Annotated in this window: 51 protein-coding genes, 4 tRNA genes, 1 pseudogene and 1 riboswitch (2 of these 57 cut by a window edge); of the genes and pseudogenes, 35 read left to right on the forward strand and 21 right to left on the reverse strand. The window is 60.5% G+C overall.

Features of this window, described 5'->3' with window-relative positions:
• A protein-coding gene (locus tag ACTJKT_RS04995; RefSeq protein ID WP_440786391.1) for a LysR family transcriptional regulator crosses the window boundary here: on the forward strand, window positions 1-366 show its final stretch. The gene continues 636 nt to the left of window position 1, outside the view; only the last 366 of its 1,002 coding nucleotides appear in the window; its start codon lies beyond the left edge, outside the window; its stop codon occupies window positions 364-366.
• Between the two features lie 58 nt (window positions 367-424).
• Here the strand turns inward: ACTJKT_RS04995 and ACTJKT_RS05000 are convergent, their stop codons facing one another.
• From ACTJKT_RS05000 to ACTJKT_RS05015, 4 genes and pseudogenes are all read right to left on the reverse strand, one after another.
• Window positions 425-976: a methyl-accepting chemotaxis protein gene (locus ACTJKT_RS05000; RefSeq protein ID WP_440786586.1), complete on the reverse strand. Its 552-nt coding sequence runs from the start codon at window positions 974-976 to the stop codon at window positions 425-427.
• 3 nt (window positions 977-979) lie between these two features.
• A pseudogene (locus ACTJKT_RS05005) lies at window positions 980-1,744 on the reverse strand (PAS domain-containing protein); the annotation flags it as partial.
• 342 nt (window positions 1,745-2,086) lie between these two features.
• Entirely contained in the window at window positions 2,087-3,163 is a 1,077-nt protein-coding gene (locus ACTJKT_RS05010; protein ID WP_440786392.1) for a diguanylate cyclase, read from the reverse strand.
• A 228-nt stretch (window positions 3,164-3,391) separates the two neighbouring features.
• The gene (locus ACTJKT_RS05015; RefSeq protein WP_440786393.1) at window positions 3,392-4,000 is read right to left on the reverse strand and encodes a TetR/AcrR family transcriptional regulator; all 609 of its coding nucleotides are present in this window, start codon (window positions 3,998-4,000) and stop codon (window positions 3,392-3,394) included.
• A gap of 202 nt (window positions 4,001-4,202) precedes the next feature.
• Here ACTJKT_RS05015 and ACTJKT_RS05020 point away from each other — a divergent pair, with 202 nt between their 5' ends.
• Both ACTJKT_RS05020 and ACTJKT_RS05025 read left to right on the forward strand, forming a co-directional pair.
• Window positions 4,203-5,261 (forward strand): MBL fold metallo-hydrolase, encoded by a 1,059-nt coding sequence (locus ACTJKT_RS05020; protein WP_440786394.1) that lies wholly within the window; start codon window positions 4,203-4,205, stop codon window positions 5,259-5,261.
• 109 nt (window positions 5,262-5,370) lie between these two features.
• Window positions 5,371-5,928, forward strand: coding sequence for an AAA family ATPase (locus ACTJKT_RS05025; protein WP_440786395.1), 558 nt, complete (start codon window positions 5,371-5,373; stop codon window positions 5,926-5,928).
• Here the strand turns inward: ACTJKT_RS05025 and ACTJKT_RS05030 are convergent.
• Together ACTJKT_RS05030 and ACTJKT_RS05035 are read right to left on the reverse strand one after the other, a co-directional pair.
• On the reverse strand, window positions 5,910-6,227 hold the full coding sequence (locus tag ACTJKT_RS05030; protein ID WP_440786396.1) for a helix-turn-helix domain-containing protein: 318 nt from the start codon (window positions 6,225-6,227) through the stop codon (window positions 5,910-5,912). The genes ACTJKT_RS05025 and ACTJKT_RS05030 overlap by 19 nt on opposite strands.
• A gap of 128 nt (window positions 6,228-6,355) precedes the next feature.
• On the reverse strand, window positions 6,356-7,126 hold the full coding sequence (locus tag ACTJKT_RS05035) for an AraC family transcriptional regulator (protein WP_440786397.1): 771 nt from the start codon (window positions 7,124-7,126) through the stop codon (window positions 6,356-6,358).
• A 112-nt stretch (window positions 7,127-7,238) separates the two neighbouring features.
• Here ACTJKT_RS05035 and ACTJKT_RS05040 point away from each other — a divergent pair, with 112 nt between their 5' ends.
• Window positions 7,239-8,051 (forward strand): sulfite exporter TauE/SafE family protein, encoded by an 813-nt coding sequence (locus ACTJKT_RS05040; RefSeq protein WP_440786398.1) that lies wholly within the window; start codon window positions 7,239-7,241, stop codon window positions 8,049-8,051.
• A gap of 3 nt (window positions 8,052-8,054) precedes the next feature.
• Here the strand turns inward: ACTJKT_RS05040 and ACTJKT_RS05045 are convergent, their stop codons facing one another.
• Entirely contained in the window at window positions 8,055-9,038 is a 984-nt protein-coding gene (locus tag ACTJKT_RS05045; RefSeq protein WP_440786399.1) for a hypothetical protein, read from the reverse strand.
• Between the two features lie 143 nt (window positions 9,039-9,181).
• Here ACTJKT_RS05045 and ACTJKT_RS05050 point away from each other — a divergent pair, with 143 nt between their 5' ends.
• Window positions 9,182-9,793, forward strand: coding sequence for a phage holin family protein (locus ACTJKT_RS05050; RefSeq protein ID WP_440786400.1), 612 nt, complete (start codon window positions 9,182-9,184; stop codon window positions 9,791-9,793).
• 356 nt (window positions 9,794-10,149) lie between these two features.
• Entirely contained in the window at window positions 10,150-10,863 is a 714-nt protein-coding gene (locus tag ACTJKT_RS05055) for an acid phosphatase (RefSeq protein ID WP_440786401.1), read from the forward strand.
• A 138-nt stretch (window positions 10,864-11,001) separates the two neighbouring features.
• Here the strand turns inward: ACTJKT_RS05055 and ACTJKT_RS05060 are convergent, their stop codons facing one another.
• Both ACTJKT_RS05060 and ACTJKT_RS05065 read right to left on the reverse strand, forming a co-directional pair.
• Window positions 11,002-12,249: a ribonucleotide-diphosphate reductase subunit beta gene (locus ACTJKT_RS05060; RefSeq protein WP_025805755.1), complete on the reverse strand. Its 1,248-nt coding sequence runs from the start codon at window positions 12,247-12,249 to the stop codon at window positions 11,002-11,004.
• A gap of 872 nt (window positions 12,250-13,121) precedes the next feature.
• Window positions 13,122-13,385, reverse strand: coding sequence for a DUF2790 domain-containing protein (locus ACTJKT_RS05065; protein ID WP_053280486.1), 264 nt, complete (start codon window positions 13,383-13,385; stop codon window positions 13,122-13,124).
• A 411-nt stretch (window positions 13,386-13,796) separates the two neighbouring features.
• Here ACTJKT_RS05065 and acs point away from each other — a divergent pair, with 411 nt between their 5' ends.
• From acs to astE, 14 genes are all read left to right on the forward strand, one after another.
• Window positions 13,797-15,752, forward strand: a complete 1,956-nt coding sequence (acs, locus tag ACTJKT_RS05070) for an acetate--CoA ligase (protein ID WP_440786402.1) — start codon at window positions 13,797-13,799, stop codon at window positions 15,750-15,752.
• A gap of 683 nt (window positions 15,753-16,435) precedes the next feature.
• Window positions 16,436-17,212: an ABC transporter substrate-binding protein gene (locus tag ACTJKT_RS05075; protein WP_063432691.1), complete on the forward strand. Its 777-nt coding sequence runs from the start codon at window positions 16,436-16,438 to the stop codon at window positions 17,210-17,212.
• Window positions 17,213-17,303: 91 nt separating this feature from the next.
• Window positions 17,304-17,993, forward strand: a complete 690-nt coding sequence (locus tag ACTJKT_RS05080; protein WP_007921541.1) for an ABC transporter permease — start codon at window positions 17,304-17,306, stop codon at window positions 17,991-17,993.
• On the forward strand, window positions 17,990-18,688 hold the full coding sequence (locus ACTJKT_RS05085) for an ABC transporter permease (protein ID WP_202697373.1): 699 nt from the start codon (window positions 17,990-17,992) through the stop codon (window positions 18,686-18,688). The genes ACTJKT_RS05080 and ACTJKT_RS05085 overlap by 4 nt, the downstream gene beginning before the upstream one ends.
• 1 nt (window position 18,689) lies before the next feature.
• Complete coding sequence (locus tag ACTJKT_RS05090; RefSeq protein WP_440786403.1) at window positions 18,690-19,802, forward strand: succinylglutamate desuccinylase/aspartoacylase family protein; 1,113 nt, start codon at window positions 18,690-18,692, stop codon at window positions 19,800-19,802.
• A 23-nt stretch (window positions 19,803-19,825) separates the two neighbouring features.
• Entirely contained in the window at window positions 19,826-20,590 is a 765-nt protein-coding gene (locus tag ACTJKT_RS05095; RefSeq protein ID WP_007921545.1) for an ABC transporter ATP-binding protein, read from the forward strand.
• A gap of 114 nt (window positions 20,591-20,704) precedes the next feature.
• Window positions 20,705-21,685 carry a transcriptional regulator ArgR gene (argR, locus tag ACTJKT_RS05100; RefSeq protein ID WP_440786404.1) on the forward strand — a complete coding sequence of 327 codons (981 nt, stop codon included), beginning with the start codon at window positions 20,705-20,707 and terminating at the stop codon, window positions 21,683-21,685.
• 326 nt (window positions 21,686-22,011) lie between these two features.
• Entirely contained in the window at window positions 22,012-23,232 is a 1,221-nt protein-coding gene (locus ACTJKT_RS05105) for an aspartate aminotransferase family protein (RefSeq protein ID WP_009050325.1), read from the forward strand.
• 132 nt (window positions 23,233-23,364) lie between these two features.
• Complete coding sequence (gene aruF, locus ACTJKT_RS05110) at window positions 23,365-24,384, forward strand: arginine/ornithine succinyltransferase subunit alpha (protein ID WP_440786405.1); 1,020 nt, start codon at window positions 23,365-23,367, stop codon at window positions 24,382-24,384.
• Window positions 24,385-24,438: 54 nt separating this feature from the next.
• Window positions 24,439-25,464 carry an arginine N-succinyltransferase gene (gene astA, locus ACTJKT_RS05115; protein WP_007921553.1) on the forward strand — a complete coding sequence of 342 codons (1,026 nt, stop codon included), beginning with the start codon at window positions 24,439-24,441 and terminating at the stop codon, window positions 25,462-25,464.
• Window positions 25,461-26,930, forward strand: coding sequence for a succinylglutamate-semialdehyde dehydrogenase (astD, locus tag ACTJKT_RS05120; RefSeq protein WP_440786587.1), 1,470 nt, complete (start codon window positions 25,461-25,463; stop codon window positions 26,928-26,930). Before astA ends, astD begins: the two co-directional genes overlap by 4 nt.
• 194 nt (window positions 26,931-27,124) lie before the next feature.
• Window positions 27,125-28,471, forward strand: a complete 1,347-nt coding sequence (gene astB, locus ACTJKT_RS05125; RefSeq protein ID WP_097304711.1) for an N-succinylarginine dihydrolase — start codon at window positions 27,125-27,127, stop codon at window positions 28,469-28,471.
• A 63-nt stretch (window positions 28,472-28,534) separates the two neighbouring features.
• A complete protein-coding gene (locus ACTJKT_RS05130) occupies window positions 28,535-28,822 on the forward strand; it encodes a hypothetical protein (protein ID WP_007921560.1) in 288 nt (95 codons plus the stop codon).
• A 13-nt stretch (window positions 28,823-28,835) separates the two neighbouring features.
• Complete coding sequence (astE, locus tag ACTJKT_RS05135; RefSeq protein ID WP_025805742.1) at window positions 28,836-29,846, forward strand: succinylglutamate desuccinylase; 1,011 nt, start codon at window positions 28,836-28,838, stop codon at window positions 29,844-29,846.
• Between the two features lie 150 nt (window positions 29,847-29,996).
• Here astE and ACTJKT_RS05140 read toward each other — a convergent pair whose 3' ends face one another.
• Window positions 29,997-30,503 carry a 6,7-dimethyl-8-ribityllumazine synthase gene (locus tag ACTJKT_RS05140; RefSeq protein ID WP_025805741.1) on the reverse strand — a complete coding sequence of 169 codons (507 nt, stop codon included), beginning with the start codon at window positions 30,501-30,503 and terminating at the stop codon, window positions 29,997-29,999.
• Window positions 30,504-30,625: 122 nt separating this feature from the next.
• Window positions 30,626-30,797, reverse strand: a riboswitch (FMN riboswitch).
• 211 nt (window positions 30,798-31,008) lie between these two features.
• On the opposite strand from ACTJKT_RS05140, the gene ltaE reads away from it, so the two are divergent.
• The 8 genes from ltaE to mgtE all read left to right on the forward strand — a co-directional run bounded on the left by ltaE (window position 31,009) and on the right by mgtE (window position 38,899).
• Entirely contained in the window at window positions 31,009-32,013 is a 1,005-nt protein-coding gene (ltaE, locus tag ACTJKT_RS05145) for a low-specificity L-threonine aldolase (RefSeq protein WP_440786406.1), read from the forward strand.
• A gap of 146 nt (window positions 32,014-32,159) precedes the next feature.
• A complete protein-coding gene (gene alaS, locus ACTJKT_RS05150) occupies window positions 32,160-34,784 on the forward strand; it encodes an alanine--tRNA ligase (protein WP_440786407.1) in 2,625 nt (874 codons plus the stop codon).
• Window positions 34,785-34,880: 96 nt separating this feature from the next.
• Window positions 34,881-36,122 (forward strand): aspartate kinase, encoded by a 1,242-nt coding sequence (locus tag ACTJKT_RS05155; RefSeq protein WP_007921569.1) that lies wholly within the window; start codon window positions 34,881-34,883, stop codon window positions 36,120-36,122.
• 186 nt (window positions 36,123-36,308) lie between these two features.
• Window positions 36,309-36,497, forward strand: a complete 189-nt coding sequence (gene csrA / locus ACTJKT_RS05160; RefSeq protein WP_002554426.1) for a carbon storage regulator CsrA — start codon at window positions 36,309-36,311, stop codon at window positions 36,495-36,497.
• Window positions 36,498-36,559: 62 nt separating this feature from the next.
• Window positions 36,560-36,650 (forward strand) — tRNA-Ser (locus ACTJKT_RS05165).
• A 107-nt stretch (window positions 36,651-36,757) separates the two neighbouring features.
• A tRNA-Arg gene (locus tag ACTJKT_RS05170) sits at window positions 36,758-36,834 on the forward strand.
• A 72-nt stretch (window positions 36,835-36,906) separates the two neighbouring features.
• Window positions 36,907-36,983: transfer RNA gene (locus tag ACTJKT_RS05175), tRNA-Arg, on the forward strand.
• 473 nt (window positions 36,984-37,456) lie between these two features.
• Complete coding sequence (mgtE, locus tag ACTJKT_RS05180) at window positions 37,457-38,899, forward strand: magnesium transporter (protein WP_025805723.1); 1,443 nt, start codon at window positions 37,457-37,459, stop codon at window positions 38,897-38,899.
• A gap of 142 nt (window positions 38,900-39,041) precedes the next feature.
• Here the strand turns inward: mgtE and ACTJKT_RS05185 are convergent, their stop codons facing one another.
• A complete protein-coding gene (locus tag ACTJKT_RS05185; RefSeq protein WP_003178899.1) occupies window positions 39,042-39,368 on the reverse strand; it encodes an Arc family DNA-binding protein in 327 nt (108 codons plus the stop codon).
• 380 nt (window positions 39,369-39,748) lie between these two features.
• On the opposite strand from ACTJKT_RS05185, the gene phnN reads away from it, so the two are divergent.
• Window positions 39,749-40,333 carry a phosphonate metabolism protein/1,5-bisphosphokinase (PRPP-forming) PhnN gene (phnN, locus tag ACTJKT_RS05190; protein WP_440786408.1) on the forward strand — a complete coding sequence of 195 codons (585 nt, stop codon included), beginning with the start codon at window positions 39,749-39,751 and terminating at the stop codon, window positions 40,331-40,333.
• Here the strand turns inward: phnN and ACTJKT_RS05195 are convergent.
• Entirely contained in the window at window positions 40,308-40,487 is a 180-nt protein-coding gene (locus tag ACTJKT_RS05195; protein WP_053280474.1) for a PA3371 family protein, read from the reverse strand. The genes phnN and ACTJKT_RS05195 overlap by 26 nt on opposite strands.
• Window positions 40,488-40,512: 25 nt before the next feature.
• Window positions 40,513-40,755 (reverse strand): hypothetical protein, encoded by a 243-nt coding sequence (locus tag ACTJKT_RS05200; RefSeq protein WP_440786409.1) that lies wholly within the window; start codon window positions 40,753-40,755, stop codon window positions 40,513-40,515.
• A 297-nt stretch (window positions 40,756-41,052) separates the two neighbouring features.
• Between ACTJKT_RS05200 and ACTJKT_RS05205 the strand changes: the two genes are divergently transcribed.
• Window positions 41,053-41,129 (forward strand) — tRNA-Arg (locus ACTJKT_RS05205).
• Window positions 41,130-41,227: 98 nt separating this feature from the next.
• Complete coding sequence (locus tag ACTJKT_RS05210) at window positions 41,228-42,406, forward strand: ankyrin repeat domain-containing protein (RefSeq protein ID WP_440786410.1); 1,179 nt, start codon at window positions 41,228-41,230, stop codon at window positions 42,404-42,406.
• A 19-nt stretch (window positions 42,407-42,425) separates the two neighbouring features.
• On the opposite strand, the gene ACTJKT_RS05215 is transcribed toward ACTJKT_RS05210, so the two are convergent.
• Genes ACTJKT_RS05215 through ACTJKT_RS05230 form a run of 4 tightly spaced genes read right to left on the reverse strand, consistent with a single transcriptional unit; the run spans window position 42,426 to window position 46,517 of the window.
• The gene (locus ACTJKT_RS05215; RefSeq protein ID WP_440786411.1) at window positions 42,426-43,547 is read right to left on the reverse strand and encodes a DegT/DnrJ/EryC1/StrS family aminotransferase; all 1,122 of its coding nucleotides are present in this window, start codon (window positions 43,545-43,547) and stop codon (window positions 42,426-42,428) included.
• A complete protein-coding gene (locus tag ACTJKT_RS05220) occupies window positions 43,544-43,942 on the reverse strand; it encodes a sugar 3,4-ketoisomerase (protein ID WP_009045148.1) in 399 nt (132 codons plus the stop codon). Before ACTJKT_RS05220 ends, ACTJKT_RS05215 begins: the two co-directional genes overlap by 4 nt.
• Complete coding sequence (locus ACTJKT_RS05225) at window positions 43,939-45,549, reverse strand: glycosyltransferase family 61 protein (protein ID WP_440786412.1); 1,611 nt, start codon at window positions 45,547-45,549, stop codon at window positions 43,939-43,941. The genes ACTJKT_RS05220 and ACTJKT_RS05225 overlap by 4 nt, the downstream gene beginning before the upstream one ends.
• Before the next feature lie 35 nt (window positions 45,550-45,584).
• A complete protein-coding gene (locus ACTJKT_RS05230) occupies window positions 45,585-46,517 on the reverse strand; it encodes a phytanoyl-CoA dioxygenase family protein (protein ID WP_440786413.1) in 933 nt (310 codons plus the stop codon).
• 389 nt (window positions 46,518-46,906) lie between these two features.
• Here ACTJKT_RS05230 and ACTJKT_RS05235 point away from each other — a divergent pair, with 389 nt between their 5' ends.
• The 4 genes from ACTJKT_RS05235 (at window position 46,907) to ACTJKT_RS05250 (ending at window position 52,160) form a co-directional block, all read left to right on the forward strand.
• Complete coding sequence (locus ACTJKT_RS05235; protein ID WP_440786414.1) at window positions 46,907-48,511, forward strand: response regulator; 1,605 nt, start codon at window positions 46,907-46,909, stop codon at window positions 48,509-48,511.
• Window positions 48,508-49,200 (forward strand): sensor histidine kinase, encoded by a 693-nt coding sequence (locus ACTJKT_RS05240; protein ID WP_440786416.1) that lies wholly within the window; start codon window positions 48,508-48,510, stop codon window positions 49,198-49,200. The genes ACTJKT_RS05235 and ACTJKT_RS05240 overlap by 4 nt, the downstream gene beginning before the upstream one ends.
• A 267-nt stretch (window positions 49,201-49,467) precedes the next feature.
• Window positions 49,468-50,709, forward strand: coding sequence for a glutamine synthetase family protein (locus tag ACTJKT_RS05245; RefSeq protein ID WP_440786588.1), 1,242 nt, complete (start codon window positions 49,468-49,470; stop codon window positions 50,707-50,709).
• A 71-nt stretch (window positions 50,710-50,780) separates the two neighbouring features.
• The gene (locus ACTJKT_RS05250) at window positions 50,781-52,160 is read left to right on the forward strand and encodes an MFS transporter (protein WP_440786417.1); all 1,380 of its coding nucleotides are present in this window, start codon (window positions 50,781-50,783) and stop codon (window positions 52,158-52,160) included.
• A gap of 58 nt (window positions 52,161-52,218) precedes the next feature.
• Here ACTJKT_RS05250 and ACTJKT_RS05255 read toward each other — a convergent pair whose 3' ends face one another.
• From ACTJKT_RS05255 to flgA, 4 genes are all read right to left on the reverse strand, one after another.
• The gene (locus ACTJKT_RS05255) at window positions 52,219-52,965 is read right to left on the reverse strand and encodes a flagellar brake protein (protein WP_025805701.1); all 747 of its coding nucleotides are present in this window, start codon (window positions 52,963-52,965) and stop codon (window positions 52,219-52,221) included.
• A 95-nt stretch (window positions 52,966-53,060) separates the two neighbouring features.
• Window positions 53,061-53,528: a flagella synthesis protein FlgN gene (locus tag ACTJKT_RS05260; protein WP_440786418.1), complete on the reverse strand. Its 468-nt coding sequence runs from the start codon at window positions 53,526-53,528 to the stop codon at window positions 53,061-53,063.
• A 50-nt stretch (window positions 53,529-53,578) separates the two neighbouring features.
• Entirely contained in the window at window positions 53,579-53,899 is a 321-nt protein-coding gene (gene flgM, locus ACTJKT_RS05265; protein WP_009045139.1) for a flagellar biosynthesis anti-sigma factor FlgM, read from the reverse strand.
• A gap of 150 nt (window positions 53,900-54,049) precedes the next feature.
• Window positions 54,050-54,648, reverse strand: partial view of a flagellar basal body P-ring formation chaperone FlgA gene (gene flgA / locus ACTJKT_RS05270; RefSeq protein ID WP_440786419.1) — the 3' portion only. It continues 163 nt past the right edge of the window; the window shows 599 of its 762 coding nt (coding positions 164-762); its start codon lies off the right edge, out of view; its stop codon occupies window positions 54,050-54,052.

Here is a 54,648-nt window from a genome sequence, read left to right on the forward strand (position 1 = left end):
GCCAGCCCGAGCTATCGGCAGTCGGTCGGGGCGACGGACCTGGCCGGGCTGACCTGGATCGCCCCGGACGATTTCCTCCCGGACCACGCTACTGTGGCCTGGCGCCGACAGGCGTTGCCCGGCGTGGTGCCGGGCTATCGCTGTAACAGCATGCTGGCGGTCAGCGAACTGGTGAAGGCCGGGCTGGGGGTGGCGGTGTTGCCGGATTTCCTGCTCGACGACAGCTCAGCCCTGCTGCCCTTGAGCGACCCGCTGCCGGGCTGCGATACCGCGCTCTGGTTGCTGACCCGCGCCGACTGCCGGGCGCTGCGCGCGGTGGTGACGCTGTTCGACGAATTGAGCCAGCGCCTGCGCGCGCCGCAGTGAAGCGCGCTTCGGTGCAGGAGGGCCTTCCCTGGCGAGCCGTTGATTCACCACGGCCGGTTCAGAGCGTGGCGCGTTCGTTGGCGAACATGCTCACCGCCTGTACCGCCTCGCTGGCACCGTCACGAATCTGCAGGATCACCGTGCCGGCCTGATCCGCCAGGTCCACGCCCTTGGCCGCCCGGTCCCGGGTGCCGTCCATGCTTTTGATGGCCTGCTGGGTTTCGTGCTGGATCATGTCGATCATCCCCGAGATTTCCGCGGTCGAGCCGCTGGTTCGGGCGGCCAGTTGCCGGACTTCGTCGGCGACCACGGCAAAACCTCGGCCCTGTTCGCCGGCGCGCGCGGCTTCGATCGCGGCATTGAGCGCCAGCAGGTTGGTCTGCTCGGCGATCGCGCGGATGGTGTTGACGATGGCGGTGATCTGCTCGGAGCGCTCGCCGAGCTTGGCGATCAGGGCCGAGGAGTCTTCGATGTTGGCGGCGATCTGGCGCATCTCGCTGGCCGCCTGCTGGATCACCGCGGTGCCCTGTTCGGCGACTTGCCGGGTTTCCACCGAGATGTGGTAGGCCTGGGTCGCGCTCTGGGCGTCCTGGGCGTGTTTCTCCACCATCGCAGTCACGTCGGAGGCGAACTTCACCACCTTGCACAGGCGCCCGGCGGCGTCGTACACCGGGTTGTAGTTGGCCTCCAGCCACAGCGATTGCCCGCGTTTGTCGACGCGCTCGAACTGCCCGCTGAAGAACTCGCCCTGGTTGAGACGCCGCCAGAAGTCCTGGTAGGCGCTGCTGTTGGCCAACTCGGGCTTGCAGAAGATCCGGTGATGCTTGCCCTTGAGTTCGGCGAGGCTGTAGCCGAGGCGATCGAGGAAATTCTGGTTGGCCGTGATCACGCTGCCGTCGAGGTTGAACTCGATCACCGCCATGGCGCGGTCGATGGCGAGCAGCTTGCCCCTGGACTCGCTTTCCTGCTGGATCTTCTCGGTGACGTCGAGGGCGTACTTGACCACCTTGTAGACCTTGCCGTCGGCATCCCTGATCGGGTTGTAGCTGGCCTCCAGCCACACCGGCTGGCCTTGGGCATTGACCCGTTCGAAGGTTCCCGATTCGAACTGGCCGTTTTTCAGGCGCGTCCAGAGTTCGCGGTATTGATTGCCGCGGGCGAATTCGGCGTTGCAGAACTGGCGATGGGGTTGGCCGATGATCTGCTCCGCGCGATAACCCATGGTCTTGAGGAAGTTGTCGTTGGCCCGCAGGACAGTGCCTTCCAGGTCGAACTCGATCACCGCCATCGAACGGTCGATGGCCTCGAGCAGGCTGGCTTGCTGGGCGATGGTCTGGTGCAAGGCGTCGATGGTTTTGTTATGGCGGTTGAATAGCATGATGGCTGGTGCTCAGTGGGAAAAACCTGGAGTCAGTCCCTGTTGTCTGCGCCTGCATGCCGAAAGCCCCGGGGCCTCGGCATTGTCTGCTCAATGCCAGCATTCCATGACTGACAGATAACCCTTGGAAGGGCACGCCCCTGTCCGGAACGTACCCTTGTTGAACGTCTGAGGTGAGACGCTGTGCCTGCGAGTCAATTTAGGGAAGTTATGTTGCACGGCCGAGAATGTCCGGCCCGGCTTTTTTGGGGTAGCCGAATGGCGGCATTATGCCGGCTTGGTTCGGAGGGATGTTCGTGAAAGTTGTACAAGATGTTGGTTTTTACCTTCTTGTATAACTTTTCAGGAGCCGGTCGACACGGCGAGGAAGGCATTGTTTGCCGGGGCGGCGGCCGCGACTTTGTTGCGCCCGGTATTTTTCGCGACATACAGGGCCTTGTCGGCTTCCATGAGCCACATCGCGGCATCGCGCAGCCCCGGGTGCCAGGCGGCCAGGCCGATACTCAGGCTGACCCTGAGTTGCGGCACGCCCGGATGGCGATAGTTGCCGAAGACTTCCCGCAGCCGTTCCATCACTTCGCCGGCCTGCTGGATCGAGGTCGCCGGCAGGATCACGCAGAACTCGTCGCCGCCATAGCGCCCGGCCAGGTCGTCCTGGCGCAGGTTGAGCTTGAGGTCCCGGCTCAACTGATGCAGCACGGCATCGCCGAGGATATGGCCGTAGCTGTCGTTGATGTGTTTGAAGTGATCGATGTCGATCAAGGCAATGGTGCCGTGGCAGCGTTGCTGCTGGCACTTGGTGAACTTGAGGTGCAGCAGGTCTTTCCAGGCGCCATGGTTGAGCAGGCCGGTCAGGCTGTCGGTGCGGCTCAGCGCGCGGAGGGTGCGCTTGTGCTCGGAGAGCTTGATCGCCAGCTGGTAGCAGACCATGCCCACCGCCATCGGGTAGAGGGTCAGCATCGGCAGGCAGGCGTAGATCTGCAGCTGGGTGGCCTGCCCGGTGAAGGCCGGACCGAGCAGCAACCATGACAGCAGTACCCCGCTCAGCTGCGCCAAGGAGCCGCGGATGAACAGGCGCAGGCCACCGGCCGCGACGTTGTTCATCGCCATCATGGCCAGAATGGTCACCGTGGGCAGCGGGTTGAACTGCATCGCCGCCGCCCAGAAACCACCGAAGAGCGAGTCGCACAGCAGGTTGCGGCGTTCGGCCTGGTAGGGGAAGGTCGCGCGGGTCGAGATCAGGTATGCCAGGTGCGGCCAGACAAAGCCGTTGAACAGCAGGAACAGCCAAACCCAGGTCGGTTGCGGCACCGGGTACAACCCGGCGAATACGCTGAGGCTGCCGATCCCCAGCCCGACGATCCTTGGCATGTAAATGCGTTTGGCAAACGACAGCCCTTTGCCTTGTTGGTTATCCATAAATGTCCGCGTCAGCCCGGGTTTGAAACACTTTGTGGTGTTTTTATTGGCCGTCACCCTTCATCGGGCGAGGCGACGAATATTGTCATTTATTCCAAGAAGAATAATCAGTGTCCTTGCAGGCCATTTAGTGGAACGAGCGTACGCAAACGCCTATTGCAGAGCGCTTGCTGCAAGCCATGGCGGCTGACATATCCGTTTGTTGGAGTAACCGAGAGAGAAGGGGAGTCAGGCTTGATAGCAGGCCAGGAACATGTCCAGCGTGGACTCGACGACACGCTGCTGTTCGTCTTCCTTGAGGGGCGGCTGGTTCATGGTGATCTGCGGCCAGAAGGCAAACGCCTTGAGCATGCCGTGGAGCTGCTGGGCGGCGAAGTCCGGGTCCAGTGGCTTGAGTCGGCCGTCCGCCCGGGCCGAGCGAATCCACACCATCAGGCTTTCTTCACGTTCGCCCATGCGCGCCACCATGTACTGGGCGCGTTCGGGGGAATGTAGGGTGGCGGCAATGGCGACCCGCGCCAGGTTGAGGAAGCTGTCATCGGCCAGCAGTTGCAGCTTGGCCATCAACAATTCCCGCAACTGTTCACGCAGGGTTAATCCGGGGTGGTAAAGAATGTCCGTTCGCGCCCTGATGCTCGCCCATAACTTATGCATGATCTCGGTGAACAACTCCTCCTTGCTGGGGAAGTGGTTGTACACCGTGCGCTTGGACACTCCGGCCGTTGCCGCGATCTTGTCCATGCTGGTGATATCGAACCCGCTGGCGTGGAATTCGGTAATCGCCGCCTGGATGATGGCTTCGCGTTTGAGGTCGGTCAGGCGCTTCGGAGCTGTCATAAGTTGGGTTCGATGGCGGTCGTTGGCAGTTATCCGGGGCAGTTTACTTAGTCCCGGGTTTGTTGCAATCTAGAAAAACTACACTGTGCAGTGTAGTTCATGACAGAAAAAATGATGGTCGGCTGACGCTTGCGTGCATTGGCCTTTGTCGTTCCGCAGAGAATCACCGGAGCCTTGTCGGGTTCCTTGGAGTCACTGATTCATGGCCACTCTCTCTTCCCGTGCAGACAGCGCCTCACGTCCCGAAACCTCCCAGCAGGAACAAGGTGCGTTCCGCAATCACGCGCCGGTCCGGCGTGCCGGGCTGGGCAAGACGCTGGGTATTTTCTGGCGCATGTTGTTCCACAAACCGCGCAACACCCGCCCGGTCGGGGCCATCCCGGTGCAGCCACTGACCCACGAACAGCTGTTGGCGGCGCCGAACCAGAGCGTCTACCGTCTGGGGCATTCGACGGTGTTATTGAAGCTGCACGACAAGTTCTGGATCACCGATCCGGTGTTCGCCGAACGCGCATCGCCGGTGCAATGGGCCGGCCCCAAACGTTTCCACCAGCCGCCTATCAGCCTGGCCGAATTGCCGCCGATCGAAGCGGTGATCCTGTCCCATGACCACTACGATCACCTGGACCACCAGACCGTGCTCAAGCTGGCGGACAAGACCCGCTATTTCCTCACGCCCCTGGGCGTGGGCGATACCCTGGTGAAGTGGGGCGTGCCGGCCGACAAGGTACGCCAGCTGGATTGGTGGGAAGGCACTGAAGTCGATGGCATTCGTTTTATCGCCACGCCTTCGCAGCATTTCTCCGGTCGTGGCCTGTTCGACGGCAACAGCACGCTGTGGGCGTCCTGGGTGATGATCGATGGCGACAGCCGGATCTTCTTCAGCGGTGACACCGGTTACTTCGACGGCTTCAAGCGGATCGGCGAACGTTACGGCCCTTTCGATCTGACCCTGATGGAAACCGGAGCCTACAACGTAGAGTGGCCGGGCGTGCACATGCAGCCGGAGCAGACCTTGCAGGCGCACATCGACCTCAAGGGGCGCTGGTTATTGCCCATCCATAACGGCACATTCGACCTGTCGATGCATGCCTGGTACGAGCCGTTCGACCGCATCCTCTCGCTGGCCTGGGAACGCAGCATCGCGATTGCCACGCCGCAGATGGGCGAGCCCTTCAACCTGGCGCACCCGCAACGGGGGCACGCCTGGTGGATGGAGGTCGACCCTGTGGCCGAGCAGGCAACGGCGAGCAATCTGTAGACCCTTCGTCGGCTATAGCCTCGAGCCCGGCCATCGCCAGGTTGCCGTGTTGGCGTCAGGGGGAGTATCTAGAAAACTCTCCTCAATGCTCCAACGGACGGACCTTGTGATGGCTTATCGGCTTCATCTGTTTGGCGCGTCTGGTTCCGGTACCACGACTTTGGGCCAGGCGCTGGCCCAGCGTTTGGCTATCGCGCACTTCGACGCCGACAACTTCTTCTGGCGCCCCAGTGAGCAACCCTTCAGCCTGCGACGCCCACGGGACGAGCGCATCCAGCTGTTGCAACAACAGGTGGCGGGGTTGGACAGCTGGGTGCTGTCCGGGTCGTTGTGCGGTTGGGGCGACCCGATGATTCCGGCCTTCACCCATGCCATTTTCCTTCGCCTGGACCCCAAGATCCGCCTGCAGCGTTTGCGGGTGCGCGAGTTTCAGCGTTACGGCGAGCAGATCCATGAGGGCGGCGAACGCCACCTCGCTACTCAAACCTTTCTTGCCTGGGCGGCCGGCTACGATACGGGTGGCCAAGGCACGCGCAGCCTGCGCCGGCATGAGAGTTGGATCACCGGGTTGAGCTGCCCGGTAATCCGCCTCGATGCCACTCACCGCTCGGTGCAAGCGCTGCAGGAAGAAGTGCTGAGAGTCCTGGATCACTCGATCATGGCGTAGTCGGGCCGCTCCATCGGGTTGGGCGTGGCGCCCTTGATATTCATGCCGCGCCCCGGGGCGAAGCCGGGAAAGAACACCAGGCCTTCTGCCTCCAGGCGAAACGCCAGGGCCAACCGGGTCACGTCGAGCAATTCGCCCCCTGCCTCGAAGCGGTGAATGGCGGCTACCGAGACGCCGGACTGCCGTGACAGATGTTCCTGGCTCCAACCCAGCATGGCGCGGGCTTGAATGCAGTGTTCTGGGGTGAACTGGAAGAGAGCGATACGTTCCAGGGTGACTTTCATCGCGAGTGAGGCCATGGGGTTTCTCCGGAAGCGGGTGAAGATGAGTCGATAAAATACTGTTTATTTGTACAGTTGTTTTGCGCCCGGATCAAACTCATTTTGCCGATCGCCTCAACGTCTTCGTGACAAGGCTTGTCCCGGCGCTATGCCCCGGTTTCCAGGTAGGCGCTGGGTGGTTGCCCCGTTACCCGGCGGAACATGGTGGAAAAGGCAGCGGGGCTGTCATAGCCGAAATCGAGGGCGATTCGCGTCACTGCCTCACCAGCGGCCAGCCGGGTCAAGGCCCTGACCACGCAGGCGCGCTGGCGCCACTGGACGAAACTCATGCCGGTCTGCTCGCGGAACAGGCGGTTGAAGGTGCGCAGGCTGATATGCAGCTGCTGCGCCCATTGTTCGGGAGACTGGTGGGCATCGGGTTGTTGCAGGAAGGCCTGGCACAGCGTGAGCAGGCGCGGAGTTTCGGGCAGGGGAATGTGCAGGGGCAGGCGGGTGGTGCGGTTCAGTTCATGCAGCAACAGGTTGATCAGCGCACCGTCGCGTCCGTCCTCGTCATACGCCAGCGGCAGATCCACTGCTTCCATCAGCAACTGGCGCATCAGCGGTGACACGCTGATCACCTGGCACTGATCGCCCAGGGCCGGCATCGCCGCCGGCTCGATGTACAGGCTGCGGGTACTGACCCCGAGCATCAGCACCTCATGGGCCACCTGGGGCGGGATCCATACCGCACGCTGTGACGGCACCACCCAGCGGCCGTTCGTGGTGCTGACTTGCATCACCCCGGTGGCGCCATACAACAGCTGCGCACGACGATGGCTGTGGCTCGGCAGCAGGTGGCCTTGAGGGTAATCGGTGCCGATCGCCACCACGGCGCGTGGGGTGTGATCCAGCAGGTCGATCGAAGTGTTACGCATGGCGTCAGCGTCCGCGGGTTGGCGTAAATGCAAACAGTATTGGCTGACTTGCTAAAGCCGGCCAAGCCCTGGCGCTCTATTGTCGAGGTCTTCTGCTAACGGAGAACCTTCGATGTTTTATCTATGGCTGGCTGTGTTTGGCTGCATGACCGGGATCAGCGCGGTGCTGTTCGGTTTCGGCGGCGGCTTTGTGGTGGTGCCGCTGCTGTATCGCATGCTGCTGAGCAGCCACGGCGCTGACGATGCCGTCGCCCAGTCGGCCATGCATATAGCGGTCGCCACCTCGACCTGTGTGATGATTGTCAACGCGCTGATAGCCACCGGCAAACACCGCCGCGCGGGCAACCTGATTCGGCATTACCTGTGGCCACTGGGCGGCTATATCGGGCTGGGAGCGATAGGCGGAGCCATCCTGGCAGTGGCGGTGGGTGGTGAGGTGCTGCGCTACGCCTTTATCGCCTACCTGGCGCTGACCATTGCCGATTGCCTGGTGCGTCGTGGCTTTCTCGAACAGGTCGACACCCGCACGCCGCGCCGCCTGGGACGATTGGAAACCACTGGTGGCCTGGGCATCGGTGCCATTGCCACTTTTCTGGGTGTCGGCGGTAGTGTGATGACCGTGCCCCTGCTGCGCCGTTGCGGCCTGAGCATGACCCAGGCCACCTCCATGGCTAACCCGCTGAGCGTACCCGTGGCCCTGGCCGGGACCTTGACCTATATGGCCCTGGCCGGTTTCAGCCGCTTCGACCTGGGGCCCTGGTTTATCGGTTATGTCGACCTGCTGGCCTTTGCCGTGCTGACCCTGGGTTCATTGCTGGGCATTCGCTTGGCCTCGCCGTGGATCGGGCGCATTCCCGACCGGCTGCATGCGCGGGTGTATATCGGCCTGCTGGTGCTGGTGATGCTCGGCATGCTGGTCCGCTAAGGATTAGCCCGTCGCCAACCCCGGCGCTTCACGAATGATGAAGTGGTCGAGGTTTTCGATGTTGGCGCTGAATACCCCGAACGTCTGTTCGGGGTGTTTCTTGCTCGGCACCTGTTTCAGCTCCGGGGTCACCCCATAGAAGAAGCAATACAGGTCCTGCTCGCTGTCGATGGCATGCTTGATCTCTTCGAGGAAGGCTTTGCGCTTGCGGTAGTTCTCGATCAGCTTTTTGCTCAGGTAGACGTTGACCGAATAGGGCTTCTTTTTCGTCTCGTCCGCTTGCTTGAACCAGACCTTCTGTTCGAAGTCGATGCGAAAGCTCTGGGTGTAGTCCTTGATCTCCTTGATCTTGCCCCAGTAGATCAAGCCCTTGTTGTCCTGCAGGTATTCGATCTTCTTGAAAAACGAGGCATAGGACGCCGTGTGCTCGCCGATCTTCAAGGGCATGCGCTTGAGCAGCTCCTTGTCGTTGATATTCGACACAAAACACTCCACCGGATGGGCGAAGACACTGGTCTTGTCCGGCGTGCTGGCCTGGGTCGGGTGAGGCGTGCGTGGGCTGGAGCTGGGCGCTGGCGCTGCAGTTCCTGGCGTGTCGACATCAACAGTGGGTGTGGCGGGCTTGCGCACATATTCGCGGCGGGCCAGCAGCAGCTCCGATGGGAAGTGCTCCTCCCGATCATCCTCGTCCGGCGCCCCCTCCACCCCGGCTGCCAGTGTCCTGCTGCTGCCATAAGGGCAACCCTCGATATGCCGGGTGCCGGGCAGGTTCTTGAAGTGCGGGGTGCGGATGTAATTGACGTTCTTGGCATTGAAGGTGCCCAACTGATTGTCCGCGGCAAAGGCGGCGCGACAGGCGTCGTTGGGGCACTGGAACTGTTCCTTGGCCGAGTCGAAGGCCATGGTCTCGTCGAAATTCAGGTCGCGCACGTCATAGATCGACAGCTTGTCGTCGAGGCTGATGCAGTAGGCGGTGTCGAATTTCATGGGGGCTCGGGTCCTTGAGTGAAGAAGGCTATTAATAGCGGGTGGCGGAGGGGAGTGCACTGATCTTTTCAAGCATGGCTGCCTATCTCGGCATAACCTTGTAGGTAGCGTGATCCACCTATCACCGCAAAGGACTCAGGTTCATGTCTGACGGTAACCGCATCAATATCGGCTCCATTGGTGATGCCAACCACATCAACATTGCCCAGAATCAGGCGCCCGAGCGCACCAGTATTCAATTCGTCATCGACCCCAGGAGTGTCGAGCGGGTGAGCCGGGCCAGCGTCATCAAAGGCGCGGTGGCATTTTTCCTGTCGCTGCCGGCGCTGGCGCTCTCGGTCATGTCGATCCTGGCCGACGCCCTGGGCATCCTTTCCTACTTCAATGTGGAGTCGCGGATCCTGGCCTACCTCATCATGGCCGTCGCCATGGCTGGGGTGATGCTGTGCAACGGCAAACGTAAAATGGCCACCGCCAGCATTGCGCCCGACCAGGCACGGTTCATCGATGGGCGTTGGGTCGAGCGCGATGAAAGTGGCGATTACCTGCTGTATCGCAATACCGCGCCCTGCAACTACGAAAACTGCCACGGCACCGTGCATATCCAGACGCCACCGCCTCGCGAACAGCATAACCACGACCTGGTCGGCGTCTGCGATATCGGCGGCAAGCAGCACACCTATCGTGTCGACTTCAATGGCGTCGGCGAACGGCAGCATTTCGATTGGCGTCCGCTCGAGCAGAACAAGTCATGAATCGCCCCCTGTAGGAGCGAGCTTGTTCGCGAAAATATCTCCCATCAGCCTCCCTATTCAGGGATTTACAAATACCGCGTCTGGCATTCGTTTTGGGCGGGGTTGCTTTGCGAAATTTCCTACCATTTTAACTAACAAAACTCTCACTATTTAGAGGCGATTCTTACACCCTAAAGCTTGCAAAAACAAAAGCTTAACTTCCTGTTGCCCTGCTGGCAGAGAAGGTCACGCCCTTGGCAAGGAGGGACAAGTAAGCCCCAGAGAAATGCTCGATAAGAAGGCGCCGGCCTCATGAACGAAGGTCCGGTGGGAACAAGCCAAACGGCTTTTCTCCTCACAATAATGAGGACCTTGATATGCCTGTTCTGACGCGTTCGTTGCTGTTTTTTCTGGCCCTGTCCGGTGCGGGGACCGTCCTGGCGGAGCAGGCGGCCTTGCCTTATCTGCCGGCGAATCAGTTCCAGCTGGCTGACTACTTGCCGCCGCCCCCTGCCATCGACTCGTCACTGCAGCAAAACGACCTGAAGGCCGTGCTGGCGGCCCAGGCGGTGCGCAGCAGTGTCCAGGTGAGCCAGGTCCAGCAGGATGATGAATGGGAGGACAGCGTGTTCCACTTCGCCAGGGAATCCCTCGGCGCCGGTTTCAGTGTCGAGCACCTGCCCCTGACCCGCGCCTTCTTCCGGCGGGCCCAGGAAGACCTGGTGCAGTTCCTGATGCCGGCCAAGCACAGCTATGGTCGGCCGCGTCCTTACGAAGCCTCTGCACTGGTGAAGCCGGTCCTGCCGCCACCCGAGGGCGATTCCTACCCCAGCGGTCACTCGATGAATGGCTATCTCAATGCCACCTTGCTGAGCATGGCGCTGCCGGAGAAACGCAGCGAGTTGTTCAGCCGCGCACAGATCAATGCCGACAGCCGGGTCATCGCCGGTGTGCATTTCCCCAGCGACCTGGAGGGCGGAAAGATAAGCGCCGCGGTGTTGGCGGCCCGGTTGCTCGATGATCCCAGAGCGGCAGCGGATTTTGAGGCGGTGAAAAAGGAGATTCGTGGAGTCCTGGCCTCCACCGATTGAGCAGGTATCGACCCTGGCCGGATGATTGGCCTGGAAGCGGGGGGAATACTGTCCCCCAATAAAAAAGCCCTGAGCAAGTCAGGGCTTTTTTGATCTTGCGTTGTGCCGATTCGGATCGAGATCGGCACAGGGCTGGAATCAATCCCAGCTCAGCGCGCCACCAGTCTGGTACTCGATCACGCGAGTCTCGAAGAAGTTCTTCTCTTTCTTCAAGTCCATGATCTCGCTCATCCATGGGAACGGGTTGGTGGTGCCCGGGTATTCTTCTTTCAGGCCGATCTGCGACAGGCGACGGTTGGCGATGAACTTGAGGTAGTCCTCCATCATCGCCGCGTTCATGCCCAGTACGCCGCGCGGCATGGTGTCGCGAGCGTATTCGATTTCCAGTTGGGTGCCCTGGAGGATCATCTGGGTGGCTTCTTCCTTCATCTCGGCATCCCACAGGTGCGGGTTTTCGATCTTGATCTGGTTGATCACGTCGATACCGAAGTTCAGGTGCATGGATTCGTCGCGCAGGATGTACTGGAACTGCTCGGCGACGCCGGTCATTTTGTTGCGGCGGCCCATGGACAGGATCTGGGTGAAGCCGCAGTAGAAGAAGATGCCTTCCAGAACGCAGTAGTAGGCGATCAGGTTGCGCAGCAGCTCTTTGTCGGTGTCGACGGTGCCGGTTTCGAACTTCGGATCGGAGATCGAACGGGTGTACTTCAGGCCCCAGGCAGCTTTCTTAGCGACCGACGGAATCTCGTGGTACATGTTGAAGATCTCGCCTTCATCCATGGCCAGGGATTCGATGCAGTACTGGTAGGCGTGGGTGTGGATCGCCTCTTCGAACGCCTGGCGCAGGATGTACTGGCGGCATTCCGGGTTGGTGATCAGGCGGTACACGGCCAGCACCAGGTTGTTGGCAACCAGGGAGTCGGCGGTGGAGAAGAAGCCCAGGTTGCGCATCACGATGCGGCGCTCGTCGTCGGTCAGGCCTTCCGGGTTTTTCCAGAGGGCGATGTCGGCGGTCATGTTGACTTCTTGCGGCATCCAGTGGTTTGCGCAACCGTCCAGGTACTTCTGCCAGGCCCAGTCGTACTTGAATGGCACGAGCTGGTTGAGGTCGGCGCGGCAGTTGATCATGCGCTTTTCATCGACGGCGACGCGGGCGGAAGCACCTTCCAGCTCGGCCAGGCCTTCGGCGATGTCGAGCTGGTCCAGAGAGGCCTTGGCACGGGCAACGGCAGCGGAGTCGTTGGCGGTTACGGCGCGGGCTTCCAGAGCGGCGGCACCGCCGGCGCTGTCGAGGCGGTCCATGGTTGCTTCGGCAGCGTGGCCAGCGTTGGCGCCTTTAACGGCGACTTCGCCTTCTTCTTTGTCGAATTCGTCCCAGCTCAGCATGACGTGTCGTCTCCTGCGTGAGGGCCAGATGCCCGTGTGAAAACTGATGGTTGGCTTTTCACACGACCGAACTGGCCGCGTTGGATCTTAAGGAATCGTTCGTTGCAGCACTAACGCAGGCAATAAACAAAAATATGTACGGGAGTTCCGAAGCGGTTTTGGGCACAGAGGACCGGGTCGATTTCTGCGCTGGCTTCGGATTGGCTGTTTATCCCTGTAAGGGAATATTGCAGGCCCGTTTTAAGGCCGCATTATAGGGACTTTTTTGCCGCTGTGGTGCGACGAAGTGGCTCACGAATCGGTCGGCGAGGGGCGTTATCGCAGCGGAGCGAGGGTTTACAAGGCTTTGGCCGGCGAAGATTTTTTTTCACCTCGTTTGGCGTGTTTTTGCCGCCTCGAGCTGATCGGATGCGTTGAAAATTTCGCGCGATGTTCTGCAAGCCCCGTAGGGCGTGGCTTACAGGTGAGGGTGGGGGCTTTGGTAGACAGGATTGTGTTCAATTTTCGCTGAATATTGTCGGTTGAATTTTTTGCTCAAAAAATAAGCAAAAAAGCTCTTTTGCCACTACATCTTGTGTTGGATGGTCAATTTTTGACCTTTGAAACACTACTGTCCCGGCTTGCCACCCGAGGTTGTTTTTGACGCTCGAGAAGGCATTTCTGGACCTTCATCAAGCCCCTTGGAGCGATACAGAAACGCTCCCCCGCAAGGCGGCTCGATGGCGAAAAAAGGGAGTGCGAAGGCCGTGGTCGCACTGCATTGGGCGATGGCTTGCAACAAGTCTGGGTTCAGTTGTGCGTCTGGCCATCTTTGCCGCAAGAAAGATCTCTTGCGGCCGGCACTTGTTGGAACTTGAAGAGCAACTTGAGTATCAGCCGTTAGAGCAGCCGTTACCCATGACGCGGTATTGCAGGATATGCCGCAGGCCTTTCGAGTCTTCATATTCCATACGCGCGGGTACAACTTCGCATACATTCGGAACTTCGCTCATGGAGATAACTTTGGCGATGTCCAGGTCGGACGAGTAAGAGTATTCCTCTACGGGCGGTTGCTGGTTTGCGACATCAGTCGGGATCTCGTCGGCCATTGCTGTAACGCAAAGACTGCTGAGGGCCAGAACTAATAAAGCTTTCATTTTGATTTCACCTTTCTAAGGTCGTGTGGGGTCACGCAGCCTTTGTGGGGCTGCGTGTGGAACTTGAGTAGAAGTTGGATTAACTGCCTTCGTGGGGGCTGTAACTTGGTTAATCACATTGCCTTGTTGGCGAGGTTGATTTTAGGCGCCTGAGTAGGCGCTATACAGGCGTGCTTTTGATAAACACTATTGACGGTTTTTGTAACAATCCCGGTAAAAACGACCTCCAGTGGCCTGGCTGCGGTCTTCTACTTGCCGCAGAAACTGCCGCAACTACCGTAATAGAGAGGCTAAAGCTCTTTTCAGGGGGAGTGGCCGGGGGTTGTTACTACCATCGTCGAATGGTTCTATAGGCCCGCCCCGGCTACAACGGGGTCATACAACAACAACTATGTCACCGAGGTAAGAAAGATGAGTGCGGCTTCTCTGTATCCCGTTCGTCCCGAGGTTGCGGCCAACACGCTGACTGACGAGGCGACCTACAAGGCCATGTACCAGCAGTCGGTCGTCAACCCGGACGGCTTCTGGCGCGAACAAGCCAAGCGCCTCGACTGGATCAAGCCTTTCACCACGGTGAAGCAGACCTCCTTCGACGATCACCATGTCGATATCAAATGGTTTGCCGACGGCACCCTCAACGTCTCCTACAACTGCCTGGATCGCCACCTGGCCGAGCGCGGCGATCAGATCGCGATCATCTGGGAAGGCGACGATCCTTCCGAAAGCCGCAACATCACCTACCGCGAACTGCACGAACAAGTCTGCAAGTTCGCCAACGCCCTGCGTGGCCAGGACGTGCACCGCGGCGACGTGGTGACTATCTATATGCCGATGATTCCCGAAGCCGTGGTCGCCATGCTGGCCTGTACCCGGATCGGCGCGATTCACTCGGTGGTGTTCGGCGGCTTCTCCCCGGAAGCGCTGGCCGGCCGGATCATCGACTGCCGCTCCAAGGTGGTGATCACCGCCGACGAAGGCATCCGCGCGGGCAAGAAGATTCCGCTCAAGGCCAATGTCGACGACGCGCTGACCAACCCGGAAACCAGCAGCATCCAGAAGGTCATCGTGTGCAAGCGCACATCGGGTGACATCAAGTGGAACCAGCATCGCGACATCTGGTACGAAGACTTGATGAAAGTGGCTGGTACCGTCTGCGCGCCAAAAGAGATGGGCGCCGAGGAAGCGCTGTTCATCCTTTATACCTCCGGCTCCACCGGTAAGCCCAAAGGCGTGCAGCACACCACGGGCGGCTACCTGCTGTATGCGGCCCTGACCCACGAGCGCGTGTTCGATTACCGTCCGGGGGAAATCTACTGGTGCACCGCCGACGTCGGCTGGGTCACCGGTCATACCTATATTGTCTATGGCCCGCTGGCCAATGGTGCGACCACTGTGCTGTTCGAGGGGGTGCCGAACTACCCGGACGTGACCCGCGTGGCGAAGATCGTCGACAAGCACAAGGTCAATATCCTCTACACCGCGCCGACTGCGATCCGCGCCATGATGGCCTCGGGTAACGCCGCCTGCGCAGGCGCCGACGGCAGCAGCCTGCGCCTGCTGGGTTCGGTGGGTGAGCCGATCAACCCGGAAGCCTGGGACTGGTACTACAAGAACGTTGGTCAATCCCGCTGCCCGATCGTCGATACCTGGTGGCAGACCGAGACCGGCGCGACCCTGATGAGCCCGCTGCCGGGCGCCCATGCCCTCAAGCCGGGTTCGGCGGCACGTCCGTTCTTTGGTGTGGTGCCGGCGCTGGTGGACAACCTGGGCAACATCATCGAGGGCGCCGCCGAAGGCAACCTGGTGATCCTCGATTCGTGGCCGGGCCAGGCGCGCACCCTGTATGGCGACCACGATCGTTTCGTCGATACCTACTTCAAGACCTTCCGTGGCATGTACTTCACCGGTGACGGTGCCCGTCGCGATGAAGACGGCTACTGGTGGATCACCGGGCGGGTGGACGACGTGCTCAACGTCTCCGGCCACCGCATGGGCACCGCCGAGATCGAAAGCGCCATGGTCGCTCACCCGAAAGTCGCCGAAGCGGCGGTGGTCGGTGTGCCCCATGACATCAAGGGGCAGGGCATCTATGTCTACGTCACCCTCAACGGTGGCGAAGAGCCGAGCGAGGCGCTGCGCCTGGAGCTGAAGAACTGGGTGCGCAAGGAGATCGGTCCGATCGCCTCGCCGGATGTCATCCAGTGGGCGCCAGGGCTGCCGAAGACCCGTTCCGGGAAGATCATGCGCCGTATCCTGCGCAAGATCGCCACGGCGGAATACGACAGCCTGGGGGATATCTCCACCCTGGCCGACCCGGGCGTGGTGCAGCACCTGGTCGATACCCACAAGACCATGAACGTCGCCTAAGACGGGCCTGCGTCAACCAAAGCCCTGTCCGGCCCTGCGCCGGGCAGGGCTTTTTTATGGGGGTTACCCAGCTCCCCTGTAGCCGCTGCCGCAGGCTGCGATCGGCTCCGCAGGAGANACGCGCTCTTGAAGGTCCTGAAGGCCCTTCGGGTCTTATCACAGCCTGCGGCAGCGGCTACAGGGAGCGGCTTTTTGATCGAATAAATATCGGCATGTCCATCAGGCGTATCTGAATGTTACCGGCCGCAAGGAATGTGTAACCCGCTGCCCGGATTCGGGGCAATGAGAAACGCCAAGCCCTGTTTCAGGGCCTTTTCGGGGCCTGTAAAAAATAAGTCATAACGCTGCGCTTGCCGGAATAGAAGGCTTTGCGAATAATAGGCCCGCAATTTGCAACGTAGATTGGTTTACCGTCTTTTGCTCTTGCATAAACTTGAAGAGCTGTCAATGTGCTCGACCTGGTTTCTCAGTGCTTCTGTAATTTGTTGTCGCATTGAGGAAATATCGGCTTCGGGCCTGTCGTTAGAATGCCGATCACTCGCTCGTCGTTGCCTGTCGAGGAACCCGCATGGGGTTCATGGCCAGGTCCTCAAGGACGCAGCACCGCTATCAGGTTCCACCCATTCGCATATTGGGCTGTCGCTCACTCTGCCGTTTTCGCCCTTTACCGATGGAGTCCTAAGATGAAGAAACTCGTGCTTCTTGGCGCCCTGGCACTGTCCTCCGTACTTTCCCTGCCGACGTTCGCCGATGAAAAGCCTCTGAAAATTGGTATCGAAGCGGCTTACCCTCCATTCGCTTCCAAGGCTCCAGACGGCAGCATCGTTGGTTTCGACTACGACATCGGCAACGCCCTGTGTGAAGAAATGAAGGTCAAGTGCGTGTGGGTCGAGCAAGAGTTCGACGGCCTGATCCCGGCGCTCAAGGTGCGCAAGATCGATGCGATCCTGTCGTCCATGTCGATCACCGACGACCGCAAGAAGTCCGTGGACTTCACCGGCAAGTACTACAACACCCCTGCGCGCCTGGTCATGAAGGCCGGTACCCAGGTCAGCGACGGCCTGGCCGAGCTCAAGGGCAAGAACATCGGCGTGCAGCGCGGTTCGATCCACGAGCGTTTCGCCCGTGAAGTACTGGCTCCGCTGGGTGCCGAGATCAAGCCATACGGCTCGCAGAACGAGATCTACCTGGACGTGGCTGCCGGTCGCCTCGACGGCACCGTGGCAGACGCTACCCTGTTGAATGACGGCTTCCTGAAAACCGACGCCGGCAAAGGTTTCGCGTTCGTCGGCCCGGCGTTCACCGACACCAAATACTTCGGCGACGGCGTGGGTATCGCTGTGCGCAAGGGTGATGCGCTGAAAGACAAGATCACCGGTGCTATCGCTGCCATTCGCGAGAACGGCAAGTACAAGCAAATCCAGGACAAGTACTTCGACTTCGACATTTACGGCAAGTAAAACGTCGAGTCAGCAAGTCCGAGATGGCGCAAGCAGCAGAATCTCTGAAGTTTGCGCCATTTTTTCATCCCAATTTTCGAGGACCTGAATCATGTTGAAAGGCTACGGGGCTGTCATCCTCGATGGCGCTTGGCTGACGCTTCAGCTTGCCTTGTCGTCCATGGCCCTGGCCATCGTTCTGGGTCTGATCGGGGTCGCGCTGCGCCTCTCGCCGGTGCGCTGGCTGGCATGGCTGGGCGACCTGTATTCCACGGTGATCCGCGGGATTCCCGACCTGGTGCTGATCCTGCTGATCTTCTACGGCGGCCAGGACCTGCTCAACCGTGTCGCGCCCATGCTGGGTTACGACGACTACATCGACCTGAACCCGCTGGCTGCCGGTATCGGCACCCTGGGCTTCATCTTCGGTGCCTACCTGTCGGAAACCTTCCGTGGTGCCTTCATGGCGATCCCCAAGGGGCAGGCGGAAGCGGGCATGGCCTACGGCATGAACAGTTTCCAGGTGTTCTTCCGGGTGCTGGTGCCGCAGATGATCCGCCTGGCGATTCCGGGCTTTACCAACAACTGGCTGGTACTGACCAAGGCCACTGCGCTGATTTCGGTGGTGGGCCTGCAAGACATGATGTTCAAGGCCAAGCAGGCGGCTGACGCCACCCGCGAGCCTTTCACCTTCTTCCTCGCGGTGGCAGCGATGTACCTGGTGATCACCAGTGTCTCGTTGCTGGCATTGCGTCACCTTGAGAAGCGCTACTCGGTAGGCGTAAGGGCGGCCGATCTATGATCTTCGACTACAACGTCATCTATGAGGCCTTGCCGCTGTATTTCAGCGGCCTGCTGACCACCCTGAAGCTGTTGGCCCTGTCGCTGTTCTTCGGTCTGCTGGTGGCACTGCCCCTGGGGCTGATGCGGGTATCCAAGCAGCCGATCGTCAACCTGAGCGCCTGGCTCTATACCTACGTGATCCGCGGCACACCGATGCTGGTGCAGCTGTTCCTGATCTACTACGGCCTGGCGCAGTTCGATGTGGTGCGTCAGAGCTTCCTCTGGCCGTGGCTGTCCAGTGCGACCTTCTGTGCTTGCCTGGCGTTCGCCATCAACACCAGCGCCTACACCGCGGAAATCATCGCCGGCAGCCTCAAGGCCACGCCGAACGGCGAGATCGAAGCGGCCAAGGCCATGGGCATGTCGCGCTACAAGATGTATGCCCGCATCCTGCTGCCGTCGGCCCTGCGCCGGGCGCTGCCGCAGTACAGCAACGAAGTGATCATGATGCTGCAGACCACCAGCCTGGCCTCCATCGTGACCCTGATCGATATCACCGGTGCTGCTCGTACGGTCAACGCGCAGTACTACCTGCCGTTCGAGGCCTACATTACCGCTGGCCTGTTCTACCTGTGCCTGACCTTTATCCTGGTGCGCCTGTTCAAGCTGGCCGAAGGCCGCTGGCTGCGCTACCTGGCGCCGCGGAAGCACTGATATGGAACGCATTGACCATGCATTGCCGTGGAGCCACCTGGGCAGCGAACGGCAGATCTCGGTGTTCCGTTTCGGTCGCGGCGAGCGCAAGGCCTATATCCAGGCCAGCCTGCATGCGGACGAACTGCCTGGGATGCGCACCGCCTGGGAGCTGAAAAAGCGCCTGGCCGAACTGGAAGCCCAGGGCGCGCTGAATGGCGTGATCGAACTGGTGCCGGTGGCCAACCCGATGGGCCTGGGCCAGCTGCTGCAAGGCAATCACCAGGGGCGGTTCGAGGTTGGCAGCGGCAAGAACTTCAACCGTGATTTCGTCGAGCTGAGCGCGCCGGTCGCGGCCCGTCTGGATGGGTGCCTGGGGGATGACCCGCACGCCAATATCCAGATGATTCGCCAGGCCATGAGCGATGTGCTGGCCGAACTGCCAGCGCCAGTGAGCCAGCTGCAAGGCATGCAACGCATCCTCCTGAGCCACGCCTGCACCGCGGACGTGGTGCTGGACCTGCACTGCGATACGGAAGCGGCGCTGCATATGTACGCCTTGCCGCAGCATTGGCCGCAGTGGCGCTCCCTGGCGGCCCACCTGAATGTGCGGGTCGGCCTGCTGGCGGAAGATTCCGGCGGCAGCTCGTTCGACGAAGCCTGTTCGCTGCCCTGGTTGCGCCTGTCGCGCCAGTTCCCGCAGGCCCAGATCCCGCTGGCCTGCCTGGCGACCACCCTCGAGTTGGGCGGCCAGGCCGACACCGGTCGCCCGCAGGCCGAGGCGCACGCCGAAGGCATCCTGGCGTTCCTCGCCGAGCAGGGACTGATTGCGGGCGAGTGGCCGGCGGCGCAGCATGAAGCGTGCGAGGGCATGCCTTTCGAAGGCACCGAATTGTTGTTTGCGCCGCATCCCGGCGTGGTGAGTTTTCTGCGTCCGGCCGGTAGCTGGGTGGAGAAGGGCGAGCCGATTTTTGAAGTGATTGATCCCTTATCCGATCGGGTCAGCACCCTGTGTGCTGGCACCAGCGGCGTGTTGTTCGCCGTTGAGCGGCTGCGTTACGCCCAACCCGGTTTCTGGCTGGCCAAGGTGGCGGGGCGCGAAGCGCTGCGGCACGGGCGCTTGCTCAACGACTGACTGCTTTTGTGAGAACCGACAGCATGTACAAACTTGAAGTCCAAGACCTGCATAAACGCTATGGCAGTCACGAAGTGCTCAAGGGCGTGTCCCTGAAAGCGGCGGCTGGCGATGTGATCAGCATCATCGGCTCCAGTGGCTCCGGCAAATCCACCTTCCTGCGTTGCATCAACCTGCTGGAGCAGCCGCACGCCGGCAAGATCCTGCTGAACAACGAAGAGTTGAAGCTGGTGGCGAACAAGGACGGCGCGCTGAAGGCGGCGGATCCAAAACAGCTGCAGCGCATGCGTTCGCGCCTGTCGATGGTGTTCCAGCACTTCAACCTGTGGTCGCACATGACCGCCATCGAAAACATCATGGAAGCGCCGGTGCATGTGCTCGGCGTACCCAAGGCCGAAGCCCGTGAAAAGGCCGAGCACTACCTGGCCAAGGTTGGCGTGGCGCATCGCAAGGATGCCTACCCGGGCCATATGTCCGGTGGTGAGCAGCAGCGTGTGGCGATCGCCCGGGCGCTGGCGATGGAGCCTGAGGTCATGCTGTTCGACGAACCGACTTCGGCGCTTGACCCCGAGTTGGTGGGCGACGTGCTGAAAGTGATGCAGGCCCTGGCCCAGGAAGGCCGGACCATGGTGGTGGTGACCCACGAAATGGGCTTTGCCCGAGAAGTCTCGAACCAGCTGATATTCCTGCACAAGGGCCTGGTGGAAGAGAGCGGCAACCCGCGCGAAGTGCTGGTCAATCCGCAATCGGAACGTTTGCAACAATTCCTCTCGGGCAGCCTGAAGTAAATCACTCCCGTAATGCACCAAATTAGGTCATGCTGCGCACCGCGCGCCAGATGGTCTAATTTGGTTGCAGCCGCCTTCGGCCTCTAACACTGTTTTCGTTTCGGATTGCCCGCCATGACTGCCCATCGAATTGGTTTCCTGATTTGGCCCAGCACTAAAGCCTTGACGCTGGCGCTGGCCGAGGAGGCCTTGCGTGTCGCTCAGCGCGTGCATCCGGAAGTGGTCTACGAACTGGCCTTCCTGCAGGCCGAGGCGCCGGTCGACGGCGCCTGGCAACTGCCGGGCGAGCCTTGGTCGGGCAAGCTCGAAGGCTGCCAGAAACTGTTCCTGCTGGCCGATGAGCCGCCTGCCGCCCTGGCACCGGCCCTGAGCAGCGCGCTCAAGCAACTGGTGCGTGCCGGCTGTGTGATCGGTGGTTTGTCCGCTGGTGTGTATCCCCTGGCGCAGCTGGGTTTTCTCGACGGTTATCGGGCTGCGGTGCACTGGCGCTGGCAGGACGATTTTGCCGAGCGTTTCCCCAAGGTCATCGCCACCAGCCATCTGTTCGATTGGGATCGCGATCGCCTGACGGCATGTGGCGGGATGTCGGTGCTGGATCTGTTGCTGGCGGTGCTGGCCCGTGACCACGGCGCGGAACTGGCCGGCGCGGTCTCGGAAGAGCTGGTGGTGGAACGTATCCGCGAAGGCGGCGAGCGCCAGCGCATTCCGTTGCAGAATCGCCTGGGTTCCAGTCACCCGAAGCTGACCCAGGCGGTGCTGCTGATGGAGGCCAATATCGAGGAGCCGCTGACCACCGACGAAATCGCCCAGCATGTGTGCGTCTCGCGTCGGCAACTGGAGCGGATCTTCAAGCAATACCTCAATCGCGTGCCGAGCCAGTATTACCTGGAGCTGCGCCTGAACAAGGCGCGGCAGATGCTGATGCAGACCAGCAAGTCGATCATCCAGATCGGCCTGTCCTGCGGTTTCTCCTCGGGCCCGCATTTCTCCAGCGCCTACCGCAACTTCTTCGGCGCCACGCCGCGGGAAGACCGCAACCAGCGGCGTAGCAGCAGTCCCTTCGAACTGTCTTCGGTGCCTTCCGAGCGCGGTTGATTCGCCTCTTCGTTTTGTCTGTCAGATTGCTATCGCGAGCAAGCTTCGTTCCTACACGGAATGCATTCTTCTGTAGGAGCGAAGCTTGCTCGCGATGGCGTCGTCACGCCGGGCGCAAATCGTTGGACAATCCTGCCGTTAAAGCCTCCAGCAGTTTAAACTGCGCCTTTGCGACGCTATTTGTCGCATTGCCGTAAACCCGCGTAAAACCGGGGTTGGCGCTATAAGAAGTTGTCGCTTGGCGACAAGGCCGGGCAGAAAACTGTCCTTACAATCCCCCCATCGCTCGCCAGTTTCAGGCAGGCGTTCCTCTTCAGGAGACTCCGATGTCCGTTGAGCAAGCTCCGGTGCAACGCGCCGATTTCGATCAGGTCATGGTTCCCAACTATGCACCTGCGGCTTTCATTCCTGTGCGTGGCGCGGGCTCCCGAGTCTGGGATCAGTCGGGCCGAGAGCTGATCGACTTTGCCGGCGGGATCGCGGTCAACGTACTGGGCCACGCCCATCCGGCGCTGGTCGCTGCGCTGACCGAACAGGCCAACAAGCTGTGGCACGTATCCAACGTCTTCACCAACGAGCCGGCCCTGCGCCTGGCCCACAAGCTGGTCGACGCCACCTTTGCCGAGCGCGCGTTCTTCTGCAACTCCGGCGCCGAAGCCAACGAGGCCGCCTTCAAGCTGGCCCGTCGTGTCGCCTTCGACCGTTTCGGCGCGGAAAAATACGAAATCATCGCTGCCCTCAACAGCTTCCACGGTCGCACCCTGTTCACCGTGAACGTGGGCGGCCAGTCGAAATACTCCGACGGCTTCGGTCCTAAAATCACTGGTATCACCCACGTTCCTTACAACGATCTGGCGGCATTGAAAGCGGCGATTTCGGACAAGACCTGCGCGGTGGTACTGGAGCCGATCCAGGGCGAAGGCGGTGTGTTGCCGGCCGAGAAGGCTTACCTGCAAGGCGCCCGCGAGCTGTGCGATGCGCACAATGCGTTGCTGGTGTTCGACGAAGTGCAGACCGGCATGGGCCGCAGCGGCGAGCTGTTCGCCTATATGCACTACGGCGTGACCCCGGACATCCTGACCAGCGCCAAGAGCCTGGGCGGCGGTTTCCCGATCGCCGCGATGCTGACCACCGAAGCGCTGGCCAAGCACCTGGTGGTCGGCACCCACGGCACCACCTACGGCGGCAACCCGCTGGCGTGCGCGGTGGCCGGCGCGGTGATCGACGTGATCAACACGCCCGAAGTGCTGAACGGCGTGAAGGCCAAGCACGATCGCTTCAAGACCCGCCTGCAGCAGATCGGCGAGAAGTACGGCCTGTTCACCGAAGTGCGCGGCCTGGGCCTGCTGCTCGGTTGCGTGCTCAGCGATGCCTGGAAAGGCAAGGCCAAGGACGTGTTCAACGCCGCTGAAAAAGAAAACCTGATGATCCTCCAGGCCGGTCCGGACGTGGTGCGTTTCGCCCCGAGCCTGGTGGTCGAAGAAGCGGACATCGAAGAAGGCCTGCAGCGCTTCGAGCGCGCAGTAGCCAAGCTGACCCAGGCCTGATTCGGGCCGCGGTACTCCTCGGCGCTTGTCTTCGGGCAAGCGTCGAGCCCAATTTTCGGTGCCGGGCTGTCCCGGCATTTTTTTCCCTGAGTCGGCCTCCTGGCCGGCCTGTTTCGAGTAAGGAGTGACACCATGCTGGTGATGCGCCCCGCGCAAATGGCTGATCTGGGCGAGGTACAGCGTCTGGCTGCGGACAGCCCGATTGGTGTCACTTCCTTGCCGGATGACGTGGAACGCCTGAGCGACAAGATCGCGGCAAGCGAGGCTTCGTTCGCCGCCGAGGTGAGCTTCAATGGCGAGGAGAGCTACTTCTTCGTCCTCGAGGACACCGAAGCCGGCAAGCTGGTCGGTTGCTCGGCCATCGTCGCCTCGGCCGGTTACTCCGAGCCGTTCTACAGCTTCCGTAACGAAACCTTCGTGCACGCCTCCCGCGAGCTGAAGATCCACAACAAGATCCACGTGCTTTCCCAGTGCCACGACCTGACCGGCAACAGCCTGCTGACCAGCTTCTATGTGGTCCCGGAGCTGGTGGGTTCGCCGTGGTCGGAACTCAATTCCCGCGGTCGCCTGTTGTTTGTCGCCAGCCACCCGGAGCGTTTCGCCGATTCGGTGGTGACCGAGATCGTCGGCTACAGCGACGAGAACGGCGACTCGCCGTTCTGGGACGCCATCGGTCGCAACTTCTTCGACCTCAACTACGCCGCCGCCGAGCGTCTGTGCGGGCTGAAAAGCCGCACCTTCCTCGCCGAGCTGATGCCGCACTACCCGATCTATGTGCCGCTGCTGCCGGATGCCGCGCAGGAAGCCATGGGCCAGGTGCACCCGCGGGCGCAGATCACCTTCGACATCCTGATGCGCGAAGGCTTCGAGACCGACCATTACATCGACATCTTCGACGGTGGCCCGACCCTGCATGCCCGGGTCTCGGGGATCCGTTCGATCGCCCAGAGCCGCGTGGTGCCGGTGAAGATCGGTGAGGTCGCCAAGGGCGGCGGACGCCAGTACCTGGTCGCCAACGCGCAGTTACAGGATTACCGCGCGGTGATGCTGGAGCTGGATTACGCGCCGGGCAAACCGGTGACCCTGGATCTGCAAGCGGCCGAAGCCCTGGGCGTCGGCGAAGGTGCCAGCGTGCGCCTGGTGGCGGTTTAACGCCTTAAGCGAGTTTCGCGGGGGCCGTCAGCGGCGCCCGTCTGAGGAGATAGCATGATCGTTCGTCCCGTACGCAGCAGCGACTTACCCGCTCTGATCGACCTGGCCCGCAGCACCGGCACCGGCCTGACTACCTTGCCGGCCAACGAAGAGCGCCTGAAACACCGCGTGGGCTGGGCGGAAAAGACCTTCCGTGGCGAAGCCGAGCGGGGCGATGCGGATTACCTGTTCGTGCTCGAGGACGACAACGGCCGCGTGGTGGGGATTTCCGCGATTGCCGGCGCGGTCGGCCTGCGTGAGCCCTGGTACAACTTCCGGGTCGGCCTGACCGTCAGCGCCTCCCAGGAGCTGAACATCTACCGTGAGATTCCGACGCTGTTCCTGGCCAACGACCTGACCGGCAATTCCGAGCTGTGCTCGCTGTTCCTGCACGCCGATTACCGCACCGGCCTCAACGGCCGCATGCTGGCCAAGGCACGCATGCTGTTCATCGCCGAATTCCCGCAGCTGTTTGGCAACAAGATCATCGCCGAGATGCGCGGCATGTCCGACGAAGCCGGGCGCTCGCCATTCTGGGAAAGCCTGGGCCGGCACTTCTTCAAGATGGAATTCAGCCAGGCCGACTACCTGACCGGCGTGGGCAACAAGGCGTTCATCGCCGAGCTGATGCCGAAGTTCCCGCTGTACACCTGCTTCCTCTCCGAGGGCGCGCGCAATGTGATCGGCAAGGTGCACACCGATACCGAGCCGGCCCTGGCCATGCTCAAGAGCGAGGGTTTCAGCTACCAGGGTTACGTCGACATCTTCGACGCCGGCCCGGCGGTGGAGTGCGAAACCGCCAAGATCCGCGCGGTGCGCGACAGCCAGGCGCTGGTGCTGGCCATCGGCACGCCGGGCGACGACGCCACGCCTTTCCTGATTCACAACCGCAAGCGCGAGGACTGCCGGATCACCGCCGCACCCGCGCGCTTCGCGTCGGGCACCCTGGTGGTTGATGCGCTGACCGCCAAACGCCTGCAACTCAATGCGGGCGATCAGGTCCGTGCCGTTGCGCTGTCTGCTTCCCGGGAGTCGAAATAATGAACACGCTGTACATCGCAGGCCAATGGCTGCCAGGCCAGGGCGAAGCCTTTGAGTCGTTGAATCCGGTGACCCAGCAGGTGCTGTGGTCGGGCAACGGTGCCACCGTCGCCCAGGTTGAAAGTGCGGTGCAGGCCGCGCGCCAGGCATTCCCGGCCTGGGCCAAGCGTTCGCTGGACGAGCGGATCGCAGTGCTGGAAGCCTTTGCCGCCAGCCTGAAAAGCCATGCCGACGAACTGGCCCGTTGCATCGGTGAGGAAACCGGCAAGCCGCTGTGGGAAGCCGCCACCGAAGTGACCAGCATGGTCAACAAGGTCGCGATCTCGGTGCAGAGCTACCGTGAACGTACCGGCGAGAAGAGCGGCCCGCTGGGCGACGCCACCGCGGTACTGCGACACAAGCCCCACGGTGTGGTGGCGGTGTTCGGTCCGTACAACTTCCCTGGCCATCTGCCTAACGGTCATATCGTTCCTGCCCTGCTGGCGGGTAACAGCGTGCTGTTCAAGCCCAGCGAACTGACCCCGAAAGTCGCCGAGCTGACCGTCAAGTGCTGGATCGAAGCCGGGCTGCCGGCGGGTGTGTTGAACCTGCTGCAAGGCGCGCGGGAAACCGGCATCGCCCTGGCTGCCAACCCGGGTATCGACGGTCTGTTCTTCACCGGTTCCAGCCGTACCGGCAATCACCTGCACCAGCAGTTCGCCGGCCGTCCGGACAAGATCCTCGCGCTGGAGATGGGCGGTAACAACCCGCTGGTGGTGGATCAGGTCGCGGACCTGGACGCGGCGGTCTACACCATTATCCAGTCGGCCTTCATTTCCGCCGGCCAGCGTTGCACCTGCGCGCGCCGTCTGCTGGTGCCGCAAGGCGCCTGGGGCGACCGGTTGCTGGAGCGCCTGGTCGCGGTCAGCTCGACCATCGAGGTCGGTGCGTTCGACCAGCAGCCGGCGCCGTTCATGGGCTCGGTGATTTCCCTCGGCGCTGCCCGCGCGCTGATGCAGGCCCAGGAAAACCTGCTGGCCAATGGCGCAGTGGCATTGCTGGAAATGACCCAGCCGCAGGATCAGGCCGCGCTGCTGACCCCGGGCATTCTCGACGTGACCGCCGTGGCCGAGCGCCCGGACGAAGAGCTGTTCGGCCCCTTGCTGCAAGTGATTCGCTACGCCGATTTCGAAGCGGCGATCGCCGAGGCCAACGACACCCAGTACGGTCTGGCGGCGGGCCTGCTGTCGGATTCCGAGGCGCGTTACCAGCAGTTCTGGCTGGAAAGCCGGGCCGGTATCGTCAACTGGAACAAGCAGCTGACCGGTGCCGCAAGCAGCGCGCCGTTTGGCGGCGTGGGGGCCTCGGGCAACCATCGCGCCAGTGCCTATTACGCGGCGGATTACTGCGCGTACCCGGTGGCGTCGCTGGAAACCGCGAGCCTGACCTTGCCGAGCGCGCTGACGCCGGGTGTGAAGCTGGCGTGACGAGTTGCGCCGCAGATTGCTGGAAGGTCCTGCGGACCTTAGCGCAGCCTGCNAGAGCGGCAGGCGTCGGTGGTTGTGGTAACCCTGTAGCCGCTGCCGCAGGCTGCGATCGTCCCGCGAAGCGGGCGCCGACGGCCTCAAGACATGTACTGATACCGATGCCTATAACAACAGATTTTCGTGGAGCCTCGCTGATGAAATCCTATGAAGTCAATTTCGACGGTCTAGTGGGGCCTACCCATAACTACGGCGGCCTGTCCTACGGCAACGTCGCGTCCCAGAGCAACAGCCAGCAGTCTTCCAACCCCAAGGAAGCCGCGCTGCAGGGCCTGGCGAAAATGAAAGCGCTGATGGAAATGGGTTTCCAGCAAGGCGTGCTGGCGCCACAGGAGCGCCCGGACGTGGCTGCCCTGCGCCGACTGGGTTTTACCGGCAGCGATGCACAGGTCATCGAGCGCGCCGCCAAGGATGCGATGCCGCTGCTGGTCGCTAGCTGCTCGGCGTCGAGCATGTGGGTGGCCAACGCCGCCACGGTCAGCCCGAGTGCCGACACCTCTGACGGTCGCGTGCATTTCACCGCCGCCAACCTGAACTGCAAATATCACCGCAGCATCGAACACCCAACCACCAGTCGCGTACTGGGGGCGATGTTCGCCGACCAGAAGCATTTCGCCCATCACGCGGCGCTGCCGGCGGTGGCGCAGTTCGGCGATGAAGGCGCGGCCAACCACACCCGTTTCTGCCGCGACTATGGCCAGGCTGGCGTCGAGTTCTTCGTCTTCGGTCGCAGTGCCTTCGATACCCGCTACCCGGCACCGCAGAAGTACCCGGCGCGCCAGACCCTGGAAGCCTCGCAGGCCGTCGCCCGACTGCACGGCCTGAGCGACGACGGTGTGGTGTATGCCCAGCAGAACCCATCGGTGATCGACCAGGGCGTGTTCCATAACGATGTGATCGCGGTGGGTAACGGCGAGGTGCTGTTCTACCACGAGGATGCGTTCCTCGAGACCGACAAGATGCTCGCCGAGCTGCAGGCCAAGCTGGGCAAGCGTGGCGGCAACTTCCAGTCGATCTGCGTGCCGCGCTCGCAGGTCACGGTGGAAGACGCGGTGCGCTCCTACCTGTTCAACAGCCAGTTGCTGTCCCGCGCCGATGGTTCGATGCTGCTGATCGTGCCGGAAGAGTGCCGCGGCAACGAGCGCGTCTGGCAGTACCTGCAAGGCCTGACCAGCTCCGGCGGCTTGATCCGCGAAGTGAAAGTCTTCGACCTCAAGCAGAGCATGCAGAACGGCGGTGGCCCGGCGTGCCTGCGGCTACGGGTCGCGCTCAACCAAACCGAACTGGCGGCGGTCAACCCAGGGGTTATCATGACCGCACCGTTGTACGACACGCTGACCCAATGGGTCGACAAGCACTACCGCGACCGCTTGAGCGAAAACGATCTGGCGGACCCGCAATTGCTGCTTGAGTGCCGGACGGCACTGGATGAACTGACGCAAATCCTTAAACTGGGCGCGGTTTATCCATTCCAGATCAATTGAAAGCCCGCGCCTGAGTCCGCTGATCCAGGCGCGCCGCTTTACCTCCAGATGAGAGCGTAATAAATGAGCGATACCCTGCAGCTGATCCTTGAAGACACCGACGGCACTCAACTGGAAACTTCCTGCACCCGCGTTGCCGTGATGTGGCAAGGCAAGGAACTGTGGATCCAGCAGGACGGCCGCGGCCAGCTGCTGATCGGCGTGGACGTCGAGGAAGGCGACGAAGAGTACGCCAACCTGCTGCTGCGTCCATTGGCGACTAATCTGGTAAGTCTGCAACTGGAAATGGAACCGGCCGACGCTGGTGACGACGATCACGTGCACGGCCCTGACTGCCAGCACGACCATTAAGGAATAACCTTCTATGCTCGCCCTCGGCAAACTGCTTGAACTGACCCTCGCCGGTCGTGAACCGGCGGAGAAGACTCAACTGACTGTCGACGGCGTGCGGATGCGCTGGCTGAGCGAAGGTGCGCTGGAAGTCCGGCCACCTCAGGCGCGTGACAATGGCATGGACCTGCTGCTGTCGGCCGGCATCCACGGCAACGAGACGGCACCGATCGAGTTGCTCGACCGTCTGTTGCACGACATCGCCCGCGGCGACCTCAAGCCGTGCGCACGCATTCTGTTCCTGTTCGGCAATCCCGAGGCCATGCGCCGCGGCGAGCGTTTCATCGAGCAGGACATCAACCGGCTGTTCAACGGCCGTCACGAACAAAGCAGTGGTAACGAAGCCTTGCGCGCCTGCGAGCTGGAGCGCCTGGCGGCGAGTTTCTTCAGCCTGCCGGAGCGTACCCGTCTGCACTACGACCTGCACACGGCGATCCGCGGTTCGAAGATCGAGCAGTTCGCCCTGTATCCGTGGAAGGAAGGTCGCCAGCACTCGCGCCGGGAACTGGCGCGCCTGCGGGCCGCGGGCATGGAGGCCGTGTTGCTGCAGAACAAGCCGTCCATCGTGTTCAGTTCCTATACCTACGACAAGCTGGACGCCGAGTCTTTCACCCTGGAGTTGGGCAAGGCCCGGCCGTTCGGGCAGAACCAGGGGGTGAATGTCGAGCGTCTGGAAACCCGCCTGAAGCAGATCATCGAAGGCTGCGAACCGCCCATGGCGGAAGAGAAGCTGGATGGTTTGCAGCTGTTCAGCGTCGCTCGGGAAATCATCAAGCACAGCGATACCTTCCACCTGCACCTGCCGGCGGATATCGAGAATTTCTCCGAACTGGAAGTGGGTTACCTGCTGGCCGACGACATCGCCCAGACTCGCTGGATAGTCGAGGAAGAGGGCGCGCGGATCATTTTCCCCAACCCCAAGGTGAAAAACGGCCTGCGTGCCGGGATCCTGATCGTGCCGACCACGGCTGACGGCCTGGCCTGACCCGGCAACCTGTAGCCGCTGCCGAAGGCTGCGATAAGGCCCGCAGGGCCTTTGAGGCCCTCAAGAGCAGCGACCCCTTCGGGCTCGATCGTAGCCTGCGGCAGCGGCTACAAAATATCGNCTCGCGATTTTGCTTTCAGCGTCTGACGCTTACACCGCTACCCGCTGCTCATGACGGCGCAGGGCACGAGTCTTGTGCAGGGTATCGGCGCAGGTCTTCGCCGCTTCCTGGCCCTTGTGCACGAAATGCTCGAAGAAGAACTTCTGATGTTCTTCGCCGGCGTGGAAGTGGTGCGGGGTCAAGACCACCGAGAACACTGGCACTTCGGTTTCCAGCTGGACCTGCATCAGGCCGCTGATCACCGACTGGGCGACGAACTCGTGACGGTAGATACCGCCGTCCACCACCAGGCCCGCGGCGACGATGCCGGCATAACGACCGGACTTGGCCAGCAGCTTGGCGTGCAGTGGAATTTCAAAGGCGCCGCCGACTTCGAAGAAGTCGATATCGGTTTCCTGATAACCCTGGGCGAGCATCTCGCTGACGAAACCTTTGCGGCTCTGGTCGACGATTTCCTTGTGCCAGCAGGCCTGGATAAACGCCACGCGTTCGCCGTGATGCTGTTTGCTTTTGCTATCGATTGCGGTGGGTTGCATCTGTTCTGACTCCTGTTTGTGTGAAAAACAGGGCGTTATGAATCGAAAGGGATTTAAGGGTACGTACAGGCCAGGCGCACAAGCAGTCGCGCGCAGGTCTGTGGACGGCCCTTTGGCGCCAATCCCGTTCTCTCTTCATCCGGACTATGACCGTCGGCCCCGGGATCACACCGGGTCTGCTGACCTTGCCGTCATTCGCCGCCGAAGCGGCGCCTGTCGCCAAGCGCTCGCGGGCTATGCGCATTGCGCGCAATTACCGCCGGTGGGGAATTACACCCCGCCCTGAGAACGTTGCCACCGGGCTTTGCGGCGGCGGTGAGTTTGTAACACATATTTTTCGGCGGTGCATTGCGGCTTTTGGATGATAAACATCGGTTTTTCCTGTCCATCGACGGGCTTTTCCCGAGCGGGCCTTGATAAATCGCGGTTGTGCCCGTAGTAATTCAGTTCGAAAGAATTCCCTTATCCGCAGCGACGTTCGCGTCCCTTTGCCGAGGCCTGATTCATGAGCGTTATCGATCTTCGCAGTGACACCGTTACCCAACCCACGGCAGGCATGCTGGAGGCAATGGCCGCAGCGGCCACGGGCGATGATGTCTACGGCGAAGATCCAACGGTCAACCGCCTGGAAGCCGAATTGGCGCAGCGTCTCGGATTCTCCGAGGCGCTGTTTGTGCCAACGGGGACCATGAGCAACCTGCTGGGCTTGATGGCCCATTGTGGGCGTGGCGACGAATACATCGTCGGCCAGCAGGCGCATACCTATAAGTACGAGGGCGGCGGGGCGGCGGTGCTGGGTTCGATCCAGCCCCAGCCACTGGAAGTCCAGGCCGATGGCTCGCTGGACCTGGCCCAGGTCGCCGCGGCGATCAAGCCGGATGACTTCCACTTTGCCCGTACCCGCCTGCTGGCACTGGAAAACACCATGCAGGGCAAGGTGCTGCCGTTGAGCTATCTGGCGCAGGCCCGGGCCTTTACCCGCGAGCATGGCCTGGCCCTGCACCTGGACGGCGCGCGCTTGTACAACGCGGCGGTCAAGCTGGGTGTCGATGCGAGGCAGATTACCCAGCACTTCGATTCGGTCTCGGTGTGCCTGTCCAAGGGCCTGGGCGCGCCGGTGGGCTCGGTGCTGTGCGGTTCGGCGGAGCTGATCGGCAAGGCTCGACACCTGCGCAAGATGGTCGGTGGCGGCATGCGCCAGGCCGGGATTCTGGCCGCGGCGGGCCTGTATGCGCTCGATCAGCATGTAGCGCGCCTGGCCGATGACCATGCCAATGCCCAGTTGCTGGCCGAGGGGCTGCGCGAGGCGGGCTATGAGGTCGAGCCGGTGCAGACCAACATGGTCTATGTGGCGATGGGCGACAGGGCAGAGGCCCTCAAGGCCTTCGCCGGCGAGCGTGGGATCAGGCTGAGCGCCGCGTCGCGGCTGCGGATGGTCACCCATATGGACGTCAGTCGTGCACAAATCGAGCAAGTCATCGGGACTTTTATCGATTTTTCCCGCAACTGACAGTGTTAGCCGTCCAATTGACCCTCTCTATCGTATAAACACGCTGTACCCCAAGCTCAGGGCCGATATAATGCGGCCCTTTGCCGTCGTTTCGTCTGATGACGTTTCGCACAGGCCTTTGGCCGCAGTCTCCGTGGAAGAACCTAATGAAAAGCGCAGAAATCCGTGAAGCCTTCCTTCGCTTCTTCGAAGAGCAAGGCCACACCCGTGTAGCCTCCAGCTCTTTGATTCCGGGCAACGACCCAACCCTGCTGTTCACCAACGCGGGGATGAACCAGTTCAAGGACTGCTTCCTGGGCCAGGAAAAGCGCGCCTATACCCGCGCCGTAAGCAGCCAGAAATGCGTACGCGCCGGCGGCAAGCACAACGACCTGGAAAACGTCGGTTACACCGCCCGCCACCACACTTTCTTCGAAATGCTGGGCAACTTCAGCTTCGGCGATTACTTCAAGCGTGACGCCATCACTTTCGCCTGGACTTTCCTGACGTCCGACAAGTGGCTGAACCTGCCGAAAGAAAAGCTCTGGGTCACCGTCTACGCCAGCGATGACGAGGCCTATGACATCTGGACCAAGGAAGTCGGAGTTCCGGCCGAGCGCATGGTCCGTATCGGCGACAACAAGGGCGCGCCATACGCCTCCGACAACTTCTGGACCATGGGCGATACCGGCCCGTGCGGTCCTTGCACCGAGATTTTCTACGATCACGGCGCCGACATATGGGGCGGCCCACCGGGCTCGCCGGAAGAAGACGGCGACCGTTACATCGAGATCTGGAACAACGTGTTCATGCAGTTCAACCGCACCGCCGATGGCGTGTTGCATCCGTTGCCAGCGCCGTCGGTGGACACCGGCATGGGCCTGGAGCGGATCAGTGCGGTCCTGCAGCACGTTCACTCGAACTATGAAATCGACCTGTTCCAGAGCCTGCTGAACGCGGCGGCCAAGGCCATCGGTTGCACCAACGACGCCCAGGCGTCGCTGAAAGTCGTGGCCGACCACATCCGTTCCTGCGGCTTCCTGATCGCCGACGGCGTGCTGCCTTCCAACGAAGGTCGCGGTTATGTCCTGCGTCGCATCATTCGCCGCGCTTGCCGTCACGGCAACAAGCTGGGCGCCAAGGGCAGCTTCTTCTATCAGATCGTGGCCGCGCTGGTCGCCGAGATGGGCGAAGCCTTCCCGGAACTGAAATCCCAGCAGGCGCATATCGAGCGCGTGCTGAAAGCCGAAGAAGAGCAGTTCGCCAAGACCCTGGAGCAGGGCCTGAAGATCCTCGAGCAGGACCTGGCCGAGCTCAAAGGCACTGTGGTGCCGGGCGACGTGGTGTTCAAGCTGTACGACACCTACGGTTTCCCGATGGACCTGACCGGCGACATCGCCCGCGAGCGCGAGCTGACCCTCGACGAGGAAGGTTTCGAACGCGAGATGGAAGCCCAGCGCGTACGTGCCCGTTCCGCCAGCTCCTTCGGCATGGACTACAACAGCCTGGTCAAGGTCGATGTGGCCACCGAGTTCACCGGTTACTACACCACCAACGGTTCGGCCAAGGTGGTAGCGCTTTATAAGGAAGGGCAATCGGTCGACGTGCTGAGCGAAGGCGAAGAGGGCGTGGTCATTCTTGACCAGACACCTTTCTACGCCGAGTCGGGCGGCCAGATCGGCGACTGCGGTTACCTGCAAGCGGGCAACGCGCGTTTCGACGTGCGCGATACCACCAAGACCGGCGGTGCCTTCCTGCATCACGGCGTATTGGCCAGCGGCAGCCTGACCGTTGGCGCTCCGGTGCAAACCCAGGTCGATGCCGAAGTGCGTCACGCCACTTCGCTGAACCACTCGGCTACCCACTTGCTGCACGCCGCTCTGCGCCAGGTGCTGGGCGAGCATGTGCAGCAGAAGGGCTCGTTGGTCGACAGTCAGCGCCTGCGTTTCGACTTCAGTCATTTCGAAGCGATCAAGCCTGAGCAGATCAAGGCCCTGGAAGACATCGTCAACGCCGAGATTCGCAAGAACACCGAGGTGGAAACCGAAGAAACCGATATCGACACCGCCAAGCAGAAGGGTGCCATGGCGCTGTTCGGCGAGAAGTACGGCGACAGCGTGCGGGTACTGAGCATGGGCGGCGATTTCTCCGTCGAGCTGTGTGGCGGTATCCACGCCAACCGTACCGGCGATATCGGCCTGCTGAAAATCATCAGCGAAGGCGGCGTGGCCTCGGGCGTACGTCGTATCGAGGCAGTCACCGGTGCCGCGGCACTGGCGTACCTGAACGCTGCGGAAGAGCAACTCAAGGAAGCGGCGACCCTGGTCAAGGGCAGCCGTGACAATCTGATCGACAAGCTGTCGGCCGTGCTGGAGCGCAACCGCCTGCTGGAGAAACAGCTCGAGCAGCTGCAGGCCAAGGCCGCCAGTGCCGCTGGCGACGATCTGTCGGCACAGGCGCTGGATGTCAAAGGCGCGAAAGTGCTGGCGGCGCGCCTGGACGGTCAGGACGGCAAGGCGCTGTTGGCGCTGGTCGATCAGTTGAAAAACAAACTCGGTCGCGCAGTGATCCTGCTCGGCAGTGTCCATGAGGAAAAGGTCGTACTGGTTGCGGGCGTAACCAAGGACCTGACTGGCCAACTCAAAGCCGGTGATTTGATGAAGCAAGCCGCTGCGGCAGTGGGCGGGAAGGGCGGTGGTCGTCCGGACATGGCGCAGGGCGGTGGCGTCGATGCCGCTGCGCTGGATGCTGCGCTGGCCCTGACCGTTCCGTTCGTCGAGCAGGGGATTTAAGGTTCCAAGCCGAGCCCGTCGTCTAGTGGCGGGCTTTGGAGCTGCGCAGTTTGATTGATTAATGGGCGCCCCTTTACGGGCTGAGGCGGCTTAGAAATGGCTTTGATCGTACAGAAATTTGGAGGTACCTCGGTCGGTTCCGTCGAAAGAATCGAGCAGGTCGCCGACAAGGTGAAAAAATTCCGCGAAGCCGGTGACGACCTGGTGGTTGTACTGTCGGCCATGAGCGGCGAAACCAACCGTCTGATCGACCTTGCCAAGCAAATCAGCGGCGACGGTCAGCCAGTTCCCCGCGAGCTGGACGTGATCGTTTCCACCGGTGAGCAGGTGACGATCGCACTGCTGGCCATGGCGCTGATCAAGCGCGGCGTGCCGGCAGTCTCCTATACCGGCAACCAGGTGCGGATTCTGACCGATAGCGCGCACAATAAAGCGCGCATATTGCAGATCGACGATCAGAAAATTCGCGGTGACCTGAAGGCTGGTCGAGTGGTTGTGGTCGCCGGTTTCCAGGGCGTCGACGAGCACGGCAACATCACTACCCTCGGTCGTGGCGGTTCCGACACCACCGGCGTGGCACTGGCGGCAGCCCTGAAGGCTGACGAATGCCAGATCTACACCGATGTCGACGGCGTCTACACCACCGATCCGCGCGTGGTGTCCGTGGCCCAGCGCCTGGACAAGATCACCTTCGAAGAAATGCTGGAAATGGCCAGCCTGGGCTCCAAGGTGCTGCAGATCCGCGCGGTCGAGTTCGCCGGCAAGTACAACGTTCCGCTGCGCGTACTGCACAGCTTCAAGGAGGGTCCGGGTACCCTCATTACTATTGATGAAGAGGAATCCATGGAACAGCCGATCATTTCCGGCATCGCTTTTAACCGCGATGAAGCCAAGCTGACCATCCGTGGCGTGCCAGACACTCCTGGCGTGGCCTTCAAGATTCTCGGCCCGATCAGCGCCGCGAACATTGAAGTCGACATGATCGTGCAGAACGTTTCGCACGATAACACCACCGACTTCACCTTCACCGTGCACCGCAACGATTACCTGGCAGCCCAGCAAGTGCTGGAAAACACCGCCCGTGAAATCGGCGCCCGGGAAGTGGTGGGCGACACCAAGATCGCCAAGGTCTCGATCGTTGGCGTCGGCATGCGCTCCCACGCGGGTGTTGCCAGCCGCATGTTCGAAGCGCTGGCCAAGGAAAGCATCAACATCCAGATGATCTCGACCTCGGAAATCAAGGTTTCCGTGGTGATCGAAGAGAAGTACCTGGAACTGGCCGTGCGCGCTCTGCACACGGCTTTCGAACTGGACGCTCCGGCCCGACAGGGCGAGTGATGCGTTGCCCGAAGGGCGCGGTTTACCGCGCCCTTTGTTTTTTTGATCGGCGTGACAGAAAACTGTTCTTTTGCTCGCGCTAGTCAATACTTAGGCGTGTAGGGCTACGGCCGTCCTGGTTGTAGGTCGATACCCTTTTTTTTTGCAGACTGTTGTCCCTGAAATGAAATGCGTGAGGAGAAAGGTATGCTGATTCTGACTCGTCGGTGCGCAGAAAGCCTGATTATTGGTGATGGCGAAATCACCGTGACCGTGCTTGGCGTCAAAGGAAATCAAGTGCGTATCGGTGTCAACGCCCCTAAAGAGGTAGCGGTGCACCGTGAAGAAATTTACCTGCGGATAAAGAAAGAGAAGGACGAAGAACCAAGCCATTAATTTTTATCGTTTTTTTTGTTTGCAAACGGGGAGAAAGCTGGTTAATATACGCCCCGTGTTGCGGAGAGCTGGCCGAGTGGCCGAAGGCGCTCCCCTGCTAAGGGAGTACACCTCAAAAGGGTGTCGGGGGTTCGAATCCCCCGTTCTCCGCCATTATTTACTTAGTTCGTTGTAATCTGGCTTCTTCTGTAAGTTGTTGAAATTACTAGAAAAAGTGCTTTACAAAAAGATTTAACGGCCTATAATGCGCGGCAACAAATGCACTCGTAGCTCAGCTGGATAGAGTACTCGGCTACGAACCGAGCGGTCACAGGTTCGAATCCTGTCGAGTGCACCATTTAAGAGTTGTTTGCAGTAATGCAGGTAACTTGGCTTCAACCAGTTGTGGTCTGGTCTAAAAACACAAATTGCACTCGTAGCTCAGCTGGATAGAGTACTCGGCTACGAACCGAGCGGTCACAGGTTCGAATCCTGTCGAGTGCACCATATACCAAGAAGCCCGCATTCATTGCGGGCTTTTTGCTTTCTGCCGTTTGGGTTTTCTCCCTTCTTTATTGATTCCTCTCTTTGAACGTCGCGATCGTTCTGGCGTCGTATCCAGCGTGTACCTGTCTTTTTGATGTGGCCTTTCGAAAGCTCCCGGCAATTGTGAATCGATAGCGAGGGAGGTTCCGGGCGCAGTTTTTTTGTCTGGGGTGTGTTTTCTTTTTCGGATGGTGCGTCGCAGCTTTATAGATTCAGCGCTTCTTCAGCTTTGCGCCGCAAGCGCTTGTTCTTGCCATGATTTTTTAACGTTTAAAACCGTCAAGCGGTGTATGATTGCGCCCGTCAGCCCCGCCGGGGCTTGTGGAATACCTCCATGGACTTACCCAGTAGTTACTCAGTATCCCGTTTTTACAATCATGAATTGACTGATTGATCCTTCCGGCGTGCTCCTCTGCTGGGAGTGGAGTTCGCCTATGACCGAAGTAGAAGTAAAGAAAACACAAGACAGCCTGCAGGATCGCCTCGCTCAAGTCGTTGAGCTGCTGCAGCGCCAGCGGGTGGTCGAAGACCTGACCCATCGTCAGGAAGGTCATCATCAGGATCGGGTCGAGAACCTGGTCCACCGGCAAAACCTCGTCGAGCTGCAACGCAAACTCGACGATCTGCACTCTGCCGACGTTGCCTACATCCTTGAAGCCTTGCCGCTCGACGAGCGTCTGACTGTCTGGCAGCTGGTCAAGGCCGAGCGCGACGGCGACATCCTGCTCGAAGTATCCGATTCCGTACGTGAAACCCTGATCGCCGACATGGACGATCATGAGCTCCTGGCCGCCGCCAAGGAGATGGACGCCGACGAACTTGCTGACCTGGCTCCCGAGCTGCCGCGAGACGTTGTCCATGAGCTGATGGAAGCGTTGGACGGCCAGCAGCGTGAGCGCGTTCGCTCCGCCTTGTCGTATGACGAGGAGCAGGTCGGTGCGTTGATGGACTTCGAGATGGTGACCATCCGTGAGGATGTCAGCCTTGAAGTGGTTCTGCGTTATCTGCGTCGCCTCAAAGAGCTGCCAGGCCATACCGACAAGCTGTTCGTCGTCGACTACGACGGCGTGCTCAAGGGTGTGCTGCCCATCAAGCGGTTGCTGGTGAATGATCCGGAGAAACAGGTTTCGGAAGTCATGGCCAGCGATCCGGTAAGTTTCCATCCGGACGAAGATGCCTACGACGCTGCGCAAGCGTTCGAGCGTTACGACTTGATTTCGGCGCCGGTGGTCGACAAGAACGGCAAATTGATCGGCCGTCTGACCATCGACGAAATGGTCGACCTGATTCGTGAGGAGAGCGAGACCGAAGTCCTCAACATGGCCGGTCTGCGTGAAGAGGAAGACATTTTTGCCTCGGTCTGGCGTTCCCTGCGTAACCGCTGGGCCTGGCTGGCAATCAACCTGATCACTGCCTTTGTCGCTTCGCGAGTGATCGGCCTGTTTGAAGGTTCCATCGAAAAGCTGGTGGCCCTGGCGGCCCTGATGCCGATCGTGGCGGGTATCGGTGGCAACTCGGGCAACCAGACCATCACCATGATCGTTCGCGCCATGGCGCTGGACCAGGTCAGCACCGGTAATACTTCGCGCCTGATGCGCAAGGAGTTGGCGGTGGCCTTGATCAATGGCCTGGTCTGGGGCGGAGTGATCGGCGCGGTGGCCTACCTGCTCTACGGCAGCTGGTCGCTGGGTGTGGTGATGACGGCGGCCATGACGCTCAACTTGTTGCTGGCGGCGCTGATGGGGGTTCTGATTCCGATGACGCTGGCGCGCCTGGGGCGCGACCCGGCAATGGGGGCCAGCGTCATGATCACGGCCATGACCGACAGTGGCGGCTTCTTTATCTTCCTTGGGTTGGCCACCATCTTCCTGCTTTGATCCTGCATACAGCCCCTCTAATGGGGCTGTATCGTTTTCTCCATCCCCTTGCGATCCAGGCTTGGCGCTTTTGTAGCGCTCGAGCAGCAAATTTCGGGTAAAAAAAGCCAGCACAAGGCTGGCTCTAGCTTTCAAGGTCGAATCAGGAAGCGTCTGCGGCCATTTCGGCGTCATGGGCGATCAGCGAAACGAGGGCGTTCTGCTGGCGGTGGGAAAGTTGACGGAAACGTTGAAGCAGTTCGCGTTCATGCAAGGAGAGCTCTGGGCTGTCCAGGCGCATGCTCAACTCTTCACCCAAGGCGCCTTCCTGAATAAGACTCTGTTCCAGGCGCGCGATGATTTCGGAGTTCATGCTGCGGTGATGATTGCGAGCCACCTCGGCAATGCGTTCACGCATCCCGTCGGGTAGACGTACGACGAACTTGTCAGCCGTACGGCTGGAATAAATTGCCTGTTTCAATGGGCGCATATATTTAACCGGTTAGTTCAGGGGAGCGGTTCTCGGAATTGGCCGCGGGATGTCAGTTAGGACAAGCGTTGCTGCCAAATGTTCAACCTGAATTGTTAAGAGGCCCGCATCATGCCTCAAAATAGCCATATCCTTGGCGTCAATTCTGTGACAAATATTGAACTGGGTAAAGGCGTTATGCCAGCACCAATTATCAGAAATGCGGACTGGTTTGAAAAGATTGCCTGGTCCGCCTATCTGCCCGCGTCCTGTTGCCTGATAGGCGGCGTTTGAGTGTCGCCAGGTGGGCATCTATGCGGATCCGATCATCGTTCCCTACTTTATACAGGATAGTGGCAAATTGCCGATTTACTAGGCTGCGAATGCCATGGAGTCTCTGAATGTCAGGCAGACTGATTTATTTGATAGGGCCTTCCGGGTCGGGCAAGGACAGCCTGATCGAGGCTGCGCGCCGGCCTCTGGCGCAACTCGGCTGTGATGTGGTGCGGCGGGTGATCACCCGTTCCGCGGAATCCGTGGGGGAAGAGGCCCATGGAGTAAGCGCCGACGAGTTTGAACGCCTGGAGCAGCGGGGCGCCTTTGCCTTGTGTTGGCGGGCCAATGGTCTGGCCTACGGAATTCCTGTGCAGATCGACGAATGGCTGGCCAGTGGGCGTCATGTCCTGGTCAATGGCTCCAGGGCATACCTGGATCAGGCTCGCCAACGTTATCCGGAGCTTTTGGCGATTCTGTTGAAGGTGGACATCGACGTGCTGCGGCAAAGACTGATGAGCCGCGGTCGCGAAAGTGCGGCGCAGATCGAGGCGAGACTCAAGAGAAGCGCACTTTTTTCTGCTGACGACGGCGCTGTGCTGGGAGAGTCCGTGTTTTTTCTGGACAACTCGAGCGAGCTATCCGTGACGCTTGAGGGTTTTCTGAAGCTATTGAGAGGTCAGGGGGTCAGCGCAGCACTGGGTCGAACTTGATTTTGCGTCCCAGCGCCAGCGCCAGCAGGAACAAGCCGGAAAAAACACCACAAGCAATCAGGGGCGCATCACCCAGGGTATTTTCAGTGGTGAAGCAACCCAGTGTGGCACTGAGTACTGCCAGGATGAGCAGGCCTTTGGCAAGTCGGGACATTAACAGGCTCCTGATAGGGTCGTATTCAAAATACCCAGCTTTCGGGTCTTGGATTGGCAGGTAGAACAACGGCTTCCGGGTCATCAGCGACCTGCGCCAAGCCAGGATTCTCCAATGCGCTGCTCATCACAGCCAATTGCGGGGCCTGGTGTTGCACGTAGTGGGCCCTGTACTGGGTGCTCTGATCAGTGCTGCCATCAGGCTGAAAGTGGAAGACCACCAGTACGGCGATGGCAATGGCATTCGATAGAAGAAGGGCGCTGTTCATGGGCTTGATCTCCACTGTTCTTTCATAGAGATGAAGCAGCGCTCATGCCAAGAGTCTAACCTCTAATAAACCCTTTAAAAACAATGATTTGATAGGGGCTTTAGAGGGCAGAGGATTGCATTCTGCAATGATGGCTTTTTGCAGTGATGCAATTTGCACGGCAGCTCTGGCAAGTTGCCTGATGACCAGAGGGGGTTACCGGTTAAAAAGCCCTACTCACGACATGACAAAATCAGGGCTGGCCGTTAACATGCACGCCGTCCTTTGCGCCGCAGCAGTACCCGCGGCAGTCAATTTGTCCCAGTAGCTCAATTGGATAGAGCATCCCCCTCCTAAGGGGAAGGTTGGCAGTTCGAACCTGCCCTGGGACACCATCTACCTCCGGGCTTTCAGGCCAAACGTGGTTCTCGTCCTTTTTTCGCAGTAACGGCTACGTTTGGTACACGCAGTTCTCGATGCTGTGGAGTCACCCATGATTGTCATTGCTGGAAAAAACAATATTTCGGTATTTGGCCTGGAACGGGCTCTGCGACAGTTTGCGCCTAATGAAATTGCCGTGGTCTGCAACCGCAACGATACGGGTGTCGATGGTTGGCAGCGTTCGTTGCGGGCGGCCGCGCAAAAGCATGGCGTGCGTGAGATCAGCCTGGAGACGGCTTACGAAGTAGCGTCCGTCGCGTTCATTTCCCTGGAGTTCGACCGGATCGTCGTGCCTGAGCGCTTCTCCATCAGTCGTGTGTTCAACATTCATTTCTCGAGGCTGCCGGAATACAAGGGCATGTTTACCGCGGTCTGGCCGTTGCTGGAGTCCAGGGCAGAAGCGGGTGTGAGCCTGCATTTCATCGACCGGGGTATCGACACCGGGGACATCGTCGCGCAACAGGTGTTCTCGATCCCGTCCTGGTGGACCTGTCGCGATCTCTATTTCGCCTTTAACCAGCATGCCGGCTTGTTGCTGGAGCAGTGGTTTGCCAGGTTGGTCGATGGTGACGTCAGGGCGCAGCCACAGAGTGCGGTGGAGTCCAGCTACTTCTCAAAGGACGCCATCGACTATGGGGCGTTGAAAATCGATCCGCTGTCGACGGCCTGGGCGCTACGCAACCAGATCAGGGCGTTCGCCTTTCGTGAATATCAGTTCTTGCTCTGGGATGGAAAACCGGTGGTCTCGGCGACGATTCTGCCTGGGCGTTCGCAATTCAAGGCCGGGACCCTGATCAACGCGACCGAGGATTATGTCGAGCTCTGCACCATCGATTACGACATCCGGCTGAATTTTGATCGATTGCCGGAGATGCTCGAGGCCTGTGAGCGAGGCGATCTGGAGGCGGTGATGGCACTGCAGGCCAATATTGCCGGTTACAACGATGCCAACCCGCAAGGCTGGACGCCGTTGATCGTCGCCAGTTATGCGGGCGCCTATGAGGTGGTTGACTGGCTGTTGCAGCAAGGTGCCGACCCGGAGCGGACCAACAACAAAGGCACGACGCCCTTGATGTATGCCAAGGACGCTTTCCTGGCCGGGCGTTGTCGTAGAACCTTTCCGTTGTTGCTGCGCAAGGGCGCGAGGCTTGAGGCTGCCGACCATTCTGGCCGGGCACTCGCCGACTATGTGACCGACGAGCAGTTCGCTCGGTTGCGAGGTGCTTTCTAGGCCCCCCGCAACAGGCGCATCAGTGGGCTGTGAACTGGTTGATGGCGGTGACAATGTATTGCTGTTGTTCTTCGTCCAATGTCGGGTAGATCGGCAATGACAGGATCGAGTCATGCAGCGGCGCCCGGGATGCCTTGGAGGTCCTGGCCAGGTCGCTGTAGGCCCGCTGCTCGGTGATCGCCAGTGGGTAGTGGACCAGGCATTGGATGCCGCGCTCGGCCAGATGCGCTTTCAGTCGATCGCGCCATGGGCAGCTAATGACATACAGGTGCCAGACATGGGCACTCTCTGTCGTGACCGAGGGCAGGGTGATACCCGGGTGCCGGATATGTTCGCCGTAGTAGCGGGCGATGCTGCGGCGACGGGCAGTATCGCTGTCCAGGTGCGCCAGCTTCACCCCCAGCATCGCGGCCTGGATTTCATCGAGGCGGCTGTTCACCCCCTGATAATCGTGCTGGTACTTGATACGCGAGCCGTAGTTGCCCAGCGCCCGGACCAGTATTGCCAGCTCGGCGTCGTTGGTCGTGATGGCTCCGCCGTCGCCCAGGGCACCGAGGTTCTTCCCGGGGTAGAAGCTGAACGCCGCGGCATCGCCCCAGTTACCGGCCTTGCGCCCGGCCAGCTCGGCGCCATGGGCCTGGGCGGCATCTTCGAGCACCAGCAGGCCATGCTTGTGGGCCAATGCCATGATCTGCGGCATCGGCGACAGTTGCCCATAAAGATGCACCGGCAGTATCACCCGGGTTTTTTCCGAGATGGCCCGTTCGACGGCCTCAATGTCCAGGTTGTGGGTGGCAGGGTCCACATCCACCAGGATCGGCGCCAGATCGTTTTCCAGAATGGCCGAGATGGTGGCGATAAAGGTGTTGCTCTGCACTATCACTTCATCGCCAGCCTGAAGCTTGCCTTGCTCTTTCCAGGCACGCAGGATCAGGGTCAGGGCATCCAGGCCATTGGCGACGCCGATGGCATGCCGGCTGCCGCAGTATTCGGCGAAGGCGGCCTCGAATTGCTCGAGCTCGCGCCCCATCAGGTACCAGCCGGAGTCGATCACGCGGCTGCAAGCGGCTTTGAGCTGGTCGGCATATTCGTGATTGATGCCTTTCAAATCCAGAAATGGAATGTTCATCATTTGAGTCATTGTCCGACCATGTCCATGAACTGGGCATAGTCTCGAACATAATCGCCTTCTTCGTAGAGTTGATCGGCCAGAACCATCAGCACACAGTCTGGAGAGAAGTCATACATCTCACGCCAGATAAAGGATTCGATCAGCAGGCCCTGGCAAGGATTGTCCAGGGTGATGTCGATCTTTTCCCGACCGTCATCCAGCAGAAAGCGGCACGAGCCGCGTACGGCGATTGCGACCTGCTTGAGGGTCTTGTGGGCATGGTAGCCGCGGCGAACCCCTTCACCGGTATTGAACATGTAGTACACCCGCTTGACCGGGAAGGGGATGTTTTTCCCTTCTTCCAGGGCAATCAGCGAGCCGCGGTCATCGCCGTGGGTCTGCAGCGGCAGAATGTGAATTTTCATCGCGTCTCCTTTTCGAGCCGTTTCGACAAATGCTGTTGCAGCCAGTTTTCAACGCTCTTGGCGTCGACCCGATAATTCCGGTAATACAGTTCTCTGGAGTCGGTCGAACCTACCCGGTAAGCGATGTAGTCCATTTCCACGCCGACGATCGCCGCCAGGTTGGAAAAGCACGACAGCTCTGCGTATTCCTCGGCCATCCAGCACAGGGCGCGAGCATTTTTCGAGGCGAAAATCAGATTGGTCCAGGCTGCGCCAGTGGGGCCGACTATGACTTCGGCATTGGCCATGATCGCCACCTGATGGTTGATGTCCTGCTCTTCCATGTACACGCAGGTAAACCCATAGGGTTCCAGCAGCTTGAGGATCTCGGCCTGGTTGTAGTGCCGGAGAAAGCCTTTGCGGGCCAGGAATACTCGCTTGGGGAGTTCGCTGTTGGGAATGTCACGGGCCAGATGCAGCGCCTTTTCCCGCAGGAAATGGATCGACTCCGGGCGGACGAAACCGCTGCTGGCACTGTTCTGTGCCGGGCCTTTGAAGTTCGGGATCATATTGTTGGGGGCACTGATCAGCAGCAGGTCGGCCACCTGGTAGCTGGTGATGTTTTCCAGGAGCACCAGCGGGCGGTCAACGCCGATCGCCTCGATCAGGGCCTTGATCGAAGGAATGTTCTGGCTGCTCTTGGAGATCAGCAGTGGATAGTCTGCATATTGCGGCGGCAGTTCGGCCACGAATTGCAGTTGCGACAAGACTTCTACCGTCCAGTGGTAATAGTTCTGCTCGTTGCAGCCGCTGATCAGCAAGCCTTTTTCCAGCTCCACGGGTGTGCCGGTCCTGACCAGGGCCTGGCGCTGGCCGTGGTAGAGCAGGTGCGCAGCGCTATAGTCGGCCTGCAGGGATTTTGCCGTGGGCACTCGCTCCAGCACCAATTGCCCGCCGGGCAGTATCACCGAACGGGACACCGAACAGACTTGCCCCTGCCGGAAGTGATACAGGGCGATCTCGGGTAACTCCAGGGTGATCGCTGGTATCGATTGATGGAGGAACCGTGGAGGCTGGCTGGTGCCCGGTTGGCTCGGGCGAAAGACATGGACCTTGTGCTCGTCGCTTTCATCCAGCCAGCGCAAGGCCAGGCGCCGGGTATCCTGGCGTCGAAAAAACAGCCGATACAGCAGGTCGCTGATCAGTCCCGGCTTTCTGCACAGCCGTTCATAGCCCAGTTGCTCGAGGCGTTTGCCAATACGCTGGAACCATGGGCGCTGCGAGCTGATCTGCGCGCCATGGAAGACTTCGACCTTTTGCTCGTTGATGGCCAGCTTTTCAGTGAGCTGCGGATGGATCTCGCGGTAGTAATCACTGGCGATGATGATCTTGTCGAAAGCCAGCGAACTCAATTGTTGAGGCGCGTGGATCAGTTTGCCGAACAGGCGCTGGCCCTGTTTCTGCTGGTTGTTATCGACGAAGCCGATCACCCGGTAGCGGCGGCGGTTGTACTTGTAGAAGTTGACCCCACCGGCGCCGGTACCGAATATCAGCACCCGCGCTTTTTGTCCAAACCCTGTCGACACATTGACCTCGTCTTGCTGGTGCTGCCGGCGGTAGATCGTCATCCGAGCGGTTCGCCCGCTCGGTAAAGGCGGTGACGCTAGCCATTGTTATTGATGATGTTGCCCTTGATCTGGGCGATACCCTTGGCGTTCAGGTCGCGTCGAGTCCTTATCGGTTGCAGCTCGCCCTGGATCGCGGCGTTGATGGTATCAATGGCGGTCTTGCCGGTGTTGCTCCGGGACTTGCCCAGCAGGTAGCGAAGCGACAGGCGGAACTGTTCCGACTCGTTGGCCACCGGCCGCGTACCGTGCAAGGTGCAGTTATGCCAGAGCCCGACGTAACCCGGCCCGCCCGTCAGCCGGTAATCCTGGCAGGCCATCTGCTGCCCCCGATCGTCGGCGTAGGTCCATCGGTCGTGTTCCTGATGTTCCAACTGATGAGGGAACAACGTGGCGCCAAAACGGTGAGTGCCGGGCATCAGGTGCAGCGGCGAGTCGTGTTCGGTGACCTCGTGCAGGTACACATAGAGGGTCAGAAAGGTCGAAGGGTCGAGTTCCACCCGGCCCTGGGGCCAGTCGATGATGTCCTGGTGAAAGTCGATCCCGCGGAAGTAGGTGATGTCGCGAAAGGGCTTTTTGATGTAGGGCCCCAGGTTCGCCACATTCACATCGCGGATCCTTTCCCGTACCCAGTCCGGCAGCCATGAATCCGGTACCCCGCACACCGCTTTCTTGATCACCACCTCATAGTCGGCGCCGAGCACTTCATCGAGGACAGCGGTGAGGCGTGGGTCCTGTTCTATGAACTGCAACTGCGGCTCGAAAGCATTGAGAAAGTTGAAGGTCTTGTTCGGGTTGGCGTTGAGGTGGTTTTCCTGGGCCAGGTACTCAGCCTCGTCCATGAACAGCCCGGCCCCGAAGGCCCGTGCGGCGATCATTTCGCGGTACAGCGCCTGCGTGCGATCAGCGTCCAGGATCTCGCCAAAGATGTGGGCGCCCTGGTCGATGAGGTTTTGGATACAGGTTTGCATGTTGCGCTCGTTTTTGACTGTTGCTGTCTGTCTGCAAGATATCGGCGTGGCTGGCCTAAAGTTGATGCCGCCCGGCTGATATTCCCGATGGAGTTTGCCGCAACCGGGGCTGGTGGGCGGCGCGAGCAAGGATATCGAAGGCTTTTGCCAACTATCTATAAGGGAACGCCAGAATCGGCCGATAACATCCATGGATGTTGTTGCAGGTCAAATGGCTGGGCCATGGACCGGGTGCCCGGCGAGAGCGGGCGGGCGCCATTGCGGGTTGATGTAGAATGCATTGATGGCTTGTGGCCATTATCGTTGTCCGGGTGCAGCAAGGCTGACGACCTTGAGCCTGTCCTGCTGTTGCCGCGGGCTTCATCTTTTTTACGGGTCTGGAATCTTCGATGCTGGCGTACCACCAAAAAAGCTTTTTGATCGTCGATGATTTCTCGGATTTCCGCAGTTCTGTCCGGTCCATGCTGCGTGAGCTGGGCGTCAAGGACGTAGACACTGCCGATACAGGCGAGCAGGCGCTGCGCATGTGCGCGCAAAAGCGCTATGACTTCATCCTGCAGGATTACCACCTGGGCGACGGCAAGAAGAACGGGCAGCAGGTGCTCGAAGACCTGATGACCGACAAGCTGATCAGCCATGAAAGCGTATTCCTGATGGTCACCGCCGAGACCAGCCAGTCGATGGTGCTCAGCGCCCTCGAGCACGAGCCGGACGCCTATCTGACCAAGCCTTTCAACCGCTCCAGCCTGGCTCAGCGGCTGGAGCGGCTGCAGCAGCGCAAGTCGCTGCTCAAGCCGATTCTGCAGGCGCTCGATCGCGGCAAGCCGCTTGAGGTGCTCAATGCCTGCATCGCCCTGTGCAAGCAGGATCCGCGCTATTCGCCGCTGTGCCTGCGCTACCGCGCCGACGCCCTGCGTGACATGAACCAGAACGAAGCGTTGGAGCGGTTGTACGAGAGCATTCTGGCGGATCGCCCGTTGCCGTGGGCCTATGTCGGCCTGGGGCGCCTGCTGTTCAAGCGTGGCCAGGTGACCCAGGCCAAGGCCATCTACGAAAAGGCCTTGAAGGTCTTTCCGATGATGCCGGCGCTCTACGATGGCATGGCCGAGGTGCTGCTCGCCGAGGGCGACTCCAAGCGCGCCCAGAGTGTGCTGGAGGAGGCGGTGCGCCTGTCGCCGCTGGCCGTGCGCCGGCAAGCGCTGCTGGGCAAGCTGGCGATGACCAACGAAGACTTCGAGACCGCCTCCAGGGCCTATCGCCAGGCGGTATCCCAAGGTGCGCAATCGCGTTTCAAGGACCCGGAAAGCAACCTTGGCCTGGCGCATGCGTTGATCAGCAAGGGCAGCGAGAGGGGCCTGGATACCCGCACTCGCCTGGAAATCAACAGCACCCTGAGTGCGGTGGCCAAGGAAAACCCCAGCGATCCGGGGTTGCAGATTCGCGCGCGCCTGATGAAGGCCACCAGTCTGTTGCTCAACGATGCTGAAACGGCGGAAAAGCTCACCGAGCAGGCAATGTTGCGCCTGGACGGGATGGAGCAGTTCATGAGTCCGGAAGCGGCGTTGCTGGTGGCCAAGCAACTGCAGATGCTGGGACAGGCGGATGCCGGCGCATCGATGCTGAAAAACTGTGCGGAAATCTACGGCGACGACCCGAAGGTGATGGAGGGTATCTCCAAGCTCACCGATGACCCGGCGATCCTCAACTCCGCCAACGCTGCGGCAGACATGAACCGTCAGGGCGTGCGCAGTTACAAGGCTGGTGCGCTGGGCGAGGCCCGGGATCTGTTCCGCCGGGCCCTGGCCATGCAACCGAAGAACATCAGTATTGCCCTGAACATGGCGCAGTCGCTATTGCACGGCACCGACATCACCCAGGACACGGCGCTGCTGGAAGAGTGCCGGACCTGCCTGAAAATGGTCGGCCTGATGCCCGATACCGACGCGCGTTATCCGCGTTATCAGAAACTGCGAAGCAAGGCGTTTGGCGAATGAATACCCACGAACAGGCTCTCGACTTTTCCACGGTGATCGCCTCTACCGTGCACGACATGAAAAACTCCCTGACCCTGCTCATGCAGGCCCATGCCCAGTGGCTGGCAAGACTGCCGCAGGCGCAGCAGGGCACGCCGGAGCAGGGCGTGATGGAGTTCGAGTTCGCCCATCTCAACGGCATGCTGGTGCAACTGCTGGGGCTCTACAAGCTGGGGGTCAACCAGTTGCCGGTGCAGCCGGGTTACCACGAACTGGATGACTTCATCGAGGCGCAACTGGTCAGCCATCAGGATGTGTTCGTCAGTCGTGGCATTGCCGCGACCTATGAGGTCGACCCTTTGACCCCCCTGGGTTTTTTCGATCGGGAACTGATCGCGTCGGTGTTGGCCAATTGCATCAACAACGCCATTCGTTATGCGCGCCATGCGTTGCTGGTCAGCGTGCATGATGAGGGCGGGCAGACGGTGCTGACCATCAACGACGATGGCGAGGGGTATCCGCAGCAGATGATCGATAACCAGGCCGACTACGTGCAAGGCATCAATCACAGCAGCGGCAGCACCGGACTGGGGCTGTACTTCGCCGGGCGCATTGCCGCGCTGCATCAGCGCAACGGTGTCTGCGGGCGCACCGAGATCCGTAATGGCGGACCTCTGGGTGGTGGCGTGTTCAGTCTCTATCTGCCTTGAGGTCTGCCTTGAAGCGGTTGTCGAGCTTGTAGGGGCTTCGCCGTATTTCGGTTGCGTGTCCTATCCCGAGGGCTTTTTGCTCGAGGCTGCTTGATATTCCGAACAGCCGGAGCCTATTTTGTACGGGTCGCCGTTCTCGGCTCGTACAACAACAAGGATTGAGTCATGACAACCGATGGCCGCAGTTCACTCGCACAGCGATTGACGGGCATTGACGAGATTGAATGTGTCACTCCGGATCTGAACGGCGTGCCACGGGGCAAGGTGATGACCGCCGAGGGTTTCCTCGAAGGGCGGCGTCTGCAGATGGCTCGCGGGGTACTGCTGCAATGCATCATGGGCGGTTATCCTCCCGCGCGTTTCTACGGCAGTGACGACGGCGACCTGGCGCTCAATGCCGACCCGCAACAGATTCATCGCCTGCCCTGGAGCTCGCAGCCGCGCGCGCTGGCAATTTGCGACGCGGACGAACTGAGCGGCGAAAGCTCGCGCCTTTCCACCCGCGGCCAGCTCAAACAGGTCATCGCGCGGTACGCCGCTCGCGGCCTGGCGCCGGTGGTGGCGACTGAGCTGGAGTTCTTCGTGTTCGCTCCCAATACCGATCCGACCCAGCCTTTCCAGCCACCTATTGGCCTGGACGGTCGTCGCGAAGACGGGCATTCGGCGTTCAGCGTCAGCTCCAACAACGGTTTGCGGCCGTTCTTCAGTGAGGTCTACGCCTGCATGGCGGCACTGGGCCTGCCGCGCGATACCTTCATGCATGAAATGGGCGTCAGCCAGTTCGAGATCAATCTGCTGCACGGCGATCCGCTGCTGCTGGCCGACCAGACCTTCCTGTTCAAGCACCTGCTCAAGGAAGTGGCGCTCAAGCATGACCTGACCGTGGTGTGCATGGCCAAGCCGCTGGCGCACACGCCGGGCAGTTCGATGCATATTCACCAGAGCCTGGTCGAGTCGGCCAGCGGACGTAACGTGTTCAGCGACGAGGCTGGAGAACCGACCGCAATGTTCCGCCACTTCATTGGCGGGCTGCAGGCGGGCATGGCGGATTTCACTGCGCTGTTCGCACCGAACGTCAACTCCTACCAGCGCCTGTGCCATCCTTACGCCTCGCCGAACAATGCCTGCTGGTCCCATGACAATCGGGCGGCGGGTCTGCGCATTCCGGCCAGCTCGCCAGTGGCGCGGCGGGTCGAGAACCGCTTGCCGGGCGCCGATGCCAACCCGTATCTGGCGATCGCCGCGAGCCTGGCGGCCGGTTTGCACGGCATCGAAAACGAGCTGGAGCCGACGCCGGCGATTCAGGGTGAATTTGCCGTGCCGGACAGTTTATCTTTGCCTTGTACCTTGCATGCCGCTCTCGAGCGTCTGAAACGTAGCCAGTTGGCCAAGGAATTGTTCGGCAATGAGTTCGTCGAAGGTTACCTCGCTTCGAAGACCATGGAGTTGACCAGTTTCTTTGATGAAATAACTCCCTGGGAGCGGCGTGTTTTAGCGGCCCAGGCTTAACCGAACCGTCGCAGTCGGGCTATCTGTCCAGATGGCTCGACGCTCAATTCAAGGAGCCGCTCGGAACGCCGATGCGCCAAATCTGGAAATCCTTTCGAGCGCTTTATTTCGCCTCGCTGATGATGTTGATCGGCTCGGGCTTACTCAGTACCTACCTGGCGTTGCGCCTGGCCGCCGATCATGTCGACGGGTTGTGGGTGGGCGCCTTGATGGCGGCCAACTATTTCGGCCTGGTGCTGGGCGGCAAGATTGGCCACCGCCTGATTGCCCGGGTCGGCCATATCCGTGCCTACGCCACCTGTGCCGGGATCGTCGGCGCGGCGGTGCTGGGGCACGGCCTGGTGGACTGGTTGCCGGCCTGGCTGGTGCTGCGGATGATCGTCGGCCTGGGCATGATGTGCCAGTACATGGTCATCGAAAGCTGGCTCAACGAGCAGGCTGACGTCAAGCAGCGCGGGCTGGTGTTCAGCGGCTACATGATCGCCTCGTATCTGGGGCTGGTCCTGGGGCAACTGATTCTGGTCATGCACCCGGCCCTCGGGCCTGAATTGCTGATGCTGGTGGCCCTGTGTTTTGCCCTGTGCCTGGTACCGGTGGCCATGACCCGACGCATTCACCCGGCGCCTTTGCATCCGGCGCCCATGGAGCCGCGCTTCTTTATCAAGCGCGTTCCGCAGTCACTGAGCACGGTGCTCGGGTCGGGGCTGATCGTCGGCTCGTTCTATGGTCTGGCGCCGCTGTATGCATCCCAGCAGGGCTTGAGTACCGAGCAGGTCGGCCTGTTCATGGGCAGCTGCATTTTTGCCGGGCTGGTGGTGCAGTGGCCGCTGGGGTGGTTGTCCGACCGTTACGACCGGGCCCTGCTGATTCGCTGCTTTGCCTGCTTCCTGGCAGTGGCAGCCTTGCCGTTGGCGATTCTGCCTCAGGTGCCGCTGGAGGTGCTGTTCGCCCTGGGATTCCTGTGTTCGCTGGTGCAGTTCTGCCTGTACCCGCTGGCGGTGGCGTTTTCCAACGACCATGTCGAAGGCGATCGGCGGGTCTCCTTGACCGCTATGCTGCTGGTGACCTATGGCGTCGGGGCCAGTATCGGGCCGTTGGTGGCGGGGGTGCTGATGAAGCTGTTCGGCAGCCAGATGCTCTATGCGTTCTTCAGCTTTTTTGCCCTGGTACTGGTCTGGCGCATCCGGCCGAAAGCCGTGACCAACCTGCATCAGGTCGACGATGCGCCGCTGCATCACGTGGCGATGCCGGACAGCATGTCCAGTTCGCCGTTGGTGGCCGCGCTCGATCCGCGGGTCGACGAGCAGGTGGTGCAGGATCAGATGCAGCAGAGCAGCACGCCGGAAGCCGAACCCCCGGTCGCGACCGAAGATGCTGCGGATGAAGTTGAGGGGTCGGTAGGGAAGCCGGATGATTCCGGGGCGGATCAGTTCAGTGGGGCCAGGCCCTAGAAACGAAAAACGGGCAGTCGCCGCAAGGGACTGCCCGTTTTTTATCGACCCGCGAGTCTCAGAGGTCGTCTTTGTCGAAGCGCCGGGCTTCGCGTTGCAACTGGTAGACGAAGCGCTCGACCTGGCGTTGAACCAGACCGCTCATGTTATGGAAGCGCACGCCGGCGAAAGTCGTGTCGATCTTCTCTTCGTGGTGCAGGTAACGCAGTTCCACCGGAGCAGTCATGCTGCCGAAGGGCAGGGCGGCGATAAAACGCTCGTAGACCTGGCCCAGTTGCAGGCGGCTGGAGATGTCGCCATCGAAACGCAGCTTGCAGCCGGTAGCGGAGATATCCAGCAGTTTGCCGGCGATCGGCGCCTTGAGTTTTTCGCCGCCCAGTTCGATGTTGACCAGTTGGGCCAGCTTCAGGGCAGCGCGAAAGGCATTGCGGCGCTGGTGATAGACCACTTCGTCCGGCAGGGTGCCGCGGTAGCAGCGTCCGCCATTGGATTCGTCGATTGTCGGGATGCCGTTGCTTTCCCAGGCGATGCGCACGCCGTCGTGAAAGCCTTCGACGCGAAACGGTTCGCCGGCGAGCATGAAGCGTTCGCCATCGCGAGGGATCATTTCGTCCAGGGCGATCATGTTGCTGTCGCGATCGACCTCGACCAGATAGCTTTGGAAGCGCTGGCTGCGTTCGTGGAAAGTGATGATCAGCGGGTCATGGCTGTCTTGCAGCAAGCGCAGCGTGGAGTTGATTTCCAAGGGGGTGGTGAGCACCTTGGGTGGCTGCGGCGCATCTTCTGCGTTTACGGCATTGAACACGGTTCATCAATCTCCAGACAAAATACGACTACACGCAAGAGCCAGCATTTTGCCAGCATGTTCCGCGACTTGATAGGGCGCGCTCATCTCTGGGGTCAAGCCTGGCTAAGCGGGCGAGGCTTGGCCAGCTTGGCGGTTGAGCCGCGGGCATCATAGAGGGCTGGAGGCTCGCCACCGGTGAGAATTTTCAATTGATTGGCGGTGGTGGCCTGTTGAACCTGGATCGAACGACCGTTGAGTTCGTTCGCCGCCTGGCAATCGGCAAGCATCTGGGTCAGCACATCGCTCTGGGCCAGCAACTGGTCGCCAATCGAGGAATGGCTGGCCAGTTGTTCCAGGCCGGCGCGGCTGACAGGCAGATTCAGGCTGGCGAGGATTTCGCTGCGTTTGCGGCCATGCTGCTCGAGCAAAATGATCAGGGCTTGCTTCTGCGCGAGAATCTCTTCCAGCAGCGGCATGTCGCGACCGTGCAGGGCGAGGGATTCGGTGTGCAGCAATTCCAGCAATTGTTGAGCTGGAGCAAAGTCGTCAGTGATCAGTTGCAGCAAATTAGTGTCGTGCATGTATGGCCTTGGGTTTTAAGCGTCCAAAAAACTGGCGCAGGCCTTATTGGCTAGCGCTGGGCTTCGAAATTGAGCAGTTTGCTGGCTACACGGTTGCTGTCGACTTTATAGCTGCCATCGGCAATCGCTTGCTTCAACTCGGCCACGCGGGCGTTGTCGACGGCAGGCTGGTCGCGCAGCTTGTCAGTGATCTTCTGCAACTGTTGAGCCTCATTGCTGAGGTGTACCGACTCCCCGCTGGTGCTGGCCTGTTCGGCCGGAGCGTTCAGCGGCGCGGACTTGTCGGCGTCGCCGGTTTCCTTGCTGGCGCTGGTGCGCGTGCTGCCGGTGAGTGAGGGAGAGCTGTTTAAACGGCTGAAATCGATGACCATGGTAAAAAAACCTCTGGGTATTTGGACGCTTGACTTGTTTTCGGCAATACCCCGGAAAACTTTAGGCTCAAATATCGATAAGCCCGCACGCGCCGCTGTTGCCCTGCATGGGCCACAGTTTAGGGGGCAACAGTGCACAGCGCCAGTCGTCTACATCGCGACTTCCACCTGTCCCGGCGCGGTGATCCGCGCTTTGATGACCCGTTGTGAATTGAGGTTCTTGACCCGTATCTGCTCGCTCATGCCGCCATTGGACAGGGCTTCGCCGGGCATTTTCACGTTCAGCGTGCCGCTGCGGGCGGAGATCACCACCTGATCGCCCTTGCGCACCACTTCCGCCTGTTCCAGGTGAACCAGGGTGACGAGTTGGTCGGCGACCATTGGTCGGACAAGCTTCTGCCCGATGGCCTGGTCCACTGAAGTCAGATAGCCCTGGCTGATCTGGCCGATATCGCGCTCGCGTAGTATCACGTCGTCGGGGCTGATGATGCCGGCGCGCTTGAGTGGCCGGGTGGTGGTCACCACTTCGCGGAACAGCTTGACCTGGGCGGGCACGAACACGGTCCAGGGCGAGGCGCCGTCGCAGCGGACGCGAACGGTCACGCGTCCCAGCGGTTGCGCCGGGCTTTCCAGGGTCGCTGTCAATTCCTTGTCGCAGTGCGGCATGCGCAGCCGCGGGTCGAGCTGATTGACCTGGATCTCGTAGCGCCCAGGCGTTTGACTGGTTGCCAGATAGTCTTCTACGGTGA

This window comes from Pseudomonas sp. 22526, from assembly GCF_052044735.1.
Taxonomy (GTDB): domain Bacteria; phylum Pseudomonadota; class Gammaproteobacteria; order Pseudomonadales; family Pseudomonadaceae; genus Aquipseudomonas; species Aquipseudomonas piscium.

What these genes read in the sequence shown, in the direction of transcription:
- ACTJKT_RS05130 (WP_007921560.1), top strand. Translation starts at nt 28,535, where the DNA reads ATGAGCGATACCCTGCAGCTGATCCTTGAAGACACCGACGGCACTCAA.
- ltaE (WP_440786406.1), top strand. Translation starts at nt 31,009, where the DNA reads ATGAGCGTTATCGATCTTCGCAGTGACACCGTTACCCAACCCACGGCA.
- ACTJKT_RS05250 (WP_440786417.1), top strand. Translation starts at nt 50,781, where the DNA reads ATGCGCCAAATCTGGAAATCCTTTCGAGCGCTTTATTTCGCCTCGCTG.
- ACTJKT_RS05030 (WP_440786396.1), bottom strand. Translation starts at nt 6,227, where the DNA reads ATGGCCTCACTCGCGATGAAAGTCACCCTGGAACGTATCGCTCTCTTC.
- ACTJKT_RS05055 (WP_440786401.1), top strand. Translation starts at nt 10,150, where the DNA reads ATGCCTGTTCTGACGCGTTCGTTGCTGTTTTTTCTGGCCCTGTCCGGT.
- ACTJKT_RS05050 (WP_440786400.1), top strand. Translation starts at nt 9,182, where the DNA reads ATGTCTGACGGTAACCGCATCAATATCGGCTCCATTGGTGATGCCAAC.
- phnN (WP_440786408.1), top strand. Translation starts at nt 39,749, where the DNA reads ATGTCAGGCAGACTGATTTATTTGATAGGGCCTTCCGGGTCGGGCAAG.
- astE (WP_025805742.1), top strand. Translation starts at nt 28,836, where the DNA reads ATGCTCGCCCTCGGCAAACTGCTTGAACTGACCCTCGCCGGTCGTGAA.
- flgM (WP_009045139.1), bottom strand. Translation starts at nt 53,899, where the DNA reads ATGGTCATCGATTTCAGCCGTTTAAACAGCTCTCCCTCACTCACCGGC.
- ACTJKT_RS05065 (WP_053280486.1), bottom strand. Translation starts at nt 13,385, where the DNA reads ATGAAAGCTTTATTAGTTCTGGCCCTCAGCAGTCTTTGCGTTACAGCA.
- ACTJKT_RS05075 (WP_063432691.1), top strand. Translation starts at nt 16,436, where the DNA reads ATGAAGAAACTCGTGCTTCTTGGCGCCCTGGCACTGTCCTCCGTACTT.
- ACTJKT_RS05040 (WP_440786398.1), top strand. Translation starts at nt 7,239, where the DNA reads ATGTTTTATCTATGGCTGGCTGTGTTTGGCTGCATGACCGGGATCAGC.
- ACTJKT_RS05155 (WP_007921569.1), top strand. Translation starts at nt 34,881, where the DNA reads ATGGCTTTGATCGTACAGAAATTTGGAGGTACCTCGGTCGGTTCCGTC.
- ACTJKT_RS05260 (WP_440786418.1), bottom strand. Translation starts at nt 53,528, where the DNA reads ATGCACGACACTAATTTGCTGCAACTGATCACTGACGACTTTGCTCCA.
- ACTJKT_RS05235 (WP_440786414.1), top strand. Translation starts at nt 46,907, where the DNA reads ATGCTGGCGTACCACCAAAAAAGCTTTTTGATCGTCGATGATTTCTCG.
- ACTJKT_RS05025 (WP_440786395.1), top strand. Translation starts at nt 5,371, where the DNA reads ATGGCTTATCGGCTTCATCTGTTTGGCGCGTCTGGTTCCGGTACCACG.
- acs (WP_440786402.1), top strand. Translation starts at nt 13,797, where the DNA reads ATGAGTGCGGCTTCTCTGTATCCCGTTCGTCCCGAGGTTGCGGCCAAC.
- ACTJKT_RS05020 (WP_440786394.1), top strand. Translation starts at nt 4,203, where the DNA reads ATGGCCACTCTCTCTTCCCGTGCAGACAGCGCCTCACGTCCCGAAACC.
- ACTJKT_RS05185 (WP_003178899.1), bottom strand. Translation starts at nt 39,368, where the DNA reads ATGCGCCCATTGAAACAGGCAATTTATTCCAGCCGTACGGCTGACAAG.
- ACTJKT_RS05010 (WP_440786392.1), bottom strand. Translation starts at nt 3,163, where the DNA reads ATGGATAACCAACAAGGCAAAGGGCTGTCGTTTGCCAAACGCATTTAC.
- ACTJKT_RS05245 (WP_440786588.1), top strand. Translation starts at nt 49,468, where the DNA reads ATGACCGCCGAGGGTTTCCTCGAAGGGCGGCGTCTGCAGATGGCTCGC.
- ACTJKT_RS05225 (WP_440786412.1), bottom strand. Translation starts at nt 45,549, where the DNA reads ATGACGATCTACCGCCGGCAGCACCAGCAAGACGAGGTCAATGTGTCG.
- ACTJKT_RS05085 (WP_202697373.1), top strand. Translation starts at nt 17,990, where the DNA reads ATGATCTTCGACTACAACGTCATCTATGAGGCCTTGCCGCTGTATTTC.
- ACTJKT_RS05200 (WP_440786409.1), bottom strand. Translation starts at nt 40,755, where the DNA reads ATGAACAGCGCCCTTCTTCTATCGAATGCCATTGCCATCGCCGTACTG.
- ACTJKT_RS05060 (WP_025805755.1), bottom strand. Translation starts at nt 12,249, where the DNA reads ATGCTGAGCTGGGACGAATTCGACAAAGAAGAAGGCGAAGTCGCCGTT.
- ACTJKT_RS05240 (WP_440786416.1), top strand. Translation starts at nt 48,508, where the DNA reads ATGAATACCCACGAACAGGCTCTCGACTTTTCCACGGTGATCGCCTCT.
- astA (WP_007921553.1), top strand. Translation starts at nt 24,439, where the DNA reads ATGATCGTTCGTCCCGTACGCAGCAGCGACTTACCCGCTCTGATCGAC.
- ACTJKT_RS05105 (WP_009050325.1), top strand. Translation starts at nt 22,012, where the DNA reads ATGTCCGTTGAGCAAGCTCCGGTGCAACGCGCCGATTTCGATCAGGTC.
- ACTJKT_RS05045 (WP_440786399.1), bottom strand. Translation starts at nt 9,038, where the DNA reads ATGAAATTCGACACCGCCTACTGCATCAGCCTCGACGACAAGCTGTCG.
- ACTJKT_RS05090 (WP_440786403.1), top strand. Translation starts at nt 18,690, where the DNA reads ATGGAACGCATTGACCATGCATTGCCGTGGAGCCACCTGGGCAGCGAA.
- ACTJKT_RS05195 (WP_053280474.1), bottom strand. Translation starts at nt 40,487, where the DNA reads ATGTCCCGACTTGCCAAAGGCCTGCTCATCCTGGCAGTACTCAGTGCC.
- ACTJKT_RS05095 (WP_007921545.1), top strand. Translation starts at nt 19,826, where the DNA reads ATGTACAAACTTGAAGTCCAAGACCTGCATAAACGCTATGGCAGTCAC.
- ACTJKT_RS05230 (WP_440786413.1), bottom strand. Translation starts at nt 46,517, where the DNA reads ATGCAAACCTGTATCCAAAACCTCATCGACCAGGGCGCCCACATCTTT.
- ACTJKT_RS05080 (WP_007921541.1), top strand. Translation starts at nt 17,304, where the DNA reads ATGTTGAAAGGCTACGGGGCTGTCATCCTCGATGGCGCTTGGCTGACG.
- ACTJKT_RS05140 (WP_025805741.1), bottom strand. Translation starts at nt 30,503, where the DNA reads ATGCAACCCACCGCAATCGATAGCAAAAGCAAACAGCATCACGGCGAA.
- ACTJKT_RS05000 (WP_440786586.1), bottom strand. Translation starts at nt 976, where the DNA reads ATGGTGGAGAAACACGCCCAGGACGCCCAGAGCGCGACCCAGGCCTAC.
- ACTJKT_RS05220 (WP_009045148.1), bottom strand. Translation starts at nt 43,942, where the DNA reads ATGAAAATTCACATTCTGCCGCTGCAGACCCACGGCGATGACCGCGGC.
- ACTJKT_RS05035 (WP_440786397.1), bottom strand. Translation starts at nt 7,126, where the DNA reads ATGCGTAACACTTCGATCGACCTGCTGGATCACACCCCACGCGCCGTG.
- mgtE (WP_025805723.1), top strand. Translation starts at nt 37,457, where the DNA reads ATGACCGAAGTAGAAGTAAAGAAAACACAAGACAGCCTGCAGGATCGC.
- aruF (WP_440786405.1), top strand. Translation starts at nt 23,365, where the DNA reads ATGCTGGTGATGCGCCCCGCGCAAATGGCTGATCTGGGCGAGGTACAG.
- csrA (WP_002554426.1), top strand. Translation starts at nt 36,309, where the DNA reads ATGCTGATTCTGACTCGTCGGTGCGCAGAAAGCCTGATTATTGGTGAT.
- astB (WP_097304711.1), top strand. Translation starts at nt 27,125, where the DNA reads ATGAAATCCTATGAAGTCAATTTCGACGGTCTAGTGGGGCCTACCCAT.
- argR (WP_440786404.1), top strand. Translation starts at nt 20,705, where the DNA reads ATGACTGCCCATCGAATTGGTTTCCTGATTTGGCCCAGCACTAAAGCC.
- ACTJKT_RS05210 (WP_440786410.1), top strand. Translation starts at nt 41,228, where the DNA reads ATGATTGTCATTGCTGGAAAAAACAATATTTCGGTATTTGGCCTGGAA.
- ACTJKT_RS05215 (WP_440786411.1), bottom strand. Translation starts at nt 43,547, where the DNA reads ATGACTCAAATGATGAACATTCCATTTCTGGATTTGAAAGGCATCAAT.
- ACTJKT_RS05015 (WP_440786393.1), bottom strand. Translation starts at nt 4,000, where the DNA reads ATGACAGCTCCGAAGCGCCTGACCGACCTCAAACGCGAAGCCATCATC.
- alaS (WP_440786407.1), top strand. Translation starts at nt 32,160, where the DNA reads ATGAAAAGCGCAGAAATCCGTGAAGCCTTCCTTCGCTTCTTCGAAGAG.